The 57,671-nt window shown below is 62.5% G+C and carries 47 protein-coding genes and 3 tRNA genes (1 of these 50 only partly in view); 35 read left to right on the top strand and 15 right to left on the bottom strand.

The window, feature by feature from the left end; genetic code table 11:
* From KGJ62_01870 to KGJ62_01755, 24 genes are all read left to right on the top strand, one after another.
* On the top strand, positions 1–1,451 hold the 3' portion of the coding sequence (locus KGJ62_01870) for a ComEC family competence protein (GenBank protein MDE2125316.1). The gene continues 133 nt to the left of window position 1, outside the view; 1,451 of the gene's 1,584 nt are visible here — the last part of the coding sequence; the start codon falls outside the window, past its left edge; its stop codon occupies positions 1,449–1,451.
* On the top strand, positions 1,448–2,338 hold the full coding sequence (locus KGJ62_01865) for an MBL fold metallo-hydrolase (GenBank protein ID MDE2125315.1): 891 nt from the start codon (positions 1,448–1,450) through the stop codon (positions 2,336–2,338). Before KGJ62_01870 ends, KGJ62_01865 begins: the two co-directional genes overlap by 4 nt.
* 63 nt (positions 2,339–2,401) lie before the next feature.
* On the top strand, positions 2,402–3,400 hold the full coding sequence (gene rfaD / locus KGJ62_01860) for an ADP-glyceromanno-heptose 6-epimerase (GenBank protein MDE2125314.1): 999 nt from the start codon (positions 2,402–2,404) through the stop codon (positions 3,398–3,400).
* A 176-nt stretch (positions 3,401–3,576) separates the two neighbouring features.
* A complete protein-coding gene (locus KGJ62_01855) occupies positions 3,577–4,428 on the top strand; it encodes an SUMF1/EgtB/PvdO family nonheme iron enzyme (protein ID MDE2125313.1) in 852 nt (283 codons plus the stop codon).
* Between the two features lie 63 nt (positions 4,429–4,491).
* On the top strand, positions 4,492–5,343 hold the full coding sequence (locus KGJ62_01850) for an SUMF1/EgtB/PvdO family nonheme iron enzyme (GenBank protein MDE2125312.1): 852 nt from the start codon (positions 4,492–4,494) through the stop codon (positions 5,341–5,343).
* A 961-nt stretch (positions 5,344–6,304) separates the two neighbouring features.
* On the top strand, positions 6,305–7,750 hold the full coding sequence (locus KGJ62_01845; GenBank protein ID MDE2125311.1) for a hypothetical protein: 1,446 nt from the start codon (positions 6,305–6,307) through the stop codon (positions 7,748–7,750).
* An 873-nt stretch (positions 7,751–8,623) separates the two neighbouring features.
* Positions 8,624–9,283 (top strand): hypothetical protein, encoded by a 660-nt coding sequence (locus KGJ62_01840; protein ID MDE2125310.1) that lies wholly within the window; start codon positions 8,624–8,626, stop codon positions 9,281–9,283.
* A 1,145-nt stretch (positions 9,284–10,428) separates the two neighbouring features.
* Positions 10,429–11,850 carry a peptidase C45 gene (locus KGJ62_01835; GenBank protein ID MDE2125309.1) on the top strand — a complete coding sequence of 474 codons (1,422 nt, stop codon included), beginning with the start codon at positions 10,429–10,431 and terminating at the stop codon, positions 11,848–11,850.
* A gap of 13 nt (positions 11,851–11,863) precedes the next feature.
* The gene (locus KGJ62_01830; GenBank protein MDE2125308.1) at positions 11,864–13,069 is read left to right on the top strand and encodes a GNAT family N-acetyltransferase; all 1,206 of its coding nucleotides are present in this window, start codon (positions 11,864–11,866) and stop codon (positions 13,067–13,069) included.
* On the top strand, positions 13,066–13,818 hold the full coding sequence (locus KGJ62_01825; protein MDE2125307.1) for a M48 family metalloprotease: 753 nt from the start codon (positions 13,066–13,068) through the stop codon (positions 13,816–13,818). Before KGJ62_01830 ends, KGJ62_01825 begins: the two co-directional genes overlap by 4 nt.
* Before the next feature lie 458 nt (positions 13,819–14,276).
* Positions 14,277–16,061 (top strand): acyl-CoA dehydrogenase family protein, encoded by a 1,785-nt coding sequence (locus tag KGJ62_01820; GenBank protein ID MDE2125306.1) that lies wholly within the window; start codon positions 14,277–14,279, stop codon positions 16,059–16,061.
* A gap of 16 nt (positions 16,062–16,077) precedes the next feature.
* A complete protein-coding gene (locus KGJ62_01815) occupies positions 16,078–17,439 on the top strand; it encodes an MmgE/PrpD family protein (protein ID MDE2125305.1) in 1,362 nt (453 codons plus the stop codon).
* A gap of 1 nt (position 17,440) precedes the next feature.
* Positions 17,441–18,340, top strand: coding sequence for a methylisocitrate lyase (gene prpB, locus KGJ62_01810; protein MDE2125304.1), 900 nt, complete (start codon positions 17,441–17,443; stop codon positions 18,338–18,340).
* A complete protein-coding gene (locus KGJ62_01805) occupies positions 18,337–19,464 on the top strand; it encodes a citrate synthase (GenBank protein MDE2125303.1) in 1,128 nt (375 codons plus the stop codon). The genes prpB and KGJ62_01805 overlap by 4 nt, the downstream gene beginning before the upstream one ends.
* 137 nt (positions 19,465–19,601) lie before the next feature.
* Complete coding sequence (locus KGJ62_01800; protein MDE2125302.1) at positions 19,602–21,863, top strand: 3-hydroxyacyl-CoA dehydrogenase/enoyl-CoA hydratase family protein; 2,262 nt, start codon at positions 19,602–19,604, stop codon at positions 21,861–21,863.
* A 264-nt stretch (positions 21,864–22,127) separates the two neighbouring features.
* The gene (locus tag KGJ62_01795; GenBank protein ID MDE2125301.1) at positions 22,128–23,117 is read left to right on the top strand and encodes a hypothetical protein; all 990 of its coding nucleotides are present in this window, start codon (positions 22,128–22,130) and stop codon (positions 23,115–23,117) included.
* Complete coding sequence (locus KGJ62_01790) at positions 23,117–23,638, top strand: hypothetical protein (protein MDE2125300.1); 522 nt, start codon at positions 23,117–23,119, stop codon at positions 23,636–23,638. Before KGJ62_01795 ends, KGJ62_01790 begins: the two co-directional genes overlap by 1 nt.
* A gap of 9 nt (positions 23,639–23,647) precedes the next feature.
* Entirely contained in the window at positions 23,648–24,205 is a 558-nt protein-coding gene (locus tag KGJ62_01785) for a hypothetical protein (protein ID MDE2125299.1), read from the top strand.
* 493 nt (positions 24,206–24,698) lie between these two features.
* Entirely contained in the window at positions 24,699–25,877 is a 1,179-nt protein-coding gene (locus KGJ62_01780; protein MDE2125298.1) for a thiolase family protein, read from the top strand.
* A gap of 96 nt (positions 25,878–25,973) precedes the next feature.
* On the top strand, positions 25,974–26,336 hold the full coding sequence (locus tag KGJ62_01775) for a hypothetical protein (GenBank protein MDE2125297.1): 363 nt from the start codon (positions 25,974–25,976) through the stop codon (positions 26,334–26,336).
* 272 nt (positions 26,337–26,608) lie between these two features.
* The gene (locus KGJ62_01770; GenBank protein MDE2125296.1) at positions 26,609–26,971 is read left to right on the top strand and encodes a hypothetical protein; all 363 of its coding nucleotides are present in this window, start codon (positions 26,609–26,611) and stop codon (positions 26,969–26,971) included.
* 218 nt (positions 26,972–27,189) lie between these two features.
* The gene (locus KGJ62_01765) at positions 27,190–27,936 is read left to right on the top strand and encodes a hypothetical protein (protein MDE2125295.1); all 747 of its coding nucleotides are present in this window, start codon (positions 27,190–27,192) and stop codon (positions 27,934–27,936) included.
* A 163-nt stretch (positions 27,937–28,099) separates the two neighbouring features.
* On the top strand, positions 28,100–28,585 hold the full coding sequence (locus tag KGJ62_01760; GenBank protein ID MDE2125294.1) for a hypothetical protein: 486 nt from the start codon (positions 28,100–28,102) through the stop codon (positions 28,583–28,585).
* 302 nt (positions 28,586–28,887) lie between these two features.
* Positions 28,888–29,343 (top strand): hypothetical protein, encoded by a 456-nt coding sequence (locus KGJ62_01755; protein MDE2125293.1) that lies wholly within the window; start codon positions 28,888–28,890, stop codon positions 29,341–29,343.
* Positions 29,344–29,412: 69 nt separating this feature from the next.
* On the opposite strand, the gene KGJ62_01750 is transcribed toward KGJ62_01755, so the two are convergent.
* The 6 genes from KGJ62_01750 to KGJ62_01725 all read right to left on the bottom strand — a co-directional run bounded on the left by KGJ62_01750 (position 29,413) and on the right by KGJ62_01725 (position 39,831).
* Complete coding sequence (locus KGJ62_01750) at positions 29,413–30,444, bottom strand: alcohol dehydrogenase catalytic domain-containing protein (protein MDE2125292.1); 1,032 nt, start codon at positions 30,442–30,444, stop codon at positions 29,413–29,415.
* A complete protein-coding gene (locus tag KGJ62_01745) occupies positions 30,441–31,661 on the bottom strand; it encodes an aminopeptidase P family protein (GenBank protein ID MDE2125291.1) in 1,221 nt (406 codons plus the stop codon). Before KGJ62_01745 ends, KGJ62_01750 begins: the two co-directional genes overlap by 4 nt.
* A gap of 79 nt (positions 31,662–31,740) precedes the next feature.
* Complete coding sequence (locus tag KGJ62_01740; protein ID MDE2125290.1) at positions 31,741–34,956, bottom strand: cobalamin-dependent protein; 3,216 nt, start codon at positions 34,954–34,956, stop codon at positions 31,741–31,743.
* 6 nt (positions 34,957–34,962) lie between these two features.
* Positions 34,963–36,663: an acyl-CoA dehydrogenase family protein gene (locus tag KGJ62_01735; GenBank protein MDE2125289.1), complete on the bottom strand. Its 1,701-nt coding sequence runs from the start codon at positions 36,661–36,663 to the stop codon at positions 34,963–34,965.
* A gap of 11 nt (positions 36,664–36,674) precedes the next feature.
* Complete coding sequence (locus KGJ62_01730; protein MDE2125288.1) at positions 36,675–37,826, bottom strand: 2-oxo acid dehydrogenase subunit E2; 1,152 nt, start codon at positions 37,824–37,826, stop codon at positions 36,675–36,677.
* 4 nt (positions 37,827–37,830) lie between these two features.
* Positions 37,831–39,831, bottom strand: a complete 2,001-nt coding sequence (locus KGJ62_01725; protein ID MDE2125287.1) for a 2-oxoisovalerate dehydrogenase — start codon at positions 39,829–39,831, stop codon at positions 37,831–37,833.
* A gap of 340 nt (positions 39,832–40,171) precedes the next feature.
* Between KGJ62_01725 and KGJ62_01720 the strand changes: the two genes are divergently transcribed.
* The 7 genes from KGJ62_01720 (at position 40,172) to KGJ62_01690 (ending at position 44,908) form a co-directional block, all read left to right on the top strand.
* Positions 40,172–40,858 carry a DUF4157 domain-containing protein gene (locus KGJ62_01720; protein ID MDE2125286.1) on the top strand — a complete coding sequence of 229 codons (687 nt, stop codon included), beginning with the start codon at positions 40,172–40,174 and terminating at the stop codon, positions 40,856–40,858.
* A 78-nt stretch (positions 40,859–40,936) separates the two neighbouring features.
* Positions 40,937–41,008, top strand: a tRNA-Glu gene (locus tag KGJ62_01715).
* 13 nt (positions 41,009–41,021) lie between these two features.
* Positions 41,022–41,102, top strand: a tRNA-Leu gene (locus tag KGJ62_01710).
* Positions 41,103–41,177: 75 nt separating this feature from the next.
* Positions 41,178–42,437, top strand: a complete 1,260-nt coding sequence (locus tag KGJ62_01705) for a GNAT family N-acetyltransferase (protein MDE2125285.1) — start codon at positions 41,178–41,180, stop codon at positions 42,435–42,437.
* 129 nt (positions 42,438–42,566) lie between these two features.
* The gene (locus KGJ62_01700) at positions 42,567–43,439 is read left to right on the top strand and encodes a hypothetical protein (protein MDE2125284.1); all 873 of its coding nucleotides are present in this window, start codon (positions 42,567–42,569) and stop codon (positions 43,437–43,439) included.
* A 317-nt stretch (positions 43,440–43,756) separates the two neighbouring features.
* A tRNA-Val gene (locus KGJ62_01695) sits at positions 43,757–43,828 on the top strand.
* Between the two features lie 93 nt (positions 43,829–43,921).
* The gene (locus tag KGJ62_01690; protein ID MDE2125283.1) at positions 43,922–44,908 is read left to right on the top strand and encodes a tyrosine-type recombinase/integrase; all 987 of its coding nucleotides are present in this window, start codon (positions 43,922–43,924) and stop codon (positions 44,906–44,908) included.
* A gap of 67 nt (positions 44,909–44,975) precedes the next feature.
* On the opposite strand, the gene KGJ62_01685 is transcribed toward KGJ62_01690, so the two are convergent.
* Both KGJ62_01685 and KGJ62_01680 read right to left on the bottom strand, forming a co-directional pair.
* Complete coding sequence (locus tag KGJ62_01685; protein ID MDE2125282.1) at positions 44,976–45,179, bottom strand: helix-turn-helix transcriptional regulator; 204 nt, start codon at positions 45,177–45,179, stop codon at positions 44,976–44,978.
* On the bottom strand, positions 45,176–45,667 hold the full coding sequence (locus KGJ62_01680; GenBank protein ID MDE2125281.1) for an adenine methyltransferase: 492 nt from the start codon (positions 45,665–45,667) through the stop codon (positions 45,176–45,178). Before KGJ62_01680 ends, KGJ62_01685 begins: the two co-directional genes overlap by 4 nt.
* Positions 45,668–45,865: 198 nt before the next feature.
* On the opposite strand from KGJ62_01680, the gene KGJ62_01675 reads away from it, so the two are divergent.
* A complete protein-coding gene (locus KGJ62_01675; GenBank protein ID MDE2125280.1) occupies positions 45,866–47,284 on the top strand; it encodes a DUF4263 domain-containing protein in 1,419 nt (472 codons plus the stop codon).
* Here KGJ62_01675 and KGJ62_01670 read toward each other — a convergent pair.
* Both KGJ62_01670 and KGJ62_01665 read right to left on the bottom strand, forming a co-directional pair.
* The gene (locus KGJ62_01670) at positions 47,191–48,324 is read right to left on the bottom strand and encodes a replication protein (protein MDE2125279.1); all 1,134 of its coding nucleotides are present in this window, start codon (positions 48,322–48,324) and stop codon (positions 47,191–47,193) included. The genes KGJ62_01675 and KGJ62_01670 overlap by 94 nt on opposite strands.
* A gap of 485 nt (positions 48,325–48,809) precedes the next feature.
* Positions 48,810–49,664 carry an AAA family ATPase gene (locus KGJ62_01665; GenBank protein MDE2125278.1) on the bottom strand — a complete coding sequence of 285 codons (855 nt, stop codon included), beginning with the start codon at positions 49,662–49,664 and terminating at the stop codon, positions 48,810–48,812.
* Between the two features lie 137 nt (positions 49,665–49,801).
* Between KGJ62_01665 and KGJ62_01660 the strand changes: the two genes are divergently transcribed.
* Together KGJ62_01660 and KGJ62_01655 are read left to right on the top strand one after the other, a co-directional pair.
* Positions 49,802–50,107, top strand: coding sequence for a hypothetical protein (locus KGJ62_01660; protein ID MDE2125277.1), 306 nt, complete (start codon positions 49,802–49,804; stop codon positions 50,105–50,107).
* Between the two features lie 148 nt (positions 50,108–50,255).
* The gene (locus KGJ62_01655; protein ID MDE2125276.1) at positions 50,256–50,510 is read left to right on the top strand and encodes a hypothetical protein; all 255 of its coding nucleotides are present in this window, start codon (positions 50,256–50,258) and stop codon (positions 50,508–50,510) included.
* Positions 50,511–50,515: 5 nt separating this feature from the next.
* Here KGJ62_01655 and KGJ62_01650 read toward each other — a convergent pair whose 3' ends face one another.
* Positions 50,516–51,409: a hypothetical protein gene (locus KGJ62_01650; protein ID MDE2125275.1), complete on the bottom strand. Its 894-nt coding sequence runs from the start codon at positions 51,407–51,409 to the stop codon at positions 50,516–50,518.
* Positions 51,410–51,761: 352 nt separating this feature from the next.
* Between KGJ62_01650 and KGJ62_01645 the strand changes: the two genes are divergently transcribed.
* The gene (locus KGJ62_01645) at positions 51,762–53,204 is read left to right on the top strand and encodes a hypothetical protein (GenBank protein MDE2125274.1); all 1,443 of its coding nucleotides are present in this window, start codon (positions 51,762–51,764) and stop codon (positions 53,202–53,204) included.
* 73 nt (positions 53,205–53,277) lie between these two features.
* On the opposite strand, the gene KGJ62_01640 is transcribed toward KGJ62_01645, so the two are convergent.
* Genes KGJ62_01640 through KGJ62_01625 form a run of 4 tightly spaced genes read right to left on the bottom strand, consistent with a single transcriptional unit; the run spans position 53,278 to position 57,643 of the window.
* Positions 53,278–54,888 carry an AAA family ATPase gene (locus KGJ62_01640; protein ID MDE2125273.1) on the bottom strand — a complete coding sequence of 537 codons (1,611 nt, stop codon included), beginning with the start codon at positions 54,886–54,888 and terminating at the stop codon, positions 53,278–53,280.
* Complete coding sequence (locus KGJ62_01635) at positions 54,885–55,127, bottom strand: hypothetical protein (protein ID MDE2125272.1); 243 nt, start codon at positions 55,125–55,127, stop codon at positions 54,885–54,887. The genes KGJ62_01640 and KGJ62_01635 overlap by 4 nt, the downstream gene beginning before the upstream one ends.
* A 50-nt stretch (positions 55,128–55,177) precedes the next feature.
* Positions 55,178–57,283, bottom strand: coding sequence for a DUF262 domain-containing protein (locus tag KGJ62_01630; GenBank protein ID MDE2125271.1), 2,106 nt, complete (start codon positions 57,281–57,283; stop codon positions 55,178–55,180).
* Between the two features lie 48 nt (positions 57,284–57,331).
* Positions 57,332–57,643: a hypothetical protein gene (locus tag KGJ62_01625; GenBank protein ID MDE2125270.1), complete on the bottom strand. Its 312-nt coding sequence runs from the start codon at positions 57,641–57,643 to the stop codon at positions 57,332–57,334.
* Between the last annotated feature and the right edge of the window lie 28 nt (positions 57,644–57,671).

Genomic DNA, 57,671 nt, shown 5'->3' with positions numbered 1-57,671 from the left:
GGTTACTGCTGATCGTCGCCGCTGGTTTTGCCACACTCGGCGCCTTCCGTTACGCCATCGCAGCCGGCATTCCGCAAGGCGACATTTCGCGCCTCGCTCCAGCGCAGGTTCGGGTCGTCGGCTTGGTGGCATCCAGCGTGACTCCCGATCACGCCGACGCCGACCCGGCACTGCTCGGCGCCCGGTTCATCCTCCAGGTCCGGCGTCTCATCACGCTGAATGGCCGCCGCATCAACCGGCCGGTTGCGGGCTCAATATTTGTGCGGGTGCCGCTGCGCGATACCGGAGAGACGTACTCGCGACATGCGCCGCGCCCGGGCGACCTGATCCAGATTGATGGTTCCCTGGAGGTACCGCCTGCGCAGCGCAACCCCGGAGGTTTCGATGAGCGGCAGTGGCTGGCGGATCAGGGCGTATTCGCCACGATGCACGTGGAGTTCAGTTTCGATTGGAGACGTGAACGACCATCACGCTGGGATTTCGGCGCTCTCGCCGCCCGCTCCGATGCCTTGCTGCTATCCCATGCCAGGGCATCCATGCAGCCGGCCGACGCACAGGCGCTTGCGGGCATCCTCATCGGTCAGCGTGCCGGCATGCCGCCGGCAACGCGCGATATCTTCGACCGCACCGGCGCATCTCACGTGCTCGCTACGGCCGGTCTTCACGTTGGCCTGCTCGCGCTGGGACTTTTGCTCATGGTACGCATCGTCGGCGTCCCACGGCGTGCAGGCCTTCTCGTGGTCATCTCAGCGCTGGTGCTCTACTCCCAGATGGCGGGCGCCCGCGCCGCCGTCTGCCGCGCCGTTATTCTGGCGGTGCTCTACCTGGGCGCGCAGGTATTTGAGCGCGAGCCGGACGCTGCCACGTCGCTGGCGATCGCCGCGCTGATTCTGCTTCTGGCGCAGCCGGCGGCTCTCTTTCAGGTCGGCTTCCAGCTCTCATTCGTGGTGGTCATCACGCTGGCCCTCGCAGCCCCCTGGATGGAAGCCGCGGTGCGCGGCTATAAGCGCCGCAGAAACCGCCGCCCGATCCGGCGCCTGCTGTCCGGCCTGGGGCTGGTTGTAGGTGAGACGGCAATCATTGCAACATCTGCCCAGGTCGGCGCCGCACCGCTCACGGCCTACTACTTCCACCAGGTGCAGACACTCTCGATTCCGGCAAACACTCTAGTGGTGCCTGTGGTTGGGCCGGTAATGGCGTGTGCTTCCGCGGCCTCACTGGCATCGCTCATCACCCCGGTTGTGGCGCGCCCGTTCGACGCTGCAGCGCATCTGCTGCTGGTATGGATCACAGGCGCACTGCGTCTCTGCAGCCGCTCATGGTGGGCATCGCTCGGCATATCTCCACCTCCACCGCTGCTCATCGCCGGCCTGTACGCGCTGCTTTGGTGGGCGCTCTGGCGCTTCCGCCCGGACCGGCAAAGCGATTCCATCGCGGGAGCACAGCAGTGAAGCCGCAGCGGGTATTTGCCATGCTTGCGGTAGCTGCGGCGCTCAACTCGGGCATGCTGGCCGTGTCGCTTGCAGCAGCATCCCGCAGATCGCCACTTGTCATCACGTTCCTCGACGTGGGTCAGGGAGACGCGGCGGTGGTTCAAACGCCGGCCGGGCACGTGATGCTGATCGACACCGGGGGCATACATCCGGAAGGGGATAACGAAGGCCGCAGGACGGTGGCGCCATTTTTGCGTTACCGCGGGATTTGGCGGACCGACGTGATGATCCTCACCCATCCGCACCTCGATCACATCGGCGGAGCTGCGCTGGTGCTGAGCCAGTTTCCTGATCGCGTCGTCATCGACGACTCTGTGGATGAATCGCTGCCACAGGTGCAGCAGATACGCCGCGAAGCCGCGAGCGACAATGCCGCGTACCTCACGGCCGCTCCCGGCGAACAGATTGACTTCGGCGACGGTGTGGTTGCGCACATCCTGGGTCCAACTGCTCTGGAAGAGATGGGAACGCCGAACAACGCCAGCGTCGTGGTGAGGCTTACCTATGGGCGAACCGCGGTACTCTTTATGGGCGACGCCGAAGCGCCGGAAGAGCAGGAGCTGCTTGCCTCGGGACAGGCGCTCGGTTGCAACGTGCTCAAGGTTGGGCATCACGGCAGCAAAACCTCGTCCACGCCGGAACTGCTGGCGCGCGCCCACCCGCAGGTCGCGGTGATCTCGGTTGGCGCCCATAACCGCTACGGGCACCCTTCGCCATCGGTCGTTCGGCGGCTGAACCAGGATGGGATTCGGGTCTATCGTACCGACATCAACGGCGCCGTGCGTTGTACCAGCGACGGCGCAACCATTACCGCGACACCAATGCAGAGATCGCCGCATGCCTGAGCGAAACGAGTTGTCCGGCGGCGCTTTGGCACAAGAATTGAGGGGGCAAGCCATTTGAAAACCGTGGTGACCGGCGGCGCCGGCTTCATCGGCAGCGCCCTCATCTGGCAGCTGAACCGCGACGGGAACGACGATATCCTGGTCGTGGACCAGCTCGGCTCCGGCGAAAAGTGGCGCAACCTGGCCGGCTTGCGGTTCCACAGTTACCTGCACAAAGACGAGTTCATCCGGCGGATTCGCCTGCAGGATGCCGCGTTCGATGGCGTTCGGCAAGTGGCTCACCTTGGCGCCCGCTCAGCCACAACCGAGCTCGACGCCGACTACCTGCTGGAGAATAACACGCGCTACACCCACGACCTCGCGGAATGGGCGCTGCGAATCGGTGCGCGGTTTGTATATGCCAGCAGCGCCGCCGTCTATGGCGATGGCAGCCAGGGGTTCTCCGATTCCGAAACGCTGCTGCCTCGCCTGCGTCCGCTAAACAAGTACGGCTACAGCAAGCTCCGCTTCGATGTGCAGGCGGCGCGGGCCGGGCTGCTGCAGCACATCGCCGGCGCGCGGTTCTTCAACGTCTTCGGGCCAAACGAGTATCACAAGGGCCCGATGCGCAGTATGGTCCTCAAGGCCTGGGAGCAGTTATCGGAAAGTGGGTCTATAAAACTGTTTCGTTCGTACCGTCCGGAGTACGCCGATGGCGGTCAAATGCGCGACTTCATCTACGTGCGGGAGTGCGCGGAGATACTTGCGCGCCTGCTCGATCGCCCCAAGCTGAACGGCATCTACAACATTGGCTCCGGCCGGGCGGAAACCTGGAACGATCTCGCTGCGGCAGTTTTTGGCGCCGCCGGAAAGCAGGGATCTGTTGAATACATCGATATGCCCGGCGACCTGCGGAATCAGTACCAGTATTGCACCCAGGCCGACATGACCCGCCTCCATCAAGCCGGCATTCCGTGGCACCCCTGGACCCTCGGCGCCGCCGTGACCGACTACGTACGGAACTACCTGAACCGTGGCTGCGCGCGGCTGGATTGGCGGGAGGATGCAGCCCATTCGGCGTGATTGGGGCCACGGTAGTGGCCGGGTCGGCTATGGCGTTGCGGCTGCCGGCGCGAACGGTTCAGAGGCGAAACGGTGAAGTGCATTCACACCTGGAACCAGGCACAACTTTGCAGGTGTGGCCGTTCGAGCACGTGGTGGACAGTCCCCCGCGACACTTTCCCGCGAAGGAGGTTGGTATGTTGCCAAAAAAGGCAGGCGGACTGGCGATCGGTATGCTCCTGCTGCTCGTCTACATCCCCGGGATATGGGGCGGGCCGGTTCAGGCACAGGGCGCGTTGTCTCATCCCCATACGGTTGTCCATCCACCGTCCGGGAGGCGCCGCCGGACCAATCCGAAAGACGGCGCGGAGATGGTCTGGATACCGCCCGGTCCGTTTCAGATGGGTGACAGCGATCAGGATGACAACCCACCGCATACGGTGAGGCTGAGCGGTTTCTGGATGTATCGAAACGATGTGACGGTGACGGAGTACCGCAGGTTCTGCGATGCTACGGGCCGGCCGATGCCGCCCGCGCCGGACTTCGACCCGACCTGGAGCCGGGGCGATCACCCGATCGTCGACGTCACGTGGGCCGACGCTGCAGCGTACGCGCAGTGGGCAGGCTGCACGCTGCCGACGGAGGCGCAGTGGGAGAAGGCCGCGCGGGGCACGGACAGGCGGAAATACCCGTGGGGCAGCCACTTTGACACCTCCAAACTCTGGTGCAGCAAGTCCAAGCTTGGCGACGCAGGCGGCACGGCGGCGGTGGGCCACTACGGTATGAGCCCCTACGGCTGCAGCGACATGGCCGGGAACGTGTGGGACTGGTGTCGGGACTGGTACCACAAAGCCTTCTGGAGCGGTCGCGCCGGCGAACAGCCGGATCCCGTGGACCTTGCGCCGGGGGCGTCCCGGGTTGTGCGCGGTGGATCGTGGTACAACTACGTGCCTATGTTCTTCCGCACTTCGGACCGGTGGATCGATGACTCGGCGCTCAAGTACATCGACTACGGCTTCCGTTGTGCTCTGCGCGCGGGCTCGCCGTGACCCTGCACTTTGACTCGTTTCACTTCCCGCCGCCGGCCGAGGTTTTGTGAGGAGATGGTTTGCATGTTGCCAAAAAAGGCAGGTGGACTGGCGATCGCTGTGCTCCTGCTGCTTGTCTGCATCCCTGGGATATGGGGCGGACCGGTTCTGGCGCAGGGCGCGTTGTCTCATCCCCGGGCGGTTGTTCATCCACCCTCCGGGAGGCGCCACCGGACCAATCTGAAAGACGGCGCGGAGATGGTCTGGATACCGCCGGGTCCCTTCCAGATGGGTGACAGCGATCAGGGTGACAACCCACCGCATACGGTGAGGCTGAGCGGTTTCTGGATGTATCGAAACGATGTGACGGTGACGGAGTACCGCAGGTTCTGCCGGGCGACGGGTCGGTCGCTGCCGTACGCGCCTGAATTCGACCCGGCCTGGAGCAAGGGCGATCGCCCGGTTGTCAACGTGACGTGGGCCGACGCTGCAGCGTACGCGCGGTGGGCAGGCTGCGCGCTGCCGACGGAGGCGCAGTGGGAGAAGGCCGCGCGTGGCACGGACAGGCGGAAATACCCGTGGGGCAGCCACTTTGACACCTCCAAACTCTGGTGCAGCAAGTCCAAGCTTGGCGACGCAGGCGGCACGACGGCGGTGGGCCACTACGGTATGAGCCCCTACGGCTGCAGCGACATGGCCGGGAACGTGAAGGACTGGTGCCGGGACTGGTACCACAAAGCTTTCTGGAGCGGTCGCGCCGGCGAGCAGCCGGACCCCGTGGACCTTGCGCCGGGACAGTCTCGGGTTGTGCGCGGCGGACCATGGGGCTACAACGATCCGTTGAACTTTCGCTCGTCGTACCGGTACTACAGCCTCCCGGCGTACATCAGCGACGACCTCGGCTTCCGTTGTGTTTTGCGCGCGGGCTCGCCGTGACTCTTTTCCGGATTTGGCCGGGCACGCCGGTTTAGGCTGGGCCGGCGGCTGGAAGACGCCGCACTGGACGTGACGGGTTCACGGGCGGAAGGACCATGGAGCCGCGACAGGTTGGCCGCGCTGCACCCTGCAGCCAGGCCGCTTCAGCGGCTCAGGTAGCTCCCGGTTGGTGCGGAGCACGCCCCTGTGGTCATAGCACCGTTCTCCCGTCCGCACTCTACCCCTACGCGCAATTGTCTGCATGTCGCGCCGCCGGCAAACCGGCATTCCGTGGCAGCACTGCACTCTCGCCGCCGCTGTGACGGACTACGTCCGCAACTACCTGAACCGCGGATGCGCGCCGCTGGATTGGCGGGAGGAGCAGCCCCTCCGGCGTGATTGGGGGGCGGACAGGAGGAAAGCGGCGCCCTCGCCTTAGTTGATTTGTTTAGCGGCTATGAGCACGCGGATGGCGCACGGTTGTTGCTTGCGCGGCCCTAGCGGCCGGCAGGTGCCCGCCGGATCGTAAACGCGTTCAATCTGGACTCGTGGAGGCGGTGCTGGCTGTTTTTCTAGCCGTGCTGAGCACGGATTCTCAAATCCCACAAAAAAGTTTGGATAAGTTTGGCAGGCAGCAGTCCTGTTATATACAGCACAAACTGTTGGCGCCCGATCTCCTGCTTCGGCGTTAGGGCTGGGGCCCGCTGCGCGGATATAAGCACAAACTAAGTGCGGGGCTCCCCGATGCGCGCGAAGAACCAGATGGTGGTGGCTGGAGGGCCAGCAACGAAAGTCGTGGCGCACGGTTTTCGCGCCGTGCGAAAGTCAGATTCCTAGGTGACGCAACACGACGGCCCGGTCTGCAATGCAGCAGCGCAACAAGGTTGGTCGGCGGGCATTATCTTATAGTAGCAACAGCGGGAGGGCAGATTACATGGTCCAAACCAACTCGGTGACTACGTATCTTTACGGAACGCCCGGAATGTTGATAGCGTGCCATCTTGGCCTGATTTGGGGGATATTCACGTTACTGGACGCCGCAGGATACCGGAGCCATGGCGCGGTGCAGGATTGGTACCGGCATCTGATTTACCTGTTCATCGCGACCTTCATCGCGGGCCTGTCGATCACGCTCTGGCAGTTCGTCGGCAAGGCGTCGGGTCAATGGTTCGTGATTGTAGGTGGCAGTGTCGGTACGGCCGCTGTGATGGCCGGCTACCTTTGGTTTGTGAAGCGTGCCCAGCATCCGCTTGCTTGGCTCTTCCATGCATTCTGGTGCGGGCCCCTCCTGGTCGTGGCCGCCGCTATCGGCGTACGATTCTACGCTGGATCGATGGGTCGCGAGGGGTCGAGCCCATCGATCTTCACCCTCGCATCGATCGCATTCATGCTGTTGGCGGTAGAGATTCTATGCGGGCTGACGACGCACTGGTACGCTCTCAAGTTCATCGAGATGCGAAGCAGATGGATGAACGCAGCGGATGGCGAGCGTAGGACAGCTATTGATATCAAAACCGCTGAACTTGTCCGCCAGAAAGTCATGACACTGGTGTGCGGGCAGTTGAGCGACTATGCAACCGACGGCGACGGGCCGAGTGTGGCCGGCCATCTGAGGGCCATCGTCGAGAAGGAAATATCCACCGCTGGGCGCATGGTCTCCACCGGGAAGCTGGCGTCCGAGGCAGTTCCGGCGATAGTCGCGGAAAAGGTGCTCGCGCAATTTCGCGCACGACCTCATCTATTCCCCGACCACCGCCGCGCACTGATCGACACTTACATCAAACGGTTCCATCCAGACTGCACTCCTGCAGACAGGACGGCGCTGGATACCAGGGTAGGTCCCATTCTCGATGAACTTGCGACCGGCAGTGCCCCGGTGTCGCTTGAGGCAGCCCGAAACCGCTACCTGGCGTCCAACTTCAAGGATCTGGAGTCCGAGCGGACTGTTGCAGCCGAACGACGCGATCGGGTGCAGCACGATGCGCAGGAAATCGCCGCGGCGCGAGTACAAGCACGGTTTGACGTTCTCGGCGACCCGCTCGAGATCATCGAGCCCCGTCTCCGAGCCCTCGCAAACGGAGTGCAGAGCGGCAGCGATGATAGTCTGTCGCTCGCCAAGAAACTGCACGAGGAATACTGGATCGCGCACCCGCTACTCCCTCCTGGTGTTGCGCAGAAACTCCTGAAGGAGGCTCTCGCGGAATGGCAGATCGACCAGCATCTCCACCTGACGGCTGATCAGGCGGCAACATGCCTCCAACACCTGACTGATGCGGGGATCAACGGCGGCAGCACGAGGGCAGTTGACTACCTCACCCAGCCGGCTCAGACGGTGGAACGGCTCGCGTTAAAGGTCGGAGACGTGCTGGGTTCGCACGGGACGAACCCTGCGAACCCAGCGGCGCAGCCTGCCGCGGGGCCTTCTTAAACCATGCAACACTGTGCCTGGCGCGATCCCCGTTGGGCCCGAGCGGCAGCCGGCGCGCTGCTGGCAGCTTGCTCGGCGGGGTTTGCGCTGTCCGTAGATGGGTGCCCAAGTCCTGCCAAAACCCCATACGTCGTGCTGCTGCTGAATACTAGTGCCAGCAACGACCTCTGGCCGGCCGCTGGCGACGCTGCTGATCACAAACGGTCGGCAGCCATTCGGATACTCGTCAACACCTTGATAGGTCAAGTTCAGCCAGGCCGATTGCGCGTGGTTACAGCGGGAAAGCATCCGCTCTGGCTGACGGAGGGGACCGTCGGCAAGCACTACTCGCAAGTATTGGCGGATTTGACTAGCGAGCAGTTGCGGTTACTGACGGGCAGTCACATGTCGCCCGGCGAGACTGCAGCGACGACGTACGGCGGGGCCGCCTGGGGGTACGGCACGGATCATGCCAGTGCATTTGCCGAGATATTGCGGCGGAGGCCACCGGGCAGGCGATTGATCATCGTTGGCGTCACAGACGGATTCAACGAAAACTGGCCGTGGTCCACGGTGTCGAGCAGCTTGGCCAAGCTCTATGCAGCGGGGCCCGCCACGATAATCATGCTCGGACTATCTCCGCGCACAGCAGAAGCAGCGCAACAGTCAGTTGGTGCCACGGCCGGATCGTCGACGTCGCAATCGGAATATGATGTATGGGATACGATGTTTAAGTCGCTGGGCGCTGTTGATATAGCAACGGGCTCGCCGAACGCCCCCAAGGGATATTACGTGTCAAATGGAACCAGCTTGCCGACGTCAATGACGCCCTAGTTCCGAGGATGATGTCATGCACTGCCGGCGGTTGCCGTAGCGATCGAAAGGGGACTGGAAATGGTGATTCTCTCCGTGGTTGCGGGAACGGTTCTGATACTTGCGGTGGCGATCGGTGGCGCCTTGCGGCTGTACAGGCTATACAAGGGCGCGCTAAAAGACCTGCTCGAGGCCTCGCGGCTTGTGAACCAGTCGGATATTTCGGTAACGAATCAGGCGAAGTTCGCAGTGAGCAAGGCGGAAACGTTGCTGGCCATTGTCAATGCCTCGCTGGATACGGCATGCAAGCAGTTTTATGCAAGTCTTACAACCCACACATACTCCACGGTTGACGCGCCCGCGGTGCAGACGCCGGTGGCCGCAATTGCCGCATTGCCCACAAATGCGGGCAGCGGCCACATGGCGCAATCTGACGCTCTACTGAAGGTTCAACTCGAAACCGCGCATAGCGACGTCGCGACCGCATACGAAGAATATGAAAGGCTCGTGCGGGTGGAGGTGGAGGCAATCGGCAACTACAATATGCTTCGCCAGCAGCTACCCACCAAATGGGTTGCGGAACTGCAGCCTACGCGCTTTCCGAAGGACAGGCCTTGCCCGCAACGGGACGCCCTGGTGATCAACATTCCGCCTCCGCCAGACGATGTAGGCATCGTGTCCGGTCCGCTAGCGGGGGCGGACTCGCATAATCTGCGCATCGTCGGCCGCGGCGATCTGTAGCCATTCTTGCATGGACGGTAGCTCCATTGCACAGCGACGTCGCTGCTGATGGCCGACGACGGCCGATTCGACGCCCGAAGCAGAATCCGCGCCCGCCGTGGCGTGTGCAATCGGGACGCTCGGCTCGTCGGTATAAGGCGTCCACACCGCGCCACGTCTTATGGAAACCAGATGGCATGCCCTGCTAGGGCGCTGACACAGGAGGGCATTTGTGGTGCCTACATTCCAACCCGCCGCCAAGGGTAATTGATGTGCGGACGGATGGCTTGATTGCCGACAAACCGGGGCCAATCGACAGGGCTGGTATCTGGACGGCGCCATGAGGCACCCCGTACACGTTCCCGAACGGGGCTGCGCGCGGCTAGGCCGGCGGGCGGCCGTACATCAGCCAGGATATACCGTTTTACGCCAAGCAGTGCCTTGATGCGCGCGTTGGCGCCCCCCGTGCCGTTGGCCCGCGGGCATGAGAGGCTGTTTACATTTACTCGACGTTAGGCGTTCGCATGTTGTCGGATGACTAGAAACGCTCTCGATCTCGAGTTGTGCAGCGGCGCCACAAGCTCGCCACTGCGCGCCTGTTGCTGCGATCGCAGGACGCGGTAGCCGCGGTCGCTGGCGTCTTCTGTCCCAGGAGCGCGAAGCCTTTGCCCGCCGGTTACCGTCGCGCGACCGTACGGTTGTGGTCGGCACGGATATCGACGCAGCAATTCTCCTCGCGGCATTGTGCGGGCCGTCCCAGGCGGCTCAATCATGCCGCAGGTGCGTGCCGGACTATTCCAACAATATCCACGTGGCATTCTAAGATCGGATGGCGCGCGCTGGCTTCGGAGCTTGCAGCGGCGTTCTTCCGTCCGCACTCTACCCCCTGCGCGCAATTGACTGAGTGACCTGCCGCCGGCAAACCGGCATTCCGTGGCAGCCCTGCACTCTCGCCGCCGCCGTGACGGACTACGTCCGGAACTACCTGAACCGCGGCTGCGCGCGGATGGATTGGCGGGAGGAGCAGCCCCTCCGGCGTGATTGGGGGGGCGCCGATCGGTGCTGCGGAGCGCCTTGTGGAAACCCGCGCGCGCCGGAATCCGGTACTCTTCCTGTAGGAAACTCGGAATCCGGCGTCCCCACAGGTAGAAAGCACTTAACAAGTTATGAAGAGAGCCCCATGGTTGGTCACCGGCCTGATCGCGGCCGCCGCATTGGCCGGGCTGGCTATGGCGCACCGGCTGCCGCCGCGCGCCGCAGCGCAACCGGCGCCAAACCCCATGGCGGGCGCCTGGCGAGCGGAAAGCAACGGCTGGATAGTGGCGCGAATTACCGGCGATGGCGCCGCCCGTGGCTATCAGTACGGGTATCTGCTGGCGCCGGAGATTGATGACGCCATCAGAACGATGCAGTGGGAGGCAGGGCGTAACCCCGCCACCAACTGGGCCTACTACCGCAAAACGGCTCGGGCCATCTTCTGGCCGAAGCTCGACCCGGAGTACCAGCAGGAGATCGAGGGAATCGCTAAAGGCGTGGAAGCGCGAGGATACGCCGAAGATGCTACCGATGTTCTGGCGGAAAACAGCGATATCGAGATTTCCGATTACTACATCCCCTGGCTCAACAGCAGGCAGACCGGCCTGGTCGGCAGCGGCGCGCCAATGGCCTGCAGCGCATTTGTTGCCACGGGCAGCTGGACCGCAGACCACAAGATTGTGATGGGGCAGAACTTCTGGTGGAGCTATCTGGAAGGCGAGCGGTTCAAGCTGCTCCTTAATGTGGCGCCCTCCCAGGGCAACGAGTTCCTGATGGACACCCTGCCGGGCCTCATCGACAGCGCTACCGACTGGGCGATCAACAAAGCGGGCATTATGGTGACGGAAACCACGATCGGCGGGTTCAAGGACTTCGATCCGAACGGCGTGCCGGAGTTTATGCGGATGCGCAAGGCGGTTCAGTACGCAGATTCGCTGGCCGGGTTTGTGAAGATTATCAGCGCCGGTAACAACGGTGGATATGCCAACACGTGGCTGTTGGGCGATCTCAAAACCAACGAGATCGGCAAGCTGCAGCTCGGCCTCACGGCCACCGAGTTCGACCACACTGCCGACGGCGCGTACTACTCCGCCAACTACGCTGAAAACCCCAAAATCATCGCGCAGGAGTGCTATCCCGGCGCCGCCGATAACCCCAGCTGCACGCACCGCGCCGCCCGCTGGCAGCAGGTATTGAATGCCAACAAGGGGCATATCAACGCGCAGCTGGCCCGCAGCTTCCTGGAAGACACTACGGACGGCATAACCGGCGCCAGGGGCGCAACGGGTAACACGCTTTGCGGTAAAGGTGGCTTCTCAGGCGCGTGCAACGCCAAGGTGACCACTTCCACGCTGGCCGCAAAGATGCAAACATGGGCGCGAATGAATATCCCGGATGGCGAGACCTTCAGCACGGCGTCGCTGGCGCAGAGGAACCCGCAGTTTGCAGAGGGACTGGGTAAATACCTCAAGGACATGAAGCCCGAACCATGGACCCTGTTCACCGCCGGCGTCAAACCCGAGCCGCCGGCGCCGCCGATCTCGGCGCCATGATGGCTGCATCCTGATGGCGGCAGCACGACCGGGCGGTCCGGCGCTTCGCGTCGAGGCGCACACCGAGCGCGACTCGCTGGAAGCGCTGCGCCCGGCGTGGCAGGCTCTGCAGCAGTCGGCGTCGGACGCCACGCCCTACCAGACCTGGGAGTGGGTAGAAGCATGGTGGCAGGTCTACCACGCGCGTAAGCGCTTTCTGCTGCTGGCGCTCTATAGCGGGTCCGAGCTCGTCGCGCTGGCCCCAATGTACGTCAGCCGCCACCTTCGCACGCCGCTGCGCCGCCTCGCATGGGCCGGCACCGGCCGGAGCGACTATCTCGGCCCGCTGATCGCACCGGGGTACCACGGCGAAGTTGTCTCCGCGCTCCTCGGATACATGCGGAACGAGCTTTCCGGGTGGGACTATGCCGATCTGCAGCAACTTCCGCCTCACAGTCCGATGCTGGCCGGCGCGGTTGGCGCCGGCGAGCCTCTGCCGGATCGGCACGTCAGTATGATGGAGCCGTGCCCCTACCTGAGCCTGCCGGCCAGCCACGACGACTTTCTGGCCTCGCTGGGCAAATCGATGCGATCCAACCTCCGGTACTATGCGCGCCTTGCCGCCCGTGAGACCGCCGAGCCGGGGTACCGCCTCGCCAATGCAGAGTCGCTGCATGCCGACCTGGATGCGCTCTTTACGCTGCACGGTCAGCGATGGAACGCCAGGCTAATGCCCGGAGTGCTCTCCAACTGCCGCGTACAGCTCTTTCACCGGGAGGTAGCCGCCCGCTTCCTGGAGCGCGGGTGGCTGCGTCTGCACATCCTCAGCATGGATGAAAAGGCGCAGGCCGCGCTCTACTGTTTTTCGTTTCAGAAACGGCTCTACTACTACCTTGGCGGCTTCGCGCCGGAGATGGCCCGGTACAGCCTGGGGACGCTGCTCACCGGCGAGGCGATCCGGTGCGCAATCGATGAAGGCTGCTGCGAGTTCGACTTCCTGCGCGGCGGTGAGCCTTACAAGGCGCGCTGGAAACCCGAGGTGCGCATCAACCACCGCCTGATTCTGCTGCGCGAATATGGCGGTTCGGAGGCGTGGAAGCAGGTCGCCGGCAGGGCCGGCCTGCTGGTGAACCAGTGTGAGCGGGTAGTGGAGCGAACAGCGAAACGCATGGCCGCAAACGCCGGCCGCTCGAGGGCGAAGACAACGACGCGACGGGGCGAAGAGGCGGCGACACGATGAAGCCCGTTAAGCGCAGTCGCTCCGCAGCGCGGATTATGGCAGCTGTCGCGCTGCTCCTGGCGCTGATCGGTTCCGCGGGCTGCCGCACCAAAAGCTTTCTCTCCACGAAGCAGGAGATCGCTCTTGGCAAGGACGCCGCCAGCCAGGTGGAGCAGCAGTTCCGCGTCGATTCCACCTCGCCGGACGCCGAGCGTGTGCGCCGGATCGGCCGCTCGCTTCTCCCGCATATCGACCGGCGCGATGTTCCATACTCCTTCAAGGTGCTGGATACGCGCGAGATCAACGCATTCTCGCTTCCCGGTGGTCCGGTCTACGTGGACCAGGGTCTGCTCGATTTTATCGGCAATGACGATGACGCGCTCGCGTGCGTGATCGGGCACGAGCTAGGGCACATCAATGCCCGCCACGTGGCCAGAATGATCTCGTCGCAGATGGCCACCAACGTGCTTATTGCGTTGGCCATACCCAACCCGACTGCACAAAACCTTGCCGGCCTGGCGGACGACATCTTCAACCTGAAATACAGCCGTGACGATGAATACGAGGCAGACCGACGCGGTCTGAGCTACGCCTACCACGCCGGCTACAACCCGGAGGGGATGATCCGGTTCTTCCACAAGATGATGCTCCTGGAGAAACGGACCGGCGCGGGCCCACCGGAATGGATGCAGACGCATCCACTCACCAAGGAGCGCATCGCCAAAGCGGAAGCCATTATCGCGCATAAGGACTATCGGTACGGCCAGTAGGCAGCGGCCTCATGCCGAACGGCGCCGTGGTTTGCGGCTCCCCTCGAAATAGGCGACGGTTGCGGGTTGAGCCGGTTCGGAACCCCGGCCATCACCGGGCAGATCCCGCCGAAGTGCGGCCGCTAAGCCGCACGGACGCGCCGTCCTGCTCGACGCTTCCGGTCATCGATCCCCAGCCGTCGCTGCTGGTGTGCCATCCCCTTTCCGGCAGCCACGGTCATGGTGAAATCAGACCCGCTCATGGCGCCTTCCATCCGCGCGGTCCGCCGTGCCTGGCACTCCCTGCGCTCCGGCCTGCGAGCCGGACCTGGACGGGCGAGACGCTTTCGCGCACCCTCCCTCGCGCGGTATACTCATACGTGGCGCCACGGCGCGCCGCCGTTACGCAAACCTCCGCTTGCGCCTGCGCGATGCTGCGCGATTTGACTGGCCGGGGCGGCGGCCTAAAGGGAGACCACATGGCAGAGTCGCCTGTGCCTGCCGGCGGTGCATTTCTGATTGATGCCGCCGGCCCAAACAGCATCCTGATACCCGAACAACTTAGCGCCGAAACGCGACAGATGGCGCGCACCATGGCCGATTACGTCCGTCGCGAAGTGATGCCGCGCCTCGACGAGATCGAGCACCAGCAAGAGGGCCTCATGCGCAGGCTGGTTCAGGGTGCGGGCGACCTGGGCCTGCTGGCCATTGGCGTTCCGGAGTGCTACGGCGGCCTCGGCCTCAACAAGTCGGCAGTCACGCTCATCACCGAAAAGGCCGCGCCGAACGCCTCTTTCGCCATCTCGGTTGGCGCCCACATCGGCATCGGCACGCTTCCCCTCCTCTTCTTCGGTACTCCTGCGCAGAAGCAGAAGTACCTTCCTACCATGGCCTCTGGCGAACGACTGAGCGCCTTTGCGCTCAGTGAGGCGAACTCCGGTTCCGACGCGCTGGCCGCCAAAACGACCGCCACGCTGGATGAACCGCGCGGGTGCTACCTGCTGAACGGCACCAAGATGTGGACCACCAACGCCGGCTTCGCCGACTTGCTCACGGTGTTCGCCAAGGTAGATGGTGAGAAGATGACGGCGTTTCTGGTCGAAACCTCCGCGCCGGGCGTCTCGCTCGGGCGCGAGGAGCTAAAGCTGGGTCTGAAGGGGTCCTCCACCCGGCGTGTGGTTCTTGAGAATGCCGAGGTCCCGGTAGAAAACGTGCTCGGCGAAATCGGCAAAGGCCACCGGGCCGCGCTCTACCCACTCAACCTGGGACGGTATGCAATAGGCGCCGGCGCGCTTGGAGCCTCCAAGGAGGCGCTGGCCGCCGCTGCGAAATATGCGCTTCAGCGCTCCCAGTTCGGTCAGGCAATCGCCAACTTCGGCCTCATCCAGGCCAAGCTGGGCGAAATGGCGACCCGCATCTTCGCAGCGGAAAGCATGGTCTACCGCGTGGCCGGTTACTGGGACGACATCTTTGGCCGGATCGATCACGCCTCGCCCGCGGCGCTCGAGGGCTACCGAGCCGCGGCCGAAGAGTACAGCATCGAGTGCGCAATCATCAAGTTCTATGGCTCCGAGATGCTGGACTACGTGGTGGATGAGGCGCTGCAGATTCACGGCGGCTACGGTTATACCGAAGAGTTTCCGATGGCGCGAGCTTACCGCGACGCGCGCATCAACCGCATCTTTGAGGGCACCAACGAGATCAATCGCCTCACCGTGCTGGATCAGGCCCTGCGGCGGGCAAAGGCCGGCCGGCTGGACCTGGAATCGGCAGCGCATCGGCTTCGCGATACGGTGTTGGCGCCGCCGGAAACGCTGGAATCAACGGATCCGCTCGGCGCCGCGCGGGCCCTGGTTGGCGAGATGCGCAATGTGCTGCTGTATGTCGCCGGGCAGGCATGGGAGGCGCTGGGCGAAGGGCTGGCCGAGCAGCAGGAAGTTGCCGCGGCGATCGCCGACATGGCCGCCGACCTCCTTGCCCTGGAAAGCTCGGCGATTCGGGTTTCCATGCTGCAGGAATCGGCGCCTGGTGACCGCGCAGAGTGTGCCCTCGCGGCGCTGCAAACACTGGCATCGGACGCGGCCGACCGCGCGGCGCACCTTGCGCGCACCGTGCTCGTCGCATGCGCGCAGGGCGATGCGTTGGCCACACACTACGCGGTGGTGCGCCGGCTGCTGCGACCGTCCACGGCAAACACCGTGGCGCTCCGCCGAAAGGTGGCGGCGTTGGTGCTGCAAAGTGAGGGGTTTCCATGGGGAGCATAGAGGGATCCGCCAACAGATGACACTGCTTGCCGAACGGCTGAGCGCTTTTGCCAGTCGCCTCCGTTATGAGGATATTCCGCTTGCCACGCGCCATGAGGCGCGCCGTCGCCTGCTCGATTCTCTCGGCTGCGCGATGGGCGCGTGGGATGCTGCGCCGGCGCAAATCGCCCGCAAATTGGCGCTCACCGTTAGTTCCACGCAGCCGGCAGCCGTTATCGGCACCACCCATGGCTCGTCTCCCGAGGATGCGGCTTTCGCAAACGGCGTTATGTTCCGATATCTGGATTACAACGACACCTACCTCTCAAAAGAGCCGGCGCATCCCAGCGACAACATCGCCGCAGCGCTTGCTGCGGCCGAAATCGCCCGGGCATCCGGCGAGGATCTTATAACCGCCATTGTGCTGGCGTACGAGGTTCAGTGCCGCCTTTGCGACGCCTGCAGCATCCGCGTGCGCGGGTGGGATCACGTCACGTACGGTTCGTTCAGCGCCACGCTCGCAGCCTGCAAGCTCCTGGGCCTTACCGCCGAGCAGATGACACATGCGCAGGGGCTGGCGGGTGTGCCCAACAATGCCATGCGCCAAACGCGGGTCGGAATGCTCTCGCACTGGAAGGGATGCGCCTTTGCCAATGCCAGCCGTAACGCGCTGTTTGCCGCTCGCCTGGCAGCGTTGGGAATGACGGGACCATCCGAAGTATTTGAAGGCGAAATGGGCTTTTTTCACCAGGTATCGGGCCCCTTCGAGATCGCGGAACCGGCAGGCGACGGGTTCATGATAGATAGAACCTATATCAAGCTCTTCCCGGCCGAATACCATTCGCAGAGCGCCATCGATGCCGCCCTCAAGCTCCGGACTCAAATTGCCGATGTTGCCGATATCGAATCGATCACCATCGAGTCGTTCCGCGCTGCGGTCGAGATAATTGGCGGCGAGCCGGAAAAGTGGCGGCCCACCACCCGCGAAACGGCCGATCACAGCCTCCCGTGGTGCACGGCTGCCGCGCTGATGGATGGCGCGGTTACGCAAGCGTCATTCGACGACGCGCACCTGCATAACGAACTGCTGCTGGCGCTCGTACAAAAGATTGATGTGCGGGTCAGCGAAGACCTGGATGCGCGCTATCCGGAAGGCATTCCCAACCGGCTGATTATCCGCCTGCGCGGCGGCACGGTTCTAACGCACGAGGTCACGTTCCCGAAGGGGCATGCGGGCAACAAGATGAGCGACGCGGAAGTGGAGGCCAAATTCCGCACGATGGCCGAACCCCGGCTCGGCACCGACCGGGCTGCCGAGGTGATCGACCGCTGTCTCAATCTGGATGCCGAGTCGCGCGTTCCGGATTTGATGAGCCGGATGAGAGTGGAAGCGGCCTGACATGCTCTCTCCCGGTACCGGCAGCGCAGGGCAAACGCCGGGGGAATCGCTGCGTTCGCTGCTGCAGCATGGCGGCCTGTTGCTGCCGGGGGTGTTCAATGCCATTACGGCGCGTGCCGCCGAGCGGGCCGGTTACAGTGCGCTGTACCTCTCAGGCGCGGGCGTTACCAACAGCCTTACCGCCTTCCCCGATATTGCGCTGATTACGCTCTCCGAAATGGCGGCGCAGGCCAGGTACGTTTGCCGTGCCGCCTCCTGCCCCGTGCTGGCAGACGCCGATACGGGCTACGGCGATGCGTTGAACGTGGCTCGCGCCGTTGAAGAACTGGAGCATGCCGGGCTCGCCGGCATCCACCTGGAAGACCAGGTTGCCCCGAAGCGCTGCGGGCACCTGGATGGCAAGCAGGTGATTGAGCCGGTCGAGATGGCAAGAAAGATCCGGGCGGCGGTAAAGGCCCGCGCCAACCCCGCGTTTGTTATCGTGGCCCGCACCGACACCCGGTCGGTAAACGGCCTTCAGGATGCCATTGATCGCGGACGCCGCTGCCAGGATGCCGGCGCCGACGCGCTTTTCCCCGAATCGCTTCAAAGCGAGGAGGAGTTCGCCGCCTTCGCGGAGGCCGTGCACGTGCCGGTAATCGCGAACATGACGGAATTCGGTAAAACGCCCCTCATCCCAGCCGCTCGGTTCTTTCAGCTGGGCTGCAGCGCGGTGCTGTTTCCCATGACGGCCTTCCGCGTCATGATGAAGGCAGCCACCGCGCTCTATACCGACCTCAAGGCCACCGGCACGCAGGCCGCTTGGATCGGGAGCATGCAGACGCGCGCCGAGCTGTATGAGATGATAGGCTATGCCGATTTCGAATCGTTTGATCGGGAGATCGCAGAGGAGATACCATGACGACAGCAGATTTTAAGCCCGGCCTTGAAGGCGTTGTGGCCGGCATCAGCGCGATATCGGAGGTGGATGCAGAACGCAACCAGCTGATCTATCGCGGATACGATATTCATCAGCTGGTGAGCTTGTGCAGCTTCGAGGAAGTGGCGTTCCTGATGCTGCATGGAAGCCTGCCGCGGCCGGACGAGCTTGCGGAGTTTGATCGGGCCGTGCGGCGGCAGCGCGACGTTCCGGAGCACATCTTTGAGTTCTTCCGCCACGTACCGGCTGATGCGCATCCCATGGATACGCTGAAGGCTGCGGTGGCCATCCTGGCGCTCACCGATCCGGATCGGCACGATGACAGCCACGCGGCAAATGTGCGCAAGGCTACCCGGCTCTTCGCGCAAATCCCCAACGTGGTGGTGAACGGTTACCGCGTTCCTCAGGGGCAGGCGCCAATCGCTCCGCGGTCCGATCTGAACCACAACCAGAACTTCTTCTACATGCTCACGGGCCATGCTCCCTCCGGCGAGTTCGAAAAGGTGTTCAATGCAACGCAAATCCTGTACGCCGAGCATGGATTCAACGCCTCCACGTTCGCCGCGCGCGTCACCGTGGCCACGCTCTCGGATCTCTACTCCGGCGTGGTCTCTGCAATCGGCACGCTGAAGGGCTCGCTGCACGGAGGCGCCAACGAGGCCGCGATGGAGATGCTGCTCGAAATCGGCGATCCTTCCAACGCGGCGGCATGGGTCCAGGATGCGCTGACGAACAAGAAGAAGATCATGGGATTCGGCCACCGCGAGTACAAGCACGGCGACGAGCGCGCCAAAATCGTGAAGCAGTATGTGGTCGATCTCGGCAAATCGCTCGGCGACACCAGGCTAAGCGAGGTTTCGCAGATCGTGGAAGACGAAATGCTGCGCGCAAAGGGGCTGTTCCCCAACGTCGACTTCCCCGTGGCGAGCCTCTACTACCTGATGGGCATCCCGGTGCCGCTCTACACGCCGATCTTCGTTATGAGCCGCGTCACCGGCTGGAGCGCGCACATCATCGAGCAGCTGGATAACAATCGGCTCTACCGGCCGAAGAGCGAGTACAACGGCCCGCGCGGCCTGACCGTTCAGCCGATTGCCGATCGGTAACTCAAGGTCCGCTGAAATGGCGGGAGTTGCGGCGCCGTCCCGGTCCGCGGCGATAACGGCAGCATCCTGCTGTCGCGCCGCGGATCTTCACGGTGGGGCGCCGGGTTTATCACGAGCGGCGGTCGACTGAGGAAGCTATGTTAAACGCACTGAAACGTACGGGGCGCGCTGTGGTGGTTGGCGCGGGCACCATGGGCGGCGGCATCGCTGCGCACCTGGCCAACGCCGGCTGGAGCGTCACGCTGCTGGACGTGTCGGCAGAGCAGGCCGCTGTCGGCCTCGAACGGGTCAAGAGTGCCCGACCGCCGCTGCTGTTCCTGCCCGAATTGATCGGGCAGATTGAGGCCGGCAGCCTTGACGACGCGGAGGGCGCGCTCGCGGCGGCCGATTGGGTGGTGGAGGCCGTGGCCGAGCGGCTGGAAGTGAAGCGCGCGGTGCTGCAGAGGCTGGAGGCGCAAACCGGCGACGATACGGTGGTCACCACCAACACCAGCGGCCTCAGTCTGGCTGAAATGTGTCGCGACCGCTCTCCCGCGTTCCGTCAGCGCTTTCTCGGCGCCCACTTCTTCAACCCGCCACGTTACCTGAAACTGCTGGAGCTCATCGCGCTGCCCGAGACATCGCCCGATCTGGTGGCCGGCTTTGCCGCATTTGCCGAAACCGTATTAGGCCGGCGTATCGCGGTTGCGCGGGATACCCCCGGCTTCATCAGCAATCGGGTGGGAATGTGGACGCTGATCGACTCGCTGCACACAGCCGTGGAGATGGGCCTTTCCCCCGAAGAGGTGGATGCCGTCACCGGGCCGTTCATCGGCCGACCGCGGAGCGCCACCTTCCGCCTGGCCGACATCATCGGTTTCGATATCATTGCCGACGTCGCCGCGCATCAGTACGAACGGCTGGTGGACGACCCATACCGCGACCGCCTGCAGCTGCCGTCGGTGGTAACGCGCCTCATGGCCGACGGTCGCCTGGGAGAGAAGACGGGAGCAGGGTTCTTCAAGCGCGATGGCCGCGAGATCCTGGCGCTCGATTTCGACACGCTCCAGTACGTACCGCGACGCGAACTGCATCTGACGGGCATGGCTGAGCTGGAGCGTCTCCCGCTGCGAGAGAGACTCGTTGCCGTTCGGTCCCTCGACCAACCCTGGGCTCGATATCTGGATGCAATTCTCGGTGGCGTGAGCACCTACGTTCGCAAAATCGGTACCGGCATCGCCGGCGATTGCCTCACCATCGATCACGTGATGCAGTGGGGCTTTAACTGGGAGATGGGTCCGTTCGAAATCAGCGATGTGATGGCCTACAGTCCACCGGATCACTACCACATTCGCAAGGAAGGCTCGCAGATTCTCTACCGCGTGTTTGGCCAGGAAGACCTGGTGCAGGAGCCACACCGGCCGGAGTACGCTGCGCTGAATGAGGCGGCACAGCAAGCCGTGCTGCGCCAATGGCCTACGGCAACACTGGTGGATGTGGGCGACGGCGCCGCCTGCCTGGAACTACGCTCCAAAATGAACACGCTGGACGAGGCCTCCACCGGCATCATCCACGAAACGCTGGAGATTACGTCCGGACGGTTCGAAGGGCTGCTGATTGCCGGCGCCGGGCCGCACTTCAGCGCAGGCTTCAATCTCAAGGTCTTCCTGCAGGAGATCGAGGCGGGAAACTGGCCGCGCATCCAGACGCTTCTCGCCGACCTTCAGGCGGCCTTCCAGTGCCTGAAGTACGCGCCACTTCCTGTGGTGGCGATGCCGCACGGCTATACGCTGGGAGGCGCTACCGAGCTGGTGCTCCATTGCGCTGCCTCGCAGGCCTCCGCGGAACTTATGATTGGCCTGCCCGAGACCAATGTTGGCCTGATTCCAGCCGGCGGCGGCGTTACGCAGATGCTGCTGCGCGCCATGGGCGGCGCCGCTCCCGGGCTGGACCCGTTTGACCGTGTGGAGTGGGCGTTCCAGCGCATATTCGGCTTCGGCATGTCTGCCAATGCTCCGCAAGCCATCCAGTCCGGATTCCTCAAACCCGACGACGGCGTATCGCTCTGCGCCGACCGGCAGTTGTTCGACGCCAAATGCCGCGTGCTGGCGCTGGCTCGTGAGGGGTGGCGCCCTCCACACAAGGCGCGCGTCCGTGTTCTGGGCGAGGATGCCATCGCCCGGCTAGGCATGACCCTGCACTGGCGCCACAGGTCCGGCGAGCTCACCGATCACGATCTCCTCATCGCGCAGCAGGTTGCATTCGTCCTCGCCGGGGGCGCGTTGCCGTCCGCGCAGGAAGTGGACGAGGCGTACCTGTTGGCGCTGGAGCGCGAGGCGTTTGTACGGTTGGCGCATGAACCAAAGACGGCAGAGCGCATCCGTCATACACTGGAGACCGGCAAGCCGTTAAGGAACTGAGGGGCGGCTTCGCCGCCTTTCCGGCATTCGTCGCTGTTCGGCCAGACAAAACTCCGCTCTTGCATTCTTCCGGCAATCCTGATGTAATGACTTGGGCCCTGTTTCGGCGTTTGTTTTACACGCCGGTATGCCAAGCCGGCTCGAACAGTTCTGCTTTGCGGCCGCGCGCCGCAGAAAGCGACAGGTAAGTGGTATGCAACAATCACTGGATGCAGGCTCGCACCGAGAGGGGAGCGGGGTAGTGCATCAGTAGCCAGGAAACCGATGTCTCGACGGCTCGCCTCGATCGCCGCCTGCCTCTTGTGGGCTGGCGTTTGTGTTGTTGGCGCGCAATCAGCGCGATGCCGGGGCGATCCCGAAACGGGTCCGAATCCGCAGGTAACCCTGATGTCCGAGAACAACACTCCGAGTTACGGCTTCATGCCCGGTGGTGCGCCGTCGTATTGCGCAACGGTTATCGCCGGGAGTCCGTACGTGACGCAGGTTGGCGTGCTTGTAACATTCACGCTGACCAACCAGCAAGCCCCGGCCCAGCTTGCGCTCAGCACTGGCTCCAGCATAACAAACAGCTGCGGACAGGCGTTCACCGCCGTGACCTGTACCGGCAACGGACAAGCAACACTGGCTGCGACATGGCTGGACGCAAACGGCAAGCCGTGGTCCGCAAGCGGAACGGTCTCCGTGTTCAACGACGCTTGCCTGGACAACAGCGGCGCAGACCCGCCAGGTCCGTATCCGCCGCTGGTCCACGAGGGCTGCAGCCTGCTTTACACCTCCACGTCGGCATATACCGCTGCGATTGATGGTGCGGTTGCCAACTGGAAAGCCAGCGGCTATGTGAAATTCACATACGTGCACGTCCCCCAAACGTTCAACATTTGGTTCGACGATTACTGCGATCACAGTGTCCTGTATTCTGCGTACACCACGTCGCTCGGTGGTGAGCAGCGAAAGGTTACGTTCGATACGTACAACATGGACCGATACCCGACGGATACGGGATGCGACATGCCGTTCCCGCCTGCCAGCGCCCGGCACGCGCTGGTTACATTCGCCGCGCATGAGGTTGGCCACTGCCTTGGGCTTGGCCACACCAACGTTACGTTGCCGGCGGATGACGGCGCACTGATGTGGCCGAATACGCATAACTGGTTCTACGGCGCCACCGCAGCTCCGACTCCGGACGAGATCACCGAACTGATCAATTTGGGATATACGCCATGCCCGCAGCGGCACAGAAAAGGAGCATCGTGATGAATCACTGCAAGCACGTGGCAGCCTGCTCTCTTCTGCTTTTGGCCGGACCGGCACTGGTCGGCTGCCATTCCGCATCGGCTGCGCAGACGGCGCCGGTTTGGCGCTATGCAGTTGTCTTCCATCTCTCGGCGGGCTTGGCGGATTATGCTGGCGTGGCAGACGTACGGGTGGTTTCTGCGCGCGTTCAAGGCCTGCTGCACAGTGCGCCGGTGGCCACGCACATAAGCCAGGCCACGCTCAGCCAGGCGCAGGACACGACCGAGATTTGGCTGGAAGGCAACGGCCGGAGCGCAAAGGTGCTCTGGAACCCGACGTCGGATGCATATTCGGTGCAGCACGGTCAGCACCTAACGCGCCCGCGCCAGGACGCCGGCACGTTCCGCGCAATAGTGGCTAGCGCAAAGCCGTTTCTACAACCGGCAGGCTTCGGGCAGATGGCGAACGGAGCGACAGCTTCCGTTGCCACGGGCGCTGGCCCCGAGCCGCCCGGAACGCTGGTCGGAATGGTGTGCGAGTAACCGGAGATCGTGCGCGGTAGGGTTGTGGCCGTCTTGCGCGAGCAGCACACACCGCAAAACTCGAATGGCGCGAACGAGGCCGCGATCTACCTGGTGGCCGTCGAACGGTGGCTGCGCGGTGGTACGTCGAGTACGCCCCGCGTGCTGAAAGTGCTGGTCCCCGGTGCCGATTTGCCCTGGGCGGAGTCCAACGCCCGTGGCGTGGGCTTTCGTTTCGACAACGACCCGATGCTCAAGCCCGGCGCCCGGTACATCATGTTCCTGCAGTTGATCGCCAGCCGCGGAGGGTTGCACCAGGCGGGACCGGTGATGGCGGAAGCTGACGGCGTAACCGGCGTAGGTGCCGAAAATGACGAGTTTATGTTTCCGGAGGGCCTCCGTGGAAAAGTTCTGCTGCAGCGCGGTATGGCACTGTCGCTGCCGACATCCGACACGCACCAACCCTGGAAGTTTGACGATGGTGAACAGATCGTCGGCATTCCAGCTAGCGTGTCCGAGGCTGAGATCGCGCAAGCCGTCGCCGAGGTAGCATCTACAACCGAAGGACATCAGGCTGGACGGCATTAAGGGAGGCCGCCACGCCGGAGGACTGCGCTAACGACAGTCTTCCGGCGCTGGTGGGATGGTGCCCGGGCGAGACGGGTAAACCACGCATGTCGCTGTTCGAGTACTCGCGGACGGATTCTACTGCGGTGATCCGCACACGGATGAGGAGGTATTGCCGGCACCGGCCCTCACGCTCAAAACGATGCGGCGTATCGGCCGGCGCCGCGCCGCCGTCCGCGGTGCGCGCGCGATTAACGCAGCCCTGGCGCATGAGCTGCACGCTTTCGGCGCGCCGGCGTGACAGCCTCCAACGACGCGGTCTGGCCGGCCGGCCGGTCGAGCCAAAGGTCTAGCCGCGGATGGCGCTTCGCACTTCCGCCGGATGCCGCCCACCACTGCCCACAAGCCGCCGCGGTTGTGTTATACTCGTTATCGAAGCTGACGCCGCCCGCCGGTACTGTTGCACGGCGCGCTGACCAGGCTTCCAGACCTCCTGCGAAAGTGAGGCCGCCGTATGCGTGATGTCGTAATTGTAAGCGCGGCTCGAACGGCGATCGGCCGCGCGCCAAAAGGTGCGTTCCGGTCGACGCGCCCAGATGAACTGGCAGCTGTTGTGGTGAAATCGGTTCTCGATCGCGCGCCAGGCATCGATCCGGTCACCGTTGACGATATCATCCTGGGTTGCGCCATGCCTGAGGCGGAACAGGGCATGAATGTGGCCCGTGTTGCCGCGCTGCGCGCCGGCCTGCCCGACTCGGTGCCGGCTGCAACGATCAACCGGTTCTGCGCCTCCGGTCTGGAAGCCATTGCGACCGGCGCCGCGAAAATCGCAACTGGCCACGCCGACGTGGTGGTCGCGGGCGGCGTCGAAAGCATGAGCCTGGTAACCTTCATGGGGCCGTCCACGCGCCCGAACCCGTGGCTGATCGCGAACCGCCCGGATACCTATCTCAGCATGGGCCTGTCGGTGGAATCGATCTCCGACGAGTTCGACATCTCAAGGGAGAGCGCAGACGCGTTCGCGCTGGAAAGCCATCGGAAGGCGCTGGCCGCGCAGGATGCCGGCCGGTTTGACGCCGAGATTGTTCCCGTTACCACCGAGACGCAGGTGGTCAACGGTGAGCATGCGCAAATCCGGCGCGCGGAGGTGGCCGTGGATGAGGGACCACGACGAGAGACCTCCGCCGAGGCGCTCGCCAAACTTCGTCCGGCATTCCTGAAGGACGGCGTGATAACGGCCGGCAACGCTTCGCAGCGCAGCGATGGAGCGGCAGCGGTCGCCCTGATGACCCCGGAAAACGCCGAGCGCCTCGGCTTGACGCCTTTGGCGCGGTTCGCCGGCTACTCCGTGGCTGCGGTGGCTCCAGAGCGATTCGGCATCGCGCCGGCATTTGCCATGCCGCGGCTGCTGAAGCGGATGGGCCTTACCATTGACCAGTTTGACCTCATCGAATTCAACGAAGCATTTGCCGCACAGGTACTGGCCAGCGATCGCCTGTTCCCACTCCCGCTCGACCGCGTCAACGTGAACGGCGGCGCCTGCGCCCTCGGCCATCCGTTGGGATGCACCGGGGCGCGCCAGGCCGTCTCCATGGTGTTCGAGGCAAAACGGCGTGGGGCGAAGCGCGGACTGATTACGATGTGCGCTGCGCTGGGTATGGGGGCAGCCGGCGTGCTGGAGTTTGCCTACTGAGGCGCGTCTTGATTATGGCCGCGCACAAAGCCTGGACCGGGCGACGTCGTGACAGTGCCGCTCATTTTGGAAATCCATTCCGGATAAGAGGTTATCATGAGCAAAAAGAAAGACGCGAAAAAGGGTGAGCGGGGCAACAAACACAAGCCGGATGTGTCTTGCAAGCGCTCAGGCTCACGCAAGCCGCGAGTCGATTCGCGCAGTAGTGACGATCCGTTCTGGATCTTTGTGGATCCCCTCGTTGGCGACTACGCGATGTGCGGAAACGAAGCGGATGAATCCTGCGTTGCAGTCTTCGCATCGGAGGGGTTGGCCCGCGCCGAGGAGAAGCTGTCGCACTTCCTGAGCCACATGGTGGCGCATGAGGCTTCGTGGTCCGAAATACAGGCGATTGCTGAGGAGCAGTGCGAAGGGCGCTGGCGGATCTTCTGGGCACAGCCGGCTGCTCCGATCTTTTAGTCCGCAGCCAGCCGGACTGGCGGTTGAAAAGCACCTTGCCGCCCGGACGCCACGAGCTCCGGGCGGTCTCTTTTCCGGGTTGGCGATTCGCCGGATCTCCTCGTGAATCGGCGTGAATCCCTTCCGGATTCACGCCAATTTCGCGAGTTATAAAGTGTCGGTAATCGGCGCAAACCGACACCATCCCGGACTCCAGACCTGTCTTGCGAGGAGTTATCACGGGCGAGAAGAAACTCACGAAATTGGGAATCAATTCCGGCCAAGAGGTTATCATGAGTCAAAAGAAAGACGCGAAAAAGAGTGAGCGGGGCAACAAACACAGGCCGAATGTGTCTTGCAAGCGCTCCGGCTCATGCATTCCGCGGGTCGATTGGCGCAGTAGTGACGATCAGTTCTGGATCTTTGCGGATCCCCTCATCGGCGACTACGCCATGTGTGGAGATGAAGACGACGAACCTTTTATGGTCATCTTGACGTCGGAGGCGATGGCTCGTTCCGCCGAGGAACGGATGCCCTACTTGAACCGTATGGTGGCACACGAGGCTTCGTGGTCCGAAATACAGGCGATTGCTGAGGAGCAGTGCGAAGGGCGCTGGCGGATCTTCTGGACACAGCCGGCGGCTCGGATCTATTAGTCCGCCGCCAGCCGGACTGGCGGTTGAAAAGCAGGTTGCCGCCCGGATGCCACGTGCTCCGGGCGGTCTCTTTTGTGGGTTGACGATTCGCCGGATCTCCTCGTGAATCGGCCCGAATCCCTTCCGGATTCACGCCAATTTCGCGAGTTATTTAATGCCGGTAAGCGGCGGAAACCGACACGATCCCAGCCTCCAGGTCTGTCTGTCCAGGAGTTACCATGAGCAAGAAGAAATACGCGAAAAAGGTTGAGCATGGCCGGAAACATAAGCTCGGCGTGCCTTGCGGGTCGTCAGCTTCACACAAGCAGAAAGGCGCTGCGCGCAGTAGTGGCGATTCGTTCTGGGTCATCGTGGATCCGGTGGACCTTGAGTACATCATGTGTCCAAACGGGGACGATGACCCATGTCTCGCCGTCTACGCCTCGGAGGCGTTGGCCCGTGCCGAGAAGAAGCGGTCGCACTTCCTACGCCACATGGTGACCTTTGAGGCTCGCTGGTCCGAAATACAAGCGATCGCCGAGCGGGAGTGCGAGGGGCGCTGTTGGCTCTTCTGGAAACGCCCGGCTTCTCAGATCTACAGGAAACGCCACGCCGAAACCACAGCGGAAGCGAGCACCGAGAAAGAGCCGGACGCGAAATTCCGATACAACCAGATCCGCAGCACCGACACCGCCTGCGTGTTTCACTATCCCGCCTCCGGCTCATACGCCTGCTATGTGCCGACCGGCGAGCCTTCCTACCTTGCAGTCGCACGAAGCCTCGATCTGGCCATCGCCGAACTGGCCGATAATCCCATTCTCAAAGGGGCAGAGGTGATGCAGATGCCCATCACTGAGGTGGCAAGGCTGGCCGAAGAGGATTACGATGGCCGCTATGTGCTCTTGCTGTCCCGGACGTGGTGCGCCGGCGAATCCGAACCTGGCCTGGTGGGAGAATCCGGCGAAAGCGATTCGCCAGACGACTGAGCCGCATGGTGGCGTGCTTGCCGGCAGAGATCGCGCGCCTGCTTCCCAGGTCGGCGAGTAAATGAAGTGAGCCGCAGGACCGAAGCGCTGCCGGTCACCTTGGTAATCCGCTCGGAAGCAGGAGTTACCATGAGCAAGAAAAAAGACGAAGTAGAGAGTAGCCATGAGTGGTTCCGGCCCGTGCTGGACGGTGCGCGCTTCCAACGCTAAACAGCAAGCTGCGGCAAAGGGCGAACGCGCCGGCAAACACAAACCGACGGTCTCTCACCAGCGACCACGCGCCTGCAAGCCGCAGGTCGACTCGCGCACCAGCGACGATCTGTTTTGGGTTTTTGCGGACCCTCTGGTCTGCGACACCAGCATGTGCGGAGACGAAGACGAAGGTGCTTGTAGGGTCGTCCTGACATCGGAGGCTATGGCCCGTGCCGCCGAGCGGAACCTGGACCCTATAAGCGAGATGGTGGCGCATGAGGCCGCGTGGTCCGAGATACAGGCCATAGCCGAGAAGCAGTGCCGGGGGCGCTGGCGCATCTTCTGGGTAGGATCTGCGGAGCCGATCGACGTATCGCCGGTGGCCCAATCGCGGATCAGCGACAGTTTGCCGCCCAGGCGCCATACGCTGTGGGCAGCTTTCCTTCCGGGGCGATAAATGGCCGCAGCTCCTCGTGAATCGGCGCCCACATCTTCCGGATTTACCGCCATTGCGCGAGTAACGCAGTGTGAGTAAGCACTGTTAGCATGCCCAAAGTACCGGCATTGAAGCCTGGACGAAGTCGGCCAGGTACGGGCCGACGCTGGAGAAGCGGTCGTGCCGGACGCGTCGGGGATGTTTATGCCAATCGAGCGAGGTCGCACACGTCAGTGAACCGCCATCCCGGCAGCGGTCCGCGTCGGCGGCGACCAGAGAGCTTGACTGGAAGCACACAGCGGGCAACGAGGAGCCACATGTCAATGAAAAGCAAAAACGGCGCCACCCGGAGTGATCCGGGCCTGCAAGAGGGAGATGAACCGGGCTGCTGGCGGCGCGACGGACGCGCAGCTGCGGCGGAAGCCACCGCCGATGCGGAGCCGAGGGGAGCATACCGATACCAGCAACTTCACAGCAGCGAGACCGCATGTTTGTTTCGCTATCCCGATTCCGGCACGTACGCCGGTTTCGCGTCGAGCGTTCAGGAAGGCTGCCTTGCGGTCTTCTGCACCCGCGAACTGGCGGCAGCCGAATTGGCCGAGAACCCCGAACTGGCTGGAGCGGTGGCGGAGCTGATGACCATCAGCGATGTGGCGAAGGTAGCCGAACAGCATTTCGGCGGCCGGTATGTGCTCTTGCTAAACCGCGGATGGTACCCGGACGAACGCGGAGGCGGTCTGTCTGAAGGAGTCGGCGAAGTCGGTTCGCCTCTCAGTTGAATTCCCGGGCGCGGCGCGCGCCGGGCGAGATCGTGAGGGCTGCTGCTCGAGAATGGCGGCGTGATCGAATCAGGACGCAGAGCTGAGCAGCACCTTCACGAGACGCCCGGGGTCGGTCACCAGCGTGTCAAAGAGCTGCGCGCCATCCGCCAGTGGCGACACGGTGGTCATCCCGGCGGTATCGATACTCCCGGTGGAAAGCAGCTCCAGCGCGCGAACAAAGTCGTCGTCGCGGTAGCAGTAGCTTCCCTGAATCCGGATCTCCTTCGCCACAACCGGCAGAAAGTTCATCTCCGTCTCACCCGCGCCCAGCCCAATCAGCGCCAGGGTGCCGCCGGGCGCCACAAGCCCGGGTGCGCCGGCCCGCATCGCCGATGCGCCGCTCGTCTCTACGACAAACTCCGATCCCCAACCATCCGTCAGGGCCATAACCTGCCCGTTCACACTATCCGAGCGTGCATCCACCGTGAATGCGGCGCCCATCTTGCGGGCGGTCTCCAGACGGTATGGCGCAATGTCGACCGCTACAATCGGATTTGCGCCCGCCAGGCGCGCAAGTTGTATCGCCAGCAGCCCTTGCGGGCCGCATCCAAGCACCACGGTGCAGCGCAGCAGTGGGGGTGCAAACTCTCGGAACAGATGCACCTCCACGGCAAGCGTTTCGCACAACGCCGCGGCGGAATCCGGGAGTGAATCGGGAATCGGGAAGAGCCGGTTTACCGGCGCCGCAAGCAGCGGCGCGAATCCGCCGTGGCGCTCGATGCCGATCAGAGACATGGAAGGGCACAGGTGCGGGCTGCCGCGGCGACACGCGGGACACGTTCCGCATGCGATCACCGGCTGCAGCGCCACCCGGTCACCGATCGCAACTGCATCACCGGCGCCGGGAGTAATATCCCGTACCGTGCCGCAGACCTCGTGGCCCATGATGAGCGGGACGCTGCGATTGCGGCGCGCGCTGTGCCCGAGGTACCCGCTGAGGTCGGAGCCGCAGATTCCGCAACAGCTGACCTCTATCAGCGCTTCGCCCGCTGCCGGCCGGGGCTCCGGCGCCTCCTCAACGGCCAGCTGCCTCTCGCCGCGAAAGACCAGCGCCTTCATGCCGTCCGGTCCGCGGCAAGCAGCGGCAGCTCCGTCTGTCGCTCCGTCAGGTAGTCGCAGCCGTCGCCGGTTACCACCACCATCTCCTCAACTCCCAGGTAACCGCGGCCCTCCACCATCACACCCAGCTCCAGCGTATAGACTTCGCCTTCCTCAACGCTCATGGAGGTTGTCCGTCCGTATCGCTCCCAGGTTGGTCCCAGCACGCCGCCGCCGTCATGCGCCGCACGGCCAACTTGATGCCCCAGCGCATGCATGTACTGCGGGTACCCGGATGCAACCAGTGCGCTGCGCGCGGCCTTGTCTACCTGCCAGCCGAGTGCGCCCGGCGCCAGCGCCTTCCTCCCGGCGTCGATAGCGCCCATCACGGCCGCCCACGCGGTCACCACATCCTCTGGAAGTGCCGCCTCACCGGCCTCCTGCACATACCAACACCGTTGAACGTCCGAGCAGTAGCCATCCACCTGAACGCCAACGTCGATGTGAAGAATGTGCCCAGGCGCGATCTTGATCTGGTGGGATGGACGCCCGTGCCCAACCATGGAGTTGGGGCCGGTGTTCACAATCGGGTTGCCCGATCGGTCCCAGGCGTAACCCAGCCCGGCATCGTCGATTGCGTCCTGAACAGAATCGAATAGCGACTGCTCGCTAACGCCGATGCGCGCCGACCGGGCGAACTGTGCCAGCAAACGGTCGGTTTGCCGGACCGCGTCCCGGATTCGCTCCAGCTCGCCAGGCGTCTTGACCGAGCGAAGCGGCACGATCACCGATTCGGCGCTCTCGATCGCGTTTTCGAACCGCGTGCCCTTCAGGTAGTCGCACAGCACCAGGTACATGCCCCATGTAATGCCATCGGCCTTGCCGTCATCCAGCGAATGGTTCACACCGATTCGCGGCGGCCCGCCGCCCTCTGGAACAAGCCGATTCAGGGCCTCGTTCAGGGGCTCACGAATGCTGCGAACATACGGGATAACCTCGTCCCAATCTCCCGTCGCCTCAAGCGGCTCGGCGTCGTAATTGCCCACAACGGCCACGGCCTTCCCATCTTTAGATACCATCAGCGCGCTTTGCCACGTCAGGGCCCCGGTGAGTATCAGAGGGAGCGCAGGATCGCCACCGCCGCTGGTCTCCCGCACAAAGGTCATCCATATGTCCAACCCCGAGGCGGCAACGAGCCGGCGGGCCTGATCGAGCTTTTCGCGGGTCAAAGCAAGCATAACAGCGCCTCCATCATCTGGATTACGACCGGCGCCAGTCGCTGGTTCACTTTACCCCCGAAGGAGCACGCGCGCCACGCTACATATTGCGCCGGTAGCGCCCGCCGACTTCGTACAGGGCGTGTGTGATCTGGCCCAACGAGCAGGTCCTTACCGCGCTCATCAGCATCTCAAACACGTTACCATCGCCGGCCGCCGCGGCCTTTAGAGCCGCAAGCCGGCTCGGGGCCTCGGCGGCATGCCGCGTGTGGAACTCTTGCAGAGCCGCGATCTGTGCATCTTTCTCCGCGGTCTCAGCCCGCTCAACGGCCACATCCGGCGGATGGTAGTCGCCCTTCTCCTGATCGGGATTGAGGAACATGTTCACGCCGACAATCGGCAGCGCTCCGCTCTGCTTGCGCCGCTCGTACTCGAGCGATTCATCCTGAATGCGGCCGCGCTGGTACTGCGTCTCCATCGCGCCGGTAACGCCGCCGCGCTCATGCAGACGGTCCAGCTCCGCCAGCACCGCCGCTTCCACGGCGTCGGTAAGCTGCTCGATGAAGAACGAGCCCTGCGTGGGGTTCTCATTCTTCAGTACGCCGAACTCCTTGTTCAGGATAAGCTGGATGGCCACGGCCCGCCGCAGCGACTCCTCGGTCGGCGTGGTGATGGCCTCATCGTATGCGTTGGTGTGCAGCGAGTTGCAGTTATCCTCCAGCGCCAGGAGCGCCTGCAGCGTGGTACGAATATCGTTGAACTCAATCTCCTGCGCGTGAAGCGAGCGCCCGGAGGTCTGGATATGGTACTTCAGCTTTTGAGAGCGGGAGTTGGCGCCGTAAACATCGCGAAGCGCAACTGCCCATATCCGGCGGGCAACGCGACCCAGCACGGAGTACTCCGGATCCATGCCGTTGGAGAAGAAGAACGAGAAGCTGGGCGCAAATGCGTCAATGCTCATGCCACGGCTCAGGTAGTACTCCAGGTAGGTGAAGGCGTTTGCAAGCGTGAAGGCGAGCTGCGATACCGGATTGGCGCCCGCCTCCGCCATGTGGAATCCCGATACCGACACCGTATAGTAGTTGCGGACGCCATTGTCGATGCAGAACTGCTGGACGTCGCCCATCATTCGCAGCGCGAAGTCGATGGCGAAGATGCATTCGTTCTGCGCCTGATCCTCTTTCAGAATATCGGCCTGTACGGTGCCGCGCACCGAGGCGAGGGCCTCCGCGCGCACCCGTGCTGCCTCGACTTCATCCGGCGTCCGGCCGAGAGACGCGGCCAGCCGCTCCATCTGCTGATCGATCACGGTGTTGAAGAACATCGCGAGCAGAATCGGCGCGGGGCCGTTGATCGTCATCGAAACCGACGTTTGCGGGTCGCACAGGTCGAAGCCGGCGTACAGCTTCTTCATGTCATCCAGCGTGCAGATGCTCACGCCCGACTCGCCCACGCGCCCATATACATCGGGCGTATCGTCAGGATCCTCGCCGTAGAGCGTCGCGGGGTCGAACGCTGTGGAAAGCCGCCGAGCCGGCTCGCCCGCGCAGAGCAGATGGAAGCGGCGGTTGGTGCGTTCGGGCCCGCCCGAACCGGCGAACTGGCGCTTCGGCTCTTCACTCTCACGCTTGAACGCAAACACGCCGGCGGTGAATGGGAACTGACCCGGCAGATTCTCCTTGAGAAGCCAACCGACGAGCTCGCCGGCATCCTCAAGATGTGGTGTGGCCACTCGGGGTATCGAAATTCCGGAGAGTGTGAGGCTGGACCGGCGTTCGCCGCCGGAATCGGCCTCCCGCACCGCGCGTTCGTGGCTGGGCCATTCATCCAGCAGCCGGCGCGTTTCCGGGGAGACACCTGTTTCGGCGTGGGCTATCGCGCGATCGAGCGCGCGCTCCGCGTCGGAGTCGCCCGCCACCGCGCCTCGGGCATGCTCCAGGCGCTGGAGGGTGCGGACTGCCTGACACTGCGCAGCCACGGTGGAATGGTAGCTGCGCACCGCCTGCGCAATGGTCGCAAGGTAGCCACTTCGCCGCGCGGGAACGAGCGATTGCGGTGTTGAAGCTGGGGCGGCGAACGGCGACGCATCGGGCAGCTGCCAGCGCTCGCCCAGGCGCTCTGTGAGCGCACGAAAGAGTGCTGACACGCCCGCATTTCCGTACCGCGACGCCATCACTCCGTAAACCGGCATGGCCTCCAGCGGCTCCGCGACTGCGCCGCGGTTGCGCTGAACCTGCTTGCGCACATACCGGAGCGCATCCTGCCCGCCGGGACGATCTAGCTTGTTGACAGCTACGAGATCAGCGGAAGCCAGCATCTCGATCTTTTCGAGTTGCGAAGCGGCGCCAAACTCCGGCGTCATAACGTACAGCGTCACGCCGGCAACTGCCGTGATGGCGGCGTCGGCCTGCCCAATGCCGGAGGTCTCCACCAGAATCAGATCGAAGCCGGCAGCCTGCATCACGCGCAATGCGCCTTGTACGGCAGGAGATAGCTCCGTGCCGCCACCGCGCGTAGCCAGCGACCGCATGTAGACGCCCGGCCGAAAAACGTTGTTCATTCGGATGCGGTCGCCCAGTAAAGCCCCGCCCGTGGATCGGCGCGTGGGGTCTATGGAGAGAATCCCGATACGCCGGCCCTCAAAATCGTTCAGGAAGCGCAGCAGCAGCTCGTCAATCAGCGTCGACTTGCCGGCGCCTCCCGTTCCGGTGATGCCAACCACCGGCGCGGGGTTCGCCGCGGCGGGCAGCGAATCCACCCATGCGGCGGCCGCGGGGCAGCTGCCCGAGGCAGCCTGCTCGGCCAGCGTGATTCCGGAGGCCAGCCCCTTCCAACCCCCCTTGTTCAACGCCTCGGGTTCACCGCCCAGGCACGGTGTGGTGGAGAAGTCGCACGCGCGCAGCATGGTGTTCACCATGCCCTGCAGGCCGAGGCGGCGCCCATCCTCCGGCGAGAATATGGTCGCCGTGCCTTCGGAGCCGAGTTCGGCAATCTCGGCGGGCAGAATAACGCCGCCGCCACCGCCAAATAGCTGGATGTGCTCGCCGCCGCGCTCATTCAACAGCCGCCGCAGATAGCGGAACACCTGCATGTGCCCGCCCTGATACGAGCTGACGGCTACGCCCTGTACGTCTTCTTGAATCGCGGTGGTGACTATTTCGTCCACCGAACGATTGTGCCCGAGGTGCACCACCTCGGCGCCGGAAGCCTGAAGCACACGGCGAATGATGTTGATGGCGGCATCATGGCCATCAAAGATGCTGGCGGCCGTTACGAAACGGATTGCGTGTTCGGCGTCATACGGTTCGGTTTGCATAAGGGGTCACAGCGGGTACCCGTCACGCTCCAGAGACGCCTCGGCTGCCAGGCGCAGGAGCATGCATGGGTTTGGGCCAAAGGAGCGTCGTCGCTCCAACCGGGTAGTTGCGAGGTTGTTCTGCGGCAGGGTGCGCCGGATCACGGCAAGTGCCCCGGTGGCCGTTGCCGTCAGGCGGTCCTCTGCCGCATCCCGCAGCCGTTGCATCACGCTCCGTCGCTCGCCAGTGGAGCGCTCGGTACGCATCCGCATGCTGCTGCAGGCGTAGAGGCTCACCACCAGGTCGGCGAGCGCGGCAGTTGCCACCTGCGCATCGGCGGGATGCATCGCATCCGCGCAGCGCGTCAGCTCGCGATGTGCGGCGCCGATGATCCCACGCAGCGCACGTTCCAGATCCTCCTCGCTGAAAGAGGCCGCATCGTCATCGAGCAGCGCCACGGCGCCTTTGGCGATCCTGCGGTCGAGCTGGTTGATCAGGGCCACACGCACGATCTCGTTGGCGCCCTCGCCGATGCGCAGCAGGCGCTGGTCGCGCCACGTCCGGGCGAAGGGATACTCCTCGGTATAGCCGTTCCCGCCATGGATCTGGATCGCTTCGTCCGCATGCAGGCTGTACGCCTCCGAGCCGAACACCTTGACGGCGTTGCACTCCAGCGCCATCTCCTGCGCGGCGTGGTGGTATTTCGCTCCGGCATCCCCTCCGTCCGGGTCAATCGGTGCAAACAGGCGGTCCAGGTCCCCGGCCAGCCGGTATACCATGGTCTCAAGTGCGAACAGGTCCGCTGCCATGGCGCCGAGTTTGGAGAGAATGAGCCCGTATTCGGCAAGCGCCTTGCCAAAGGTGTGGCGCTGCTTCGCATACCGGCAGCAGGCGCCTAAAAGCTGCTTGATGCCGCCGGTTGCGCCGGCTTCCAGCCGCATTCGGCCCATGTTCAGAGCGCACAGCGCGGCGTAGTGACCGCGCCCCGGTTCCATGGCATTCTCGGCCGGCACCAAAACGTCATCGAGAAGCAGCCGCCGCGTGGAGGTCCCCTTCATCCCCAGTTTGTGCTCTTCACGCCCAAAGCCAAATCCGCGGGAATCGCGCTCCACCAGAAAGGCCGTCAACCCGCTGCCCTCCACCTGGGCAAATACGGTGAACAGGCCGGCAAACGCCGTATTGGTGATCCACATCTTCTCGCCCGTCAGCGTGTACGATTTACCGTCCGCCGAGCGGGTGGCCCGAGCGGCGGCCGCCAGCGCGTCCGAGCCGGATCCGGCTTCGCTCAGCGCAAACGATGCGATGTATTCGCCACTCGCCAGACTCGGCAGGTACCGCCGCTTTTGATCGGCCGAACCGAAGTAGAGTAGGGGCAGCGTGCCAATTACCGTATGGGCTTCGTGCGTTAGGGCAAACGATTGCTGCCAGTTGAGGTTTTCGGCAATCAGCGCGCAGGCGGCCTGGCTCGCGCCGAGTCCGCCGTAGATCGCCGGGATATCGCCTGCGAGCAGACCCAGGCTGCCGGCCTGCTGCATCAGCCCGTGCATGAGCGCCGTATCGCCCGATTCAATCCGTTCGGTTTGCGGTAGAACCTCGCCGGCAAGAAACTCCGCCGCCGTGCGACCCATCAGGCGCTCTTCCGCCGAGAGATCCTCCGGCGCGAATCCGGGATCTCCATCCGCCGGCATCGTCAGAAAGCCGCCGCCAATGGGCGGGTTTCGGGTCACCGGCGCCGCGGTCACGATGCGGCCACCCCATCGCGCCCAAACTCCTCCGCAGCCTGGCCGACGGCCTGCAGAAACTCCGCGGCCTGCACGCCATTTACCACGCGGTGGTCAAAGGTCAGCACGGTGTTGGCCAACGTCTTCCCCTCCTGCTCGAATGCGGCGCCGATAAACAGGACCGCGATCGCTGGGGCGACCAACACGGGCACGGCATCAATCACGCCGTACCCTCCCATGTACGTCAACAGCAGCTGCGTGGCCGCGTCTGCCTGGTCGGCGCCATCCCGGGCGGCGCGGATGCGTTGTTGAAGCGTCTTCACAAACTCCGGATACGGCAGCTGATTGGCTGCCCGGATCACCGCCGTGGTGAGGTTGCCCTCCGGCAGCGACACGGCCACGCCCATGTTCAGGTTGTTATATTCGCGCAGCGTCTGCTCGCCCACCAGGATGGACCGGAACTTTGGATGCTGGTTGGAAACCTGGGCAACAACCCAGGCAAACGACTGAAACTCCGAGACGTGCAGTTCCGGTTGGTCACGCTTGATCTGGCCCACGCGTGACTTTACCAATCCCCACTCCACCACGCGCCGGATGGTGCCGGGGACAATGGTCTGCGCGCTCCGTTTGAAGTGGTAGATCAACAACCGCTGCTGTTGTGACAGCGTGTGATCGGTATACTCCGAGCTGCTCTGGCCCTCGGCCGGGGCGCGGAGGGCAAGGTAGCGATCCACATCCTCCGGCATCAGTGTGCCGGATAGGGAGGGAATGAGCGCCATCTCCTCTTCCGACACACCCAGTGTTTTACAGTGCTGCCGGGTGCGCGGCGCAACCCGCAGCACCGGTCGAGCGGCGGCCGGCGGCACCGCCGCGGCATCTGCCGGTGGCGCCGCTGGAGCAGGCTGCGCCGCGCTGGAGGCAGTTGCGGCCGCCACTTCCACCTCGGCAATCGGCGCGCCGATCGGCACGATATCGCCTTCCGATACCAGCCAGCGTCGTAGCGTCCCGGAAAACGGCGACTCCACATCCATGGTTGCCTTGTCGGTCTCCATGCTGTAGATCAGCTCGTCCCGGCGGATCATATCTCCCGGGTTCTTGGCGAAGCTAAGGATTCGCACCTCCTGCAGGCCTTCGCCCATCTGCGGCACCAGTATTTCCTGAGTCGGCACGTGGCTACTCCAGTGTGGTGTGTATCGCTTGTACCACCTGTTCCACCGATGGGAGCAGGCTCAACTCAAGCGAAGGACAAAACGGAATGTGGACGTCCGGCCGCGCGACCAGCTGCGGCGGCGCATTCAGCAGGAAGAAGCGGTCCGGCGTGGAAGTCATTTCGGCAATCACTGCCTGGCCGAAGCCGCAGGTGCGGGTATCTTCGTGAACCACCACAAGTCGGCCGGTTTTGCGCAGCGAATTCTCGATGGTCTGCCAGTCGCAGGGCACAATGGAGCGCAGGTCCACAATCTCTGCCGAGACGCCCTGCTTCTCCACCTCGTCGGCAGCCTGTTCGGCAATCTCCATGCAGTTGCCCCAGGCAACGAGGGTGACGTCGGTGCCGGAACGGCGAATCGAAGCCTTGCCAAACGGCACAGGTGTGTTGGGCCGCACCGGCATCCGGACCCGGAATATGTGCTTGGGAACCAGGATCAGCGTCGGATCGTTATCGTGCAGCGCGGACCAGAAGAGCCCGGCCGCATCCTCTGGCGTGGAGGGCACCGCAACGCGAAGGCCCGGGATGTGCGCGAACCAGCCCTCGTTGCTCTGGCTGTGCCAGATGCCGCCGGCGGGCAGATAGGCGCCGTACGGGGCATAAAACACCGCCGGGCAGGTCCACGTTCCTGCCGTGCGCCAGCGCAGACTGGACGCCTGAACCACCAGCTGGTTGAACGCCGGCGTAATGAAATCGATGAACTGGATCTCGAAGACCGGACGGAAGCCGGTGGCGGCCAGACCAACCGCCGTCCCCACAATAGTCGCCTCCGCAAGCGCCGAGTTGCGGACACGATCCGGATAGTCGGTGCTGAGGCCCTTGGTGATGCCGAAGACGCCGCCCTTTGGATCTTCAATATCTTCACCGGTCATCAGCATGGTCGGCACGGCAGCCAGACCGGCACGCAGCGTGCGGTTGACCGCTGCCACGATGGTGTCGGTTTCACCGTCGGCCTGAGCCGGTATGGGGCCCGGTTTGCCTTCCTCCCCAAGCACATTCTCAAGGACCGTGGCCGGCGGTGGGAACGGCGCCAGGTCGATGCGTGCATAAATCGCATCTACCTCTTCCAGTACCTCAGCGTGCATGGTGGCGAGTCCGGCCTCGTCAAGCTGGCCCTGTGAAATCAGGTACTGACCGTACAGCAGAATCGGGTCGCGCAAGGGCAGGGCTTCCAGCTCGTCGGCGGCTCGGTAGACGCGCTGGTCGTCGGCGCTGGTGTGCGACCCAAGCCGATCGAGTTCGCACCACAGGATGCACGGCCCGGCGCCGGCGCGGGTGCGCCGAATGGCATCGCCGCACCGCTCGGTAACTTCGGTCACCACGCGCCCGTTGATGCGCTCAACGAGCTTCGCGTTGAATATATCCAGCCGGAACGGCAGCATATGCTCCGTTGGCGTGCTGATGGCGTACTGGTTATCCTCCACCACAAACACAATCGGAAGCTGATCCTGAACCGCCTGGCAAACCGCTTCAAAAAACTCGCCCTGGCGGGTTGCGGCATCGCCGATCGAGCAGAGCACAATGGCGTTTGAGCCGCTCAGCTTGATCCCCTGTGCCGCTCCAACCGCGGGCAGGCACTGCGCCCCGGTTGGCGTGGCGATGGAGAAGATGTTCAGCGCCCTGGCCGAGGTGTGCGCGGGCATGTTCCGGCCCTCGCTGCTGGATCCCTGGCGCGCCAGAAAGTCCAGCGCCAAATCCTCGGTGGTCATGCCGCGGGCCAATACCAGCGCCCGGTCTCTATAGAAAGGGAAGAGGATGTCGTCCGGCGTCAACTCGGCGGCTAGCGCGGCCATAGCCTCATGCCCCATTCCGGGCACCTGAAACCAGCCCTTGCCCTGCCGCATCAGAATCGCTTCGCGCCGGTCGCCCTCGCGAGAGAGCATCATCAGCCTCAGCAGTTCAACTCCGTGCGCCGGGCTTGCGCCAACAGCCAGAGGTTGGGCAGCACGATTGCCTTGAGCGACCATTCTCGTGGAACCCTTTCGCCACTCGCCGCCGGCCCCGGAGCGCTTTTACGCGCCGCGACCGGAGCGGTCGTTATGGGGCATACGCATCTGGGTAGGCGTCGTTGCCCCCGTCAATTCTGCAAACTGTAGCGCCGCTTCTGCCTACACGGGCAAAACACCGACGCGCCACAGACGGCACAGTATACCCAACATGCCCGGCGCCCGGTCGGGCCGGATCGCACGCCGCTCCGTCAGGCTGGGTCGCGGCGCGAACATACGCGAAGAAGCGCCCTCGCCCACCCGGAGGTTGGATGCCGCATCGTGGCGCGGCGAGCGCCGGGACGGGTACAATCACCACATTATGAAGTACCTTCACGCCCTCGCGGCTGCCTCGGCAATGTGCGCTATAGCGGTTTGTCCTATCTCTGCTTCCGCGCTGGCGCCGCGCCCGAAACCGGTTGTGGTCACAACCGATACGTCACAGGTTCCCAACGATGCGGCATGGGCCGCCATGGCCCAGAAACTGGTTGAGAAGTGGTACCCAAAGGTGGCGAAGCTGCTGGCCACGCCAGGATTCACGCCTCCCGGTGAGGTCCACCTGCTGTTTGTAAAGGATATGAAGGGTGTGGCGTACACCGCCGGGACCACCATCCACATCGCAGCGCATTGGATTGAACAGCACCCCGAAGACAAGGGCATGGTCATCCATGAAATGACGCATGTGGTGCAGCAGTATCCCACCTACGATCCCTCGTGGCTCGTGGAGGGAATAGCTGACTGGGTCCGGTTCTTCGTCTACGAGCCAAAAGCCAAACTTCCGCCCATCAACCCGCAGCGCGCCCACTATACCGATGCCTATAAGACCGCCGCGGCTTTTCTGGCCTGGATCCAGAAAGCGCACCACGTGAACATCGCGCTGAAGATGAACGCCGCACTGCGATCCAACACCTACACACCGGACCTCTGGAAGGATGACACCGGAATGAGCCTGGATGACCTGTGGCAGGAGTTTATCCAGAAAGGCAACCTGGCCACCGGCGGGCGGTAGGCGCGGCCACAGGCAGCGCTTGACTCTGCCACCATGGCTCGCCCATAATAGGCACCGCTATTCGGCGGCGCTTGTTTTGGGGATATCGTCCAGCGGTCAGGACGGGGGATTTTCAGTCCTCAAACCGGGGTTCGATTCCCCGTATCCCTACGGCCCAAAACGTGCCGGGGTGGTGAAATGGTAGACACGTACGCTTGAGGTGCGTATGCTTAACGGCTTGCAGGTTCAACTCCTGTCCCCGGCACTTCACAAGGGGCGGCAGCGCACAAACTGCGCAGCCGCCCCTGTTGCTCGTTAAGGCACCTGCCGCACCGCTTCCATGAACGCCCCATCAGCCACAATACGCGCGTACAGGAAGAAGCGCGACCGCGACGCCGCCCGTCGAATCTGGATGGAAGTTGGCTGGAGCCAGGACCCCTCCGGGCTCGGTACGGATGCCGACATGGTTGTGGAGGCCGGCCGGGCTGTAGTTGCGGAGATGGATGGCTCGGCTGAGGCCCTGGCATGCTCATGCCGCGGAGCGATGCAGTACCTTGACTCGGAGCTGCCCATCGCCTGCGTGACCGGTGTTGCAGTTAGCCGCATCGCGCGCAAGCAGGGGCTGGCCAGGCGCCTGACGGCGCAGCTTGTGGCGCACGACGCTCGGGAAGGCGCGGCTCTTACGGTGCTTGGCATGTTTGAGCAGGGGTTCTACAATGAACTCGGTTTCGGCACCGGCGCGTACGAGGTGTGGGCGTCGTTCAACCCTGCCGACCTGCAGCTGCCCGTTTCGCACCGACCGCCGCAGCGCATCGCGTGCGATGAGCAGAAAGCCGTGCACGCCTGCCGTCTGGCGCGGCGACGCTCACATGGCGGCACAAACCTGCACCCGGTCGGCATCTCGGGCGGCTGGATGAACAACCCGGCGACGACATTCGGATTGGGCTTCCGGGACCCAGGCTCCGGGGCCATCACCCACATGGCATGGTTCAGCACAGACGACAATGCAGAGTTTGGGCCGCTCTTCATCCCGTTTATGGCCTGGCGCACGCCAACAGAGTTCCTCGAGCTCATGTCGGTGATCCGCTCCCTCGGCGACCGGATTCATCTGGTTCGGATGCCCGAACCCGCGGGCATCCAGCTGCAGGATCTGCTGAGCCAGCCGTTTGCCCGGTTCCGCACCACAGCGGGCGGCAAGTTTGCGGCCAGATTGGAGGCGCGCGGCTACTGGCAGGCGCGCATCAACCACCTGGAGCCGTGCGTGAGCAAGACGCAGGTTTGCGGTGAGCCCATCCGGTTTAACCTGAAGCTCTCAGATCCGATTGAGAAGTACCTCGCAGCCGGCTCAACTTCAAAGTGGCGAGGATGCGCCGGAGAGTATGTGATTACGTTCGGGCCGGAATCGAGCGCTCACCGCGGAACCGCACCGGGTTTGCCGGTCATGCAGGCCGAGGTCGGCGCGTTTACGCGGCTGTGGCTGGGCGTGCAGCCGGCCACGGGGTTGGCAATCACCGATAAGTTAAAGGCGCCGGATCGGCTGCTCGAGGGTCTCGACCGGCTGCTGCGCTTACCCCGCCCGTGCCCCGATTGGGATTTCTGACCCCGAAAAACCCCCGGATTGCAGCGTCTCGAAGCAGGAATAGCGCCCCGGGCGTGACGAAATCTGGCGCACGGACCTGCCTCGTTCTTCCGCGATAGAGATCAACTCTGGCGATCCAGGAGGTTATCGATGAGGATTAACACCCGCCCGCTGGCAATAGCCGCGGCCGCGGCGGCTATCGCTATCACGGCGCGCGCCAACGCGGACGTGAAGTACACCACCGAAATGAAGGTCGGCGGGGGCGCCGGCAGACCCGGCGGTGGCATCTCGGTTACTCACTACTATAAGGGAGCTAACGAGCGCACCGAAACGCACATCAAGTTCGGCCCGATGGACATGACCCTGGTGACGCTTACGCTCTGCGCGAAAGAGCAGACCTACACGCTGGACCCGAACCTCAAGATCTATAAGGTCGCGCCCGTCGGCGCGCCCGCGCTCGCCGCACAAAGTTTCCGTGGAATGCGAGGCGGCGCCGGCGCGCAATCCGGACAGATGACCGGGAAATCCGATACCACATTCACCGTGCAGGACCTCGGCCAGGAAACCGTAGCCAACCTGCCATGCACGCATTCGAAGCTCACCATTCACTCGGTGACATCCGGCTGCCTGGGGGATGCCGACCGCACGTCTACGATCGAGGTATGGTCGGCGCCCGGTACCCTGCCGTCCGGCTGTCCCGCCCGGTTCATGCCGAGCCGCGACGTCACCACACCAACCGGGTGCAAAATGACGTACACGCTGCACGGCGATATCGACAAGATGAAGGCCCTGATGGGCGGCATCATCACCCGTATGATCGTCACGGGTCCGAACGGCCAACAGATGACGCAGCAGTTGACCGATATCTCGCGCGATCCGCTCGACGATGCGCTCTTTACCATTCCGGCCGACTATAAGGAGCTGCCGGCTGCCGACTACGATTCGCAGGAGCAGAAAGCGATGATGGACAGGATCATGAAGCTGCGCGGTGGTGGACCGGGCGGGCCGCCGCCCGCCCCATAGCGGGTTCCACTCCTCCGCACTCCGGAATCCGGGTTCCAGAACGAGTGAGCCGGCAGCGTGCCGGCTCACTTGTTCGTATTTGTAAGCGGTGGTGAGCAGTCCACACCGCCCCGAGCTGGTCACGTTTCTGCAAGCCTAGATTGCCGACGAGCCGGCTCACGGCGTGTCGGCCGGCAAGGTCGGCGCCCGGGTTCAATTGGCGGCGTTGGTGCAGGACGTGCGCTCACCCCGGGTCGAGATCACCCGGTTTCTGGCTGGCTGGCAGCCACCGCGCCGGCATTGACATTCACCCGGCGCCGTGGTAGATTCCCAACGTCGGGCGGTTGGCTCAGCGGTAGAGCGCCTCGTTCACACCGAGGAGGTCACTGGTTCGAATCCAGTACTGCCCATAAAAGTCTAGCACTGCTGCGACGTTTCGTGCTCAGACTGAGCGCAATAGTTTGGCGTCTTGCTGTCCTCTGAACGACCGTTCGGAGGATAAAATGAACAACAGAGCGCCTCGTTTTACGAAAACGGAGGCGGCCACTATCGGCGTAAACGACCTTGAGCGCTACGCGGATGGCTGGCTGTTGTCCGGCGAAATCGATCAGCATTCCGCTCGCACCCTCGGTAACCGCCGCTCCATCGTTAGCAAGCTCGTCTGGTTCTTGCGCGAAAAGAACCTCGACTGCTGCGGCACGATGGAATTAAGGCAGTTCCTCGCCTACGTCACCAACGGCCACCAGGAAGCCGGCGGGCGCTGGGGAAACGCACAGCAGACGCGCCCCGTTCGCCCGCGTACGGTTCACACCTACCACGGACACCTGCGGACCCTCTTTCGCTGGATCGTCTCGGAAGACGGACTCGGCGTCTCCCCGATGGAGCGCATTCCGGTTCCGACCTCACGCGCAGATCAGGTTCAGCCGTTCACGACGGACCAGGTTGAAGCTCTCCTGAACGCAGCGAAGCGTTCGCAGATGGCATACCGAAACCAGGCGATTGTCTACTTCCTCTTGGACACCGGCCTGCGTGCCTCTGAGCTCTGCTCCCTGAATCGCGAGGATGTAGACTTTCAGGCAAGGCGCTGTGGAGTGGTTGGGAAGGGGAACAAGCGCCGGATGGTTCCGTTTGGAAAGACGGCGGCGAAATCGCTGTGGAACTACCTCAAAGCAGAGCCACAGGAACCGGGCGAACCCCTATTCATGTCAGAACGCGGCGAACGGCTGACTCGAAGCGGCCTCCGGCTCCTGTTTGTGCGGCTGGGTCGCTCGGCAAGGCTACAGGCTGCCCGCTGCAGCCCGCACACATTCCGTCATACATTTGCCGTGGAGTTTCTGCGGGCCGGAGGGAACGTGTTCACCCTACAGCAGATCCTCGGGCACACCAGCCTGACAATGACGAACCGCTACGTTGCGCTCGCGCAGGCGGATATAGAGAACCAGCACCGGCAATACTCCCCGGCTGATAGGTTGAGGAGAAGCGTACGGTAATCAGGGGCGAGAAGAACGGGGAAAGGAAGAGAGGCTACCTGTGGCTGCGACCCCACAGGTAGCCCGGTTAGAATGGCGCCTTACTGTCCTCCTTTCTTGGCAAGAACACGTCGAGACGACACTGGTAGAGCGCGGCGAGCCGCCGGGCTACCGAGTATGAAGCACCGCGGCGCTCGATCTGGCGAAGATACCCTTCGCTGATCCTTGCTCGGCGTGACGCCTCCTTAATGGTCAGGCCCGCTTCCATCCTTGCTATGGTTGCGGGCGTCATCGGTGCTGACCGGCACCTTCGCAAGCACTGCACACAATCGGTGCAGCGCCAGGCCGAAAGATAACAATCGCTGAAGGGAAAGGGGCGGAATTCTTGCAGTTTCCAAACTTGAGCCGGCCCTGAATGAAACGTGTCTCGCCGAAGGGCTTGACCCACGTATGCCACCACTTCGTATCTGTTCTGGCTGGCAGGAGACAAACGACCGTGGCTCCGGCTCGCGCGCTGTGATACGCCTTCTCGACCCAGTGCCGAATGGCTCGACCGTACGGCGGATTCATCCAGCAGACTCCGGTCCACTGCTGGCTCAGTCCGTCTTCAGCCGGAGTGAAGAACCGCTCGCACTTGGCGTTCTCGGGTAGCGCACAAACATCGAGGGTAAACTGGAATTCATCGTTGAAGCGGGCGAAGAAGTCGGCCGGTGTCGCCCAGAGGTCAGTCCGCGAGCTGAAATGCACCGCGAGCCGATCGGCGTTCTTCGTTTTGTCGATGTCCACTCGCTTGGCTGGCACCGGACCTGCTCCCGGCGAGCACGCATCGCATGATGAGGATATGCGGCCCGCGCTAATGGTTGAATTGTGCGGCCGGGGCGGATTGCAAAAGGAGTGGCAAATCCCTGGGAGTTCGGGAATGTTGGGTGGCAACTAACGTAGAAGCGGAGGGTTCAATGGAAGGACAATCGCGGCGCAATGGCAGTTGACACAGGCCGTTCCCATTCCCTGGGAATTCGCGTGTTCGGCGCGAGCGAGGTCATGGTAAACGGCAATCCTGTGCGGTTCATGCCGAAGAAGACGCGATGGGTCTTCATCCTGCTAGCGATGGCGAGTGCGCGGAGTCGTTCGTTGTCGAGGAGAGAGCTGTCGGTCGCCCTATGGCCATTCGGCGACGGAACCAACTACCCCGTGAATCGCATCATGCCGCAACTTGAGGCCTGCCTCGGCTGGGCAGAGGAGCGGATATCGCGTCCGGCCGCAGGCGTTATCCACTTGGATCTCACCGGCGCCGAATTCGACCTCATTGAGTTCCGCTCGATTCTCATCGACGCGGTGGCGGATGCCGATCCGGCTCAAATCGAAGCGGCCGTGCACATGCGCCCTAGTCGATTGTTATCAGACTTCCCTGATGGAGTTGCATCTATCGAACCAGAGCGTGAGCTACTCCGAGGGGAACTCTTCGCTGCGGTTGACGCCATCGCAAATCTTGCGAGGGAGAAGGGTGACCGCGACGCCGAGATCAGGTCCCTTGCAATCGCTCTAGCGGAGAATCCGCGGCCCGACGAAGAACGGACTAGGCGGTATGTGGAAGCGTGCGAGTTCCTGGGAAAACGGGATAGGGCTGTCTGGGCATTGACGCAGTTCCGTGCCAAGGGCGGATCGAACATGGCAGACCTTCCGTCTGTTGAGCGATTCCACGTCACTAGGCACGTAGGGGCCGATGTCGTTAACGAACCGCGGCAGCCCTATGAAGCAGTGAAGCAGAGCTCAAGCGAGCAATTACGGGCCGAACTTGCGCGAGCAATCGACAAGGAGCAGACCGCCGCGGCCGTCAGGAGGTTGCTCCGACAGCATCCGCACTTATTGGCGGGTTCAGATTTCGTTCATGCCGGCGTTGTAATGTCCAATATTGATCTTGGGCACAAGTCTCACGCTGATCTCGCGTGCGCCGACTTTGCATACATCGAGCCGCAATCCGGTCGGAGCTACGTCCACGTGATCTCCTTCGCAGATCCAGCTACGCGCATCTTCACGGAGCGCGAGGAATTCACGCCTCAGTTCCACCGCGCGACGGAACTCCTCGAAGCGTGTGCTTACTGGATCGGCCGAAACCAGTGGCATTTGCCAGAGGTCTTTGGACCGCGGTATGAGGAGGTCGCAGGCGAACCGCTCTCTCGCGGCTTCTTCATCCCGAAGTGCACACTCGTCATTGGCCGTAGGTCCGAGCTGAGCAGCGTGCGTGCAAAAGAGAAGTTGGAAGCGCGGCGGGGAAACGAATCGAGTGGTCTGGCAATTCGGACCTACGACGGTTTCCTCGAAGAGGTCGAGCCGACAATCCGCGTCGATCCGTCGAATGAGCGCGGCATCCGTTGCGTCCCGTACGAGAGTGACTGATCGGTAAGAAACTCTGCCAGCAGCGCCAAACGTGTTCCTTCGGTCTCGAAGGACCGGATGAGCCGTTCTCCAACTTCCGGCGCTCCCTTGACGATCGGTCTGTCCACGGCCTCCCGCTTCTTCCTTTCAACATATGCCAGGAATGCCGCAAACTCGTCAGGTTGGTCGATCTCAAGGCGGGCAAGAGTCTGCTTCAGCGAACTCCGTTTCGAGGCTCTCAGGGCAATCTCAGCGCTCCTGTGAGCCTTTCTCGCCATGGATCGGACCTCTGCGCGCCGTGCTTCTTCATAACCTCGTGGCGGGGCGAATCCGTCCTCGATAGCTCGGCGAAGGAACGCCCCCCGGCCACTCTTGAAGACGAACCCCACTCTCATGCGGAACCGCAGGAAGTCGAGTTGCCGGCGGCACTGGGCGGCGTCAGCCGTCGCAAGTCGGATCGCGTCACCTCGGTTCATGTCATGAGCGATTAGCTCATGTACGAGTTCAGCAGCATCCGTACACGGTACGGATGGCACTGCTGCTGTTTCTTGTTCTGCCTCTTGTGCTGTTTCTTGAGGGTTCGATTCTGGGACTACGCCCGGTTCGATCTTGGGACTACTGGTGGTCCGGTCGTGAGACCACCTCGCGTCACCGTTTGAAGGTACGTGGTCCGAATCTGGGACTACCCTCCCTCCCCCTCCCGAACTGCCCTTGACCCTCCAAGCGAGATTGAGTCGGTAGGTACTCTCCTCGTGTTCGTTCGATTTCTCATTGAGGTTTAACTTGCGAAGGATGATCTGCTTCGCCTCCAGGGTCTTGATTGCTCTCGCGACACTTGACCGGGACAGTCCGGTGCCGGTGTCGAGAACAGTTCCATCGCGCTTAACGATGCCGGTGCTTATCTGACTAAGGCTGATGTTGTCGCTCTGCTTCCCGAAGCCGAACGTCCTGCGCCCAACGTACAAAACGACCTTGAGTTCTGCGCCCGAGAGTTCCGAAAGCCAGAAGTCGAGGATGACATCGGGAATCTGAGTGCTGTTTGGGATGAGCGCGCGTGTCATTGCGATCGCCTCCCGATGCGCTGAAGGTGCTCCTTGAGCGCATCGGCGATAATTGACTGCTTGGTCTGGCTCTGGAGCCGCGCGGCCATGTCAAGGCGTTCCCAGAGGTCCGCCGGAAGCCGGATTGTCGAGCTCGTACTCGGCCCGTTGTGTAGGTCGGTGGCGTATGGACGCTTAAGCGCGTCCTTCATGGCCTGGCGGACCGGGTCTGCGCCAACCTCGCCTTGCGGCGCCGCCCCGTTACTGCGGTCGTGCGGTTGGGCGTCCTCTCGCTCGCGCGCTGACGCGGTGCTTGGCTCTGGCGGAGCAGCGTTGACTGGCTCGCTCGTGGCAGCGTTGGCGCGTTGCGGCGAGGGTGCGTTGCTACGTTGCTGCGTTTCTGCGCCGTTGCGCGGTCGTGCATCGAGCTCGTGCAGCTCTCGCAATCTGGCAACCGGATCGCTGGGGAGTGTGAGGCTTCTCGTTCGTTGCGATGTCATATCTGCCTATTGGTTGGCTGCCGCCCGGAAATCGGGGCTCGCCCAGTTCTTCATGTTGTAGTCGCTCAGCGTGCGCCGCAGAGTGTGATCGTCAATCTCCGGCTTGCCCGCGGCGAATGCGGCCAGGAGCGCCGCGTTGCAGAGAACGCAGAGGTCGCGCGGAACGCCTCCCGTCGCGTTGTAGAGCATCTTGTGCGTTGGTTCCAGGAACACGCCGTCGAAGTGACCGCCCGCTATTGTCATCCGATGGCGGAGCATTTCGAGCGATTCCTCCCAGGTGAGGGGGTCAAGCGTTGCAATGCCGGCGATCCTCGATCTCAGCGCCGGATTCTGTGCGAGCCTGTTCTTGAAGTTGGGCTGGGCTAGAAGCACGATTTGGATGAGCTTCTCGGTCTGCGTCTGCTCGTTCGTCATCGCGTGGATCGTGTGGAGGTTGTAGGAATGTATGGTCTGCGCCTCATCGATGACGAGGACCACGGTGCGGCCCTTCTTGTACTCGTCAACCAGAAAGGCCCGCAGTTCCGCCTTGAGGTCGAGTAGATTCCTCACAGGCGGAATGCCGAACGACGCCAGGACGTTACGGAGGAACGCTGCCGGCGTGCGGGGTGATGCGTCGTTCACTTGCCCGACAACGAACCGGTCCGGCTCCTCCCGCCACGAATTCACGGCGAGATGGGATACGGTGGTCTTGCCGGTGCCGACCTCACCGATCAGAAGGAAGAGCCCCTGTCGTTCACGTGCGTAGTAGTCTATCTTGAGCAGGGCTTTCTCATGCTCAAGGCTGCTATAAGCGAACGCCGGGTCGGGGGTCGTCGAGAACGGTGGGCGGTTGAGGCGGAAGTGTTTGAGATAGCTGACCATATGTCCTCCCTTGCATCCTGTAGGCAGGATGCAGTATTAGGCCAGCGGTACCGAGGCGTCAAGAGGAAATCGTGCGCGAGCGTAGACTTTTCTTGACTAGCGGGCGCGAGCTGCTATGCTGGCACGCTGGAGGCAAGATGCTCGCTCAGAACCCCGACCGCCGACGACGAATTCAGGTGGACCTAGGACGGCTCCTTGCGACGCCGGCTGCGCTCGAAGCTCTGACGGACGCGAAGGTGACGCCACTGGAGTTCATCCGGCGACATCAGCGCGGAGATTGGGGTGAGGTTTGCAAGGCCGACCAGGAAGAGAACGAGCTGTCCTTGCGCGAAGGCTTCCGGCTCCTCTCCGCGTACACGCTCCCGCAGACTGGCGCCAAGATCTGGATCATCACGGAGGCGGACAGGTCTGTCACGACCATCCTCCTGCCGGAGGAGTACTAGGAGCATCTACACGAACGCGCCGCTCTGCCAGGCAGCCGAGCGGACCCATTTACCTTGGAGGAACATGCGCAACACAGAGACGAGGCAGCGACGACAACCCCTACCGGCCCAGCCCGATGACCAGGACAGCGACCTTAATGGCGAATCCATCGGGCGAACAAACCAGCCAGTCCACGAGATCCGGCTTGGGCGCATCGTGGCGGCGATCTGGATGCACGAGACCGAGTACGGCCCTCGGCACAATGTTACAGTCAGTCGGATATACAAGGACGGCCAGCAATGGAAGCGCTCCGACAGCTTCGGCCGTGAGGACCTTCCGCTGCTGTGCAAGGCCGCCGATCGCGCTCATGACTGGATACTTGAGCAGGGCAGAACGCGGACGGTCGTGGATGAAGCGGCGTAAACGGGTCAGTAGGCGGTGCGCCGACGCGTTAAGGCATCTGCTGCGCGCTGGGCGGTCAGTCTAGCGTATCGCTCGCCGTTCTCTCTCGCCTTCGAACTCTCTTCCATCAGGCGAGCCGCGGTATCGTCCGGCGTCCAGCCCCAATCGATGGCGATAAGGCAGAATGTGAAGTCCGCGCGGCTGATGTCAGGCGCGGTGCCGCCGTGATTGGCCGGCGCGTCGGCGACACAGCGCTCGTACGACGGCCATCGTTTCCGCGTCCGCAGTGGCCGTCGTTTCGGGACGGGGCCGGCACACCTCGTATCAGGAGGAGCGAGGAAGCCCGCCGCGCCCAGCTCTGCCTCTGATGTGAGGTTGCCCGGCCGAACGTGACATACCGCGACCTCCGGGTAGTCGGGGGCGTATTTGGGCTTGAAGTTCCTGCTGCCGGCGACTCGCGTGGCTCCCGATGCACTCGGATCGGCGCCAACACCAAGGCGGAGCCGACGCGGAAGGTCGTCGCTGCTCACCTCGTTGAGCGCGACCCACGCCTGGAAGTTGCCGGGGCTCGTTTCCAGGCTTAGGAATGATACGCGATCGAGCCGGCCGCGGCGCTCGGCGTCTAGGTCGTCAAGCTGCAGAAACACGGGCGGGGCCTTCGGCCTTACGATCACGTTCCATCGATGGGCGCAGCAGCGCGCCAGCAGATCCGGCAGAGATCGGCGGAGCTCCTGACCGCGGACGCCGCGCCTGAAGCTGACCTTCTCCCCAATCTCGGAGGTGATTGTGAGGTCGAACGCCTTCGCGCCGACGTTAGCAAAGGCGTCGAGCATTTCGACCGCGGCATATGCGCGCCTTGTGCGCTCCGCATCGTGTTCCGCCCGCGCCCGTGATTCCCACCTTGCCCGCTCGTCGTACATGACAACGAGTATGCCCTGGCGCCGACGACAAGTACAGTTGCATGTTCGGTTGCAGTAGGGCCTGACATCCGAAGAGTCTTCGCGAGGGGATTGATGTTGCGCATACTCGGGCCAGTGTTCCCGCCGCGTCGAGGGACGCAGATACCGCGCGTGCCTGGCCTCGTACCAGCTCGTCAGCGCGCCCGTTCTCGTGTGGTACTCTGAGGCAACAAGAAGGTGCGTAACTGGATGCCAGCCGTCTTCGGTGACGACGAAAGCTGGTTGATCGGCGGGCCTAGCGCTTAAGCACTGGCGTTAGCATTGCTTAGGCCGTCCCAGCGATTTGCTCTACGGCAGTTCAGGAGAGAATCAAGTGGCATACCGCTTCTCAGATCACTTCCGATTGGGCAAGTCTCAAGCGGAATTGGATTTCATTGACATTCCTCTCACGACTGACATCCCGCTGTTCGTTGATCCTTACGCGCTGAGTTTGGCCGACGACATTTGGTATATGGAATGCAACGACCTCATCGTAGATTTCTTCCAACTGGTAGTTGATAGCATACGCAGCGGTGATACTCGCACGGCAGGGACATTACTCCTGAATCTGCACGAGCCGAACGAAACCCACCTAGGGTTGTCCTCGGGTCGTCCGGCTGGGAGAGGAATCGGGCGCCATCAAGCCAATCAGATCTACTCACAATTGAGCAAGAGCCGGGCGGTCGCGTCTGGACAACTACGCGATCTGTCGGACTGCGAGCTTCTGATTGAAGGTATCAGTAACGATAAGATCTCGGATGTCACAGTCAACATCATTCGGGGCAAGCTTCTAGAATACACCGAAACTCAATGTACGTTGTTGGGTATTCCAACACGCAAGACACAATCCGGGTTCGTTTGGAACTCAGATCGTCGCAATTGGGAGAATCGATACGTAAATCTCCCCACCTACCAGGGCGAACGCCTCATTCTTGTCCCCAAAGCAGCGACCAGATTTCGACTTGCTGTCGATCATCAAGAATACCACCGCAACTTCGTCTTGGAATACCTTCAAGCCGAAAACTTGGAAGCCGCGACGTCGCTTGTCAAAGTCCTCAAGAACGGTAAACGCGTAGTCACCAAGACCGACCTGAAGGAGAAGTATCCCTGCAGTAAAGCGTTTCTCGCGAAGTTCTCGGAGGAGCACCCGGACATACTGGAGGAGTATAAGAAGTCGCTCGCCGCCAAGCCCGGCCCGCCTAACAACGAGGAAATCGAAGGTGTCCAGACTGACCGTCGCGCGATCGATGTGCGTAAACTGATTGACGAATTAGACTCTATTCCTCCGGGTGGCGATACTGCAGGAAGGTTTCATGCCTTCATCATGGGCGCGCTGGAGGTCATCTTCTATCCGTCTCTTAGATACCCGAAGAAGGAGCAGGAGATCCATGATGGGCGCAAGCGCATTGACATCAGTTTTCAGAACTCAGCAAGCAAGGGTTTCTTCTTCGATCTCAAGTTGAGGCACGACATTCCATGCCCGTATGTCTTCGCCGAGTGCAAGAACTACAAAGATGATCCTGTGAACCCGGAGTTGGACCAGCTGGCGGGGCGCTTCAGCCCGAATCGCGGTAAGTGTGGCTTATTAGTCTGTCGCTCAATACAGGACAGAGACATGATGACGAAGCGTTGCCGAGATGCGGTGAACGACGATCGGGGATTCATCTTGGCGCTCGACGACACCGACATTAGGTTGCTGCTAGAAGCACGAGCGAGCCGTGACGACGAGAAAATCAATCGTCATCTTCATGCCTATCTGCGGCAACTCGTAATGTAATTCGCCGGTTTGCTATTTCGCCTTCAACCTGTTCAACACAAACGCCGCACAGATAAAACTCCGGGGCTCCAGCCTACGTCCTGGCAAACACGGCAACAGTCTGCATGAGGTCTTGAAGGCGCTTGGTGATGCCGTTCCAGTCGCCCGCCGCATCGAGCCATTCCATCATTCGTTCCGGTTTGTCGGACTTACGCGGATCGGCCATTCCAGCCTCGGACTCAAAACACGGATCGCATTTCCATGCGTGGGCTTTGCCGTGCGCCGTTACTGCGGCCGATATCTCTTTCTCCCACTTCTCGTTTGTCCCAATGTCCGCAGGGGCAGTCTTGTCGGAATCGGTGTCGTAAATGGCGAGCACCGGTTTTCCGAGCGCGGCCATGATATTCACGAGGATGTGGACGGCACTCTTGCTACTCGATTCAATCACGGAACAGTCGCAATGATCGAGCTCCAGTACAGTCGGCATCATCGTAGCCAACCGCCGGATAGCAAGGCGCTCTGTCGCGCCTTCGACGACTACGACGCGCCGCGCGAAGAACACCTCATTCTTCGGCTCGCTCAGATGTTTCACTCGGCTGCGCCAATCGCCTTTGACCTTCTGCATGTCCGGTGGGATTACGCATGAACCAGTGACCTTCGTCTTGTGGACCATTCGGACCGACTCAAGAGAGGAGAGGTCGAGGAAATCCTGGCTGTGCGTAGTGTATACGGTCTGAACGCCGTTCGCTGCGAGCTCGCGTAGCAAGCGAAATAGGTGGCGCCGACCGTGAGGATGTAGATAGAGCTCAGGTTCCTCGAATAGGAGAACCGCATTCTCCTTCCTCATTTCCCTATATGCTTGGAGCAAGCTCATAACAAGCGCGGATTGAACGCCTGAGCCCATTCGTTCTGAGTCTACTACTTGGGGTGTATCCGCATCCTGGAAGAGGATGGAGAAGTTCTTGTAGATGTTGATCGGGTCCAATCCATCTAGCTGAAGCGTGACATTCTCCAGCCCAGTGTGCTTCTTGAGCTGCTCTCCGATCTTGGACTCCATCTGCTCGAAACCCGGTGTGCGCAACAGTTTACGGGCTTCGCCGAACTTGGCCTCAAACTGCTTGAACCGATCCTTGTCATCGCGTAGCTCTTTTGCGATGTCTGCGAGCATCCTTCCGAAGATGGAGCGGGAACTGCCTGAAAGGTGGTATCGAGCGTTGCGGTCAACGTCGATCATCACGACCGGGAGTTCATCGCGGATGTCGGTGGTTACGTTGGCCGGTGTCGGATACGGCTTGGCGTTCGGGTTCGGCCTCTTCAGTATCTGAACCGCCTGGCCGGCGTTGTCGATGCAGAGGAAAGACGATTTTAGATCGCCGACCTGCTTTTTCCCTGTCTTCTTCTTGTATCTGTCGATCTTGAACTGGATTCCGGTGAAGTCCACAGGTGCGCCGACATCGCCTTTGACTTGTCGAACCTCATCGAACCATACGGATAGGACTAGATCATCCTCGGAATAGGCGTAGAAGTCAGCAGGGTCAACCGCACGGGTCGTGGGCCATGTGTCGCCGAGTAGATAGGCTAGCGCGTTCAGAATGTTGGACTTGCCGGCGTTGTTCGGACCAATGAGTGCGCAAAGGTCGCCAACGTCGAATGATGCGTCCTTGATGCTACGGTAGTTCTGAATCCGAACTCGCTTGAGCTTCATGTCTTCCTCACCAACCTCCTCAGAACGAACGGCGGACTACAGACGCTCTTTGGCTCCTCTTCCCCGGCTGCCAGGACCCTCCACACGATCGTGCCGCCGTCGCTCACGGCGTCGAAATCGAAATGGCCCACTGTAGTAAGTTCGTAGGGTCGCGGCAGAAAGGTCTTGCCGAACCCGATCGGCATCCACGATTGCCTTATCCACTCCTCAACGGTCAACTGGCAACGCGTGTTAGCCATAGCAGCGCGCCACCACCCTCAAGTGATCCCGCTGAACGCCGGACGACACGTTACACCGTGCCAGCGGAAGCGATTGAGTGCGCCTGCCGGATGATGGCCATCGCGTCCTCCACGTCGGACTCCTGGTTGATGCTCACGCTCACTCCGCCCTCGTGCACAGCGTTTGCGAAGAACTTCCATTGCGAGGCGTCCCTAGCAATGCCGGCGTCGTCCACAACTTCGTTGAAGTCGAGGGCGAGCAATGCGACGATCCCGTGCTTTCGCGGCAGGAGTTCCAGAAAGAACGCTCCGTGGTAGTAGCTGACGGACTTCTGCTCGGCGAGCTCGATAATCTCTCCGTCGATGTCGCGAATCCTCTGGCTCAATAGCTGGAATAGCTCGCGGGCTCGTGGCGTCATTGGCACTTTTCCCACGTCGCGGCGCTTTGCAGTGGCTCGCCTTTCTGCCTCGTCGGCGGCGGAGATCAGCGACTTGTCTACCACAAGATTCGGCCAGGCAACGAGAGCTTGACCTGCGAGGAGCTTTCCTCGATGCTCCATTTCTGCAGTGGTCCAGCATGACTGCTCCCGGACATACTTGTTGAGGCGAACGGAGCTCTCCTCGAATCCTCCCGAGATTGTCTTCTTGTCGGAGAATGGCCGGTCCGAGTAGGTGCTGTTGTAGCCAGTCAATGTCAGGTTGCCGAGACGGTGCAACCATAGCCGCTGGACTTCGCGCCAATCGTTGCCGAGCATGGTTCGCCACTCAGCCGAGAGGTTCTCGTTTTGCGGCATGATGTGCTCGACCGAGTACTTGCTGGTATCCGTCACCTCTTTGGTGTTGAGATTCTCCAGACGATCGAGCAACTCAAAGCAGACCCGCTTTCCGTAGATGTCCCGCTCCTCAAGGGCCTTGCGGAACTCGCCGTCATCAGGAAAGCTGTAATTATCGCGAAGCCGTGCGAGCCCGACCATTAGGGACTGCAAGGGCTGCCCATTGTCGATGCGATACGCCAGATTCGCGAAGACCTGCCAGTAACCACGCGTCTGGTCACCGGTAATCGAACGCCGGAAGATGTAGCTCTCGATCAACCCGACAGCCCGGACGAAGTCCTCATCGCTCAAAGTGCCGTAGGTATCGCGGCAGTCGAGCAGACGCATGACGATGGTCGCTGGAACATCGACGAGCCTTCGCAGGCGGGCAAGTGGCTCTCGGAACTTCTCAGGGGAACCCGTACCCATGCTAAACATCGCGTGGTAACGGGCGAACCGATACAGCTCGTCCAGGAAGTGCTCCAGCTCGTCATGACCGGTGCCAAGGTCGCCAAACAGGCGCCGGAAAGCAAAGTAGATCTCGTCCGCTCGCTCCTGTCTGCTCGCCTGAGTCTTCAGTGCGATATAGTCGCGCATGAAGGCATCGAACGTGCGTTCAGATCCGCGGAAGAGGCTCTCGATCTTGCCCCAGTAACTCTCATACAGGCGCGTCTGCTCCTTGTCATCCAACCTCATCAGGATGAAGTTACGGATGAGGTCGGATTGGCTGAGATCAAGCCCTGTGGAGTTCAGGCTTTCGAAGATGAGTTGCGGATCGTCGGTGGCCCTATCGAGGGTAATGTCTACCACGGCGAGCCGACCAATCCCACGGTAGACAACCTCTGGATCGGTCCCTGCCATCTGCTCCCGAAAGTACTCGTAGTTGTCCCGGATACGCTCAGAAATCGTGTCTGGCAGCGGTGAAGCGTCGAGAATCGCTTGGAGCGTCTTCTGGTCGTAGCGGCGGAGAACGAGTTTGTGGCGTCGAGGCCCCTCCTCTTGGAGGTTCTTAAGGAAGTAGGCGTCGATTCGGTTGGCGGTCGGACCATCCTCTCCGCCTGTCCATTGCGATTCGAGGATCTGGTCGCGGAGCGCGGCAAGTAGAAGGGTTAGCGTCGTGAGACGCTGCTGCCCGTCTACCATCAGCCAACGTGTGAAGCCGGCACTTGAGTCTCCAGTGGACACGTAGACGACCGAGCCGAGGAAGTGGGCATGGTCGCCAGAGCCTGCGGCGACCTGCAGTACGTCCTTCCACAACTGCTCACAGTTCGCTTCTGTCCAACGATAATCGCGCTGAAAGACTGGAATGACAAACTGCGTGATCCCGTTGATAATGCTCGTAAACTGGCAGAGCCTGGCTTGCATCGGCTATTCTCCACTCTTAGGGTTTTTCTGCGACGGTGGCCGGCGAGCTCAGTCCATCCGCGGTTCGTAGCCGAGATCCCGTAGCCGCTTTCGGGCGATAGCCCGCTCTTCTTCCGTGAATAGCGAGCGGTACTTTGCGCGCAGTACGAGCTGCTCCATGCTCATGTCGAGCCGGCCCAGTTCCCAGAGGGTAGTTAGGCCAGCCTGGGCGTCCTTGCTCCGCAACAGCAAGCGCGCGGCCTCGACGCCGCCGTGCTCGGCGACCATTTGTCGGAAGTACGTCGCGTTGTAGCCGTACTGCTTTCGCAGAATGTCGTCGCCGCCGATCATGTCCTGTAGAAACTCCTGCTCCAGCGTCATCGTGTGCGCCCTTCGTCTGGCCCGCGAC

This window comes from Armatimonadota bacterium, assembly GCA_028871815.1.
In the GTDB taxonomy this organism is placed as follows: Bacteria; Armatimonadota; Chthonomonadetes; order Chthonomonadales; family Chthonomonadaceae; genus REEB205.
This window is presented reverse-complemented; position numbering and strand designations above follow the sequence as displayed.

What these genes read in the sequence shown, in the direction of transcription:
- KGJ62_01855 (MDE2125313.1), top strand. Translation starts at nt 3,577, where the DNA reads ATGTTGCCAAAAAAGGCAGGCGGACTGGCGATCGGTATGCTCCTGCTG.
- KGJ62_01850 (MDE2125312.1), top strand. Translation starts at nt 4,492, where the DNA reads ATGTTGCCAAAAAAGGCAGGTGGACTGGCGATCGCTGTGCTCCTGCTG.
- KGJ62_01845 (MDE2125311.1), top strand. Translation starts at nt 6,305, where the DNA reads ATGTTGATAGCGTGCCATCTTGGCCTGATTTGGGGGATATTCACGTTA.
- KGJ62_01840 (MDE2125310.1), top strand. Translation starts at nt 8,624, where the DNA reads ATGGTGATTCTCTCCGTGGTTGCGGGAACGGTTCTGATACTTGCGGTG.
- KGJ62_01835 (MDE2125309.1), top strand. Translation starts at nt 10,429, where the DNA reads ATGAAGAGAGCCCCATGGTTGGTCACCGGCCTGATCGCGGCCGCCGCA.
- KGJ62_01830 (MDE2125308.1), top strand. Translation starts at nt 11,864, where the DNA reads ATGGCGGCAGCACGACCGGGCGGTCCGGCGCTTCGCGTCGAGGCGCAC.
- KGJ62_01825 (MDE2125307.1), top strand. Translation starts at nt 13,066, where the DNA reads ATGAAGCCCGTTAAGCGCAGTCGCTCCGCAGCGCGGATTATGGCAGCT.
- KGJ62_01820 (MDE2125306.1), top strand. Translation starts at nt 14,277, where the DNA reads ATGGCAGAGTCGCCTGTGCCTGCCGGCGGTGCATTTCTGATTGATGCC.
- KGJ62_01815 (MDE2125305.1), top strand. Translation starts at nt 16,078, where the DNA reads ATGACACTGCTTGCCGAACGGCTGAGCGCTTTTGCCAGTCGCCTCCGT.
- prpB (MDE2125304.1), top strand. Translation starts at nt 17,441, where the DNA reads ATGCTCTCTCCCGGTACCGGCAGCGCAGGGCAAACGCCGGGGGAATCG.
- KGJ62_01805 (MDE2125303.1), top strand. Translation starts at nt 18,337, where the DNA reads ATGACGACAGCAGATTTTAAGCCCGGCCTTGAAGGCGTTGTGGCCGGC.
- KGJ62_01800 (MDE2125302.1), top strand. Translation starts at nt 19,602, where the DNA reads ATGTTAAACGCACTGAAACGTACGGGGCGCGCTGTGGTGGTTGGCGCG.
- KGJ62_01795 (MDE2125301.1), top strand. Translation starts at nt 22,128, where the DNA reads ATGTCTCGACGGCTCGCCTCGATCGCCGCCTGCCTCTTGTGGGCTGGC.
- KGJ62_01790 (MDE2125300.1), top strand. Translation starts at nt 23,117, where the DNA reads ATGAATCACTGCAAGCACGTGGCAGCCTGCTCTCTTCTGCTTTTGGCC.
- KGJ62_01780 (MDE2125298.1), top strand. Translation starts at nt 24,699, where the DNA reads ATGCGTGATGTCGTAATTGTAAGCGCGGCTCGAACGGCGATCGGCCGC.
- KGJ62_01775 (MDE2125297.1), top strand. Translation starts at nt 25,974, where the DNA reads ATGAGCAAAAAGAAAGACGCGAAAAAGGGTGAGCGGGGCAACAAACAC.
- KGJ62_01770 (MDE2125296.1), top strand. Translation starts at nt 26,609, where the DNA reads ATGAGTCAAAAGAAAGACGCGAAAAAGAGTGAGCGGGGCAACAAACAC.
- KGJ62_01765 (MDE2125295.1), top strand. Translation starts at nt 27,190, where the DNA reads ATGAGCAAGAAGAAATACGCGAAAAAGGTTGAGCATGGCCGGAAACAT.
- KGJ62_01760 (MDE2125294.1), top strand. Translation starts at nt 28,100, where the DNA reads ATGAGTGGTTCCGGCCCGTGCTGGACGGTGCGCGCTTCCAACGCTAAA.
- KGJ62_01755 (MDE2125293.1), top strand. Translation starts at nt 28,888, where the DNA reads ATGAAAAGCAAAAACGGCGCCACCCGGAGTGATCCGGGCCTGCAAGAG.
- KGJ62_01750 (MDE2125292.1), bottom strand. Translation starts at nt 30,444, where the DNA reads ATGAAGGCGCTGGTCTTTCGCGGCGAGAGGCAGCTGGCCGTTGAGGAG.
- KGJ62_01745 (MDE2125291.1), bottom strand. Translation starts at nt 31,661, where the DNA reads ATGCTTGCTTTGACCCGCGAAAAGCTCGATCAGGCCCGCCGGCTCGTT.
- KGJ62_01740 (MDE2125290.1), bottom strand. Translation starts at nt 34,956, where the DNA reads ATGCAAACCGAACCGTATGACGCCGAACACGCAATCCGTTTCGTAACG.
- KGJ62_01725 (MDE2125287.1), bottom strand. Translation starts at nt 39,831, where the DNA reads ATGGTCGCTCAAGGCAATCGTGCTGCCCAACCTCTGGCTGTTGGCGCA.
- KGJ62_01720 (MDE2125286.1), top strand. Translation starts at nt 40,172, where the DNA reads ATGAAGTACCTTCACGCCCTCGCGGCTGCCTCGGCAATGTGCGCTATA.
- KGJ62_01705 (MDE2125285.1), top strand. Translation starts at nt 41,178, where the DNA reads ATGAACGCCCCATCAGCCACAATACGCGCGTACAGGAAGAAGCGCGAC.
- KGJ62_01700 (MDE2125284.1), top strand. Translation starts at nt 42,567, where the DNA reads ATGAGGATTAACACCCGCCCGCTGGCAATAGCCGCGGCCGCGGCGGCT.
- KGJ62_01690 (MDE2125283.1), top strand. Translation starts at nt 43,922, where the DNA reads ATGAACAACAGAGCGCCTCGTTTTACGAAAACGGAGGCGGCCACTATC.
- KGJ62_01685 (MDE2125282.1), bottom strand. Translation starts at nt 45,179, where the DNA reads ATGACGCCCGCAACCATAGCAAGGATGGAAGCGGGCCTGACCATTAAG.
- KGJ62_01675 (MDE2125280.1), top strand. Translation starts at nt 45,866, where the DNA reads ATGGCAGTTGACACAGGCCGTTCCCATTCCCTGGGAATTCGCGTGTTC.
- KGJ62_01670 (MDE2125279.1), bottom strand. Translation starts at nt 48,324, where the DNA reads ATGACACGCGCGCTCATCCCAAACAGCACTCAGATTCCCGATGTCATC.
- KGJ62_01665 (MDE2125278.1), bottom strand. Translation starts at nt 49,664, where the DNA reads ATGGTCAGCTATCTCAAACACTTCCGCCTCAACCGCCCACCGTTCTCG.
- KGJ62_01660 (MDE2125277.1), top strand. Translation starts at nt 49,802, where the DNA reads ATGCTCGCTCAGAACCCCGACCGCCGACGACGAATTCAGGTGGACCTA.
- KGJ62_01650 (MDE2125275.1), bottom strand. Translation starts at nt 51,409, where the DNA reads ATGTACGACGAGCGGGCAAGGTGGGAATCACGGGCGCGGGCGGAACAC.
- KGJ62_01640 (MDE2125273.1), bottom strand. Translation starts at nt 54,888, where the DNA reads ATGAAGCTCAAGCGAGTTCGGATTCAGAACTACCGTAGCATCAAGGAC.
- KGJ62_01635 (MDE2125272.1), bottom strand. Translation starts at nt 55,127, where the DNA reads ATGGCTAACACGCGTTGCCAGTTGACCGTTGAGGAGTGGATAAGGCAA.
- KGJ62_01630 (MDE2125271.1), bottom strand. Translation starts at nt 57,283, where the DNA reads ATGCAAGCCAGGCTCTGCCAGTTTACGAGCATTATCAACGGGATCACG.
- KGJ62_01625 (MDE2125270.1), bottom strand. Translation starts at nt 57,643, where the DNA reads ATGACGCTGGAGCAGGAGTTTCTACAGGACATGATCGGCGGCGACGAC.